This is a genomic window from Alkalispirillum mobile, assembly GCF_003664325.1.
Lineage (GTDB): Bacteria > Pseudomonadota > Gammaproteobacteria > Nitrococcales > Halorhodospiraceae > Alkalilimnicola > Alkalilimnicola mobilis.
In genome coordinates this window covers 680,899-735,891 of the sequence record NZ_RCDA01000001.1, presented here as the reverse complement: position 1 = coordinate 735,891, position 54,993 = coordinate 680,899, and the positions used below count along the sequence as shown (strand labels likewise).

Here is a 54,993-nt window from a genome sequence, read left to right as displayed (position 1 = left end):
TCGCGCACGGGCATGACCGGTAACGGCTGAACCCTTCGCCCAACCTGAGACAAGTTCGCTGCGACTGGGCTACCATGCTCGAAGGGCGTTAGTGTGTGGGCTGACGCCGACTGGCGGTAATGGCAACCCGAGGTGCAGCATGAGCAGTGACGCGGTGAATGTGCTGGGTACGCCCCTGCAATCCTGTTGTCGTGATCCCATGACGGGGTATTTTCGCGACGGTTACTGCCATACCGACGCCACGGATGCCGGACTGCACGTTGTTTGTGCCCTGGTCACGGACGATTTCCTGGCCTTTTCCGCTCGACGGGGTAACGACCTGCAGACACCGCGCCCGGAGTTCGGGTTTCCCGGGCTGCAGGCCGGTGATCGCTGGTGTCTGTGTGCGGCACGTTGGTCTGAGGCCTGCCATGCGGGCTGTGCCCCGCCGGTCATCCTCGAGGCCACGCACGAATCCGCCCTGCAAGTCGCCTCGCTGAAAGACCTGAAGGCTCATGCGGTGGGCCCGGTCTCGCTGTAACCATGGTAGGTGACCCGTCTTTATCCCCAAAGCGCGAGGGTGGGCACTTACCGGTGGCCGACGTCCGTGCACAACTTGAGGCCCAGCAGCGGATTCAGGACTTGATTGCGCGGCATGCGCCTCTCGAAACCACCTTGGCCGCAATCAGTCGGATGGGCGAACAGCTGCTCCCAGGGGCGCTGGTCTCCATCATGCTGTTCGATGCCGAACGCCAGTCGCTTACGCTGGCGGGAGGCGACAGTCTGTCACCGGCTTACCGCGCTGCCATGCAGGATATCCCGATCGGTCCCCATGTCGGCTCATGCGGCTCAGCCGCTTATCTGCGGCAGCTGGTGATCACCGAGGATATTGCCGAGTCGGATGCCTGGCGCGGTTTCCATGCGCTCGCCCGGGCGGAGGGGGTGCGGGCCTGCTGGTCCATGCCGGTGCTCGGCCGGGACGGTGCCCTGCTGGGCACCTTTGCCACCTATTACCGCGGGCCCGGCGTGCCGGACGAGGCCGATCAGGCGCATATCAACCGGGCCGCCGGCCTGGTGGCCCTGGCGGTGGAACGCCACCAGGAGCGGCGTACGCTCGAGGAGACGGAACAGCGGTACCGGTCACTGTTTACCGAGCATCCCGATGCCGTTTTCCAAATCGACATGGCCGGGCGCCTATGTGCCCTAAACCGGGCGGCCGGGGACATCTTGGGGTTGCCCGAATCTCGTTTGCTTGGCCGACACTACAACGACCTGGTCACCGAGGACTGCCGGCAACGCTGTGAGGAGGCCTTCGCCGCGGCGGTCCGTGGCGAGCCGCAACACTACGAGATCAAGGCGTATCGGGCGAATGCGGACCAGCCGGTCGCTCTGGATATCACCAACCTGCCCATCATCGTTGATGACCAGGTCATCGGTATCTATGGCATTGCCCGGGATATCACCCTGCGCAAGCAGTACGAGGCGCGCCTGGCCTATTACGCCAGCCACGATGCCCTCACCGGGCTGCCCAACCGGCGGGAGTTCGAGTCACGGCTGGCCCACGACTTTGAGCTCTGCCGCCGGCACCGCCAGCCTCTGGCCGTTTTGTACATCGACCTGGACGACTTCAAGCCGGTGAACGACAGTCTCGGGCATGCCTTCGGCGATAGGCTGCTGGTCGCCACGGCAAGGCGGTTGGAGAAGCTGCTGGGGCCCGGGGATACCCTCTCCCGGTTCGGGGGAGACGAGTTTGTCCTGCTGCTGCCCAGTCTGGCCGACGAGCAGGAGGCATTGGCCCTGGCGGAGCGCGTGCTCGGGCTGTTCTCTCGCTCCCACACCTTGGGCACGGAGCAGGTGCATATCAGCGCCAGCGTCGGTATCGCTTTCAGCCACGACGATGTGCGCAGTCCCGAGGAGTTGGTCCAATTTGCCAACCGTGCGATGCAGCAGGCCAAGCGCCAGGGCCGCAACACCTGGCGGCGCTATGCGGGTGGGGACGGGGCGGAGCCCGGGGAGAACGTCAGCCTGCGGCGCGACCTGCAGGAGGCCATCAGCAACGATCAGCTGAGCCTGCACTATCAGCCGGTGGTGGATGCCACCTCCGGTGAGCTGCGCAGTATCGAGGCCCTGGTTCGCTGGCACCATCCCGAGCGGGGGACCCTCTCGCCGGGGGTGTTTATTCCGCTGGCGGAGCAGACCGGGCAGATTATCGAGATCGGCCAGTGGATTCTCCGCCGGGCCTGCAGCGATATGATGGCGCTACAGGGGCAGGGGGTGCAGCCCATCCCGGTGGCCGTCAATATCTCGCCCCTGCAGTTTGCCAGGCCCAGCTTTGTGGCGAATCTCGCGCAGGTGCTGGCGGAGACGGGGTTGCCGGCGCACCTCCTGGAGCTGGAGCTTACCGAAGGGGTGCTCATGGCCGATGCCGATGGCGCCATAGCGAGTCTCAAGGCGCTACGGGAGCTGGGCGTGCACGCGGCCATTGACGATTTCGGTACCGGTTTCTCCAGCCTCAGCTACCTGCGTTACCTGCCCATCAACAAGGTCAAGCTCGACCGCAGCTTTATCAGCGACATGATGGACAGTCGGGGGTCCGCGGCCATCGTGCAGGGCGTGATCACCATGGCCCATCACCTTTCGCTCGAGGTAGTGGCGGAGGGCATCGAGACGGAAGCGCAGTGGCAGGCCTTGCGGGGCCGCGACTGCGACCTGCTGCAGGGGTACCTGTTCGCCCACCCCATGCCGCTGGCGCAACTGGTCGAGAAGGCGGGTCTCAGCTCCGCCGCCTCCTGACACCTGCCGATTCAGCGCCGAGCCGCCTGCCCCCCACGGGCTCAACCGTGGTGGGGCAGGGCCATGCCGGTGAGCTTCTTGTAGAGCGAGACGGCGTAGCCGTCGGTCATGCCGGCAATAAAGTCCGTGAGGTTGAGCAGCAGCGGGTAAGGGGCCGTGATCCGTTCCGGGGCTCTGGTGTCGGGCGTGTACTGGTAAAGGAACTGCGCCGGGACCAGATTGGTGATGGTGCGGGCGCGAGGTGAGGGGCGCTCGCCCTCACGTATCGCCACGGCGGTCTCGTGCACGGCCTCGTGGAAGAGATCCAGCAGCCCGCCGATAACGCTGTAGCCCGCGGCGCATACCCCCTGGACCTCCAGGTGGTCGTAGATCTTCTCCTGGGAGTGCTGCGAGATGGCGTTCAGCGCCTCGCTGAAGGGCAGCGTGTCGGTCAACTCCTCGGTGAACCGGCCGGCCAGGATGGCCTGCTCGTGGTCCACGAAGGCCTGGGCGCTGGCCTCGACCAGTTCGTTGATGGCCCTGGCGCGCAGGTACTCCACCCGCTCCTTGTCATCGCGCAACCGGGCCAGGCGCTGATCCAACGTCGCCTGGCCCCGGCCCTGGAGCAGGGCCCGGAAATGGTCGTGAACGGTGGCGTAGTCGAGGATGCCGAGGCGGAAGGCGTCTTCGAAATCGACGATCAGGTAAGCGATGTTGTCGGCCGCCTCCATCACGAAGGCCAGGGGGTGGCGGCTGTAAATGCCTTCACCCTGGGGGAGCAGCCCCACGGTTTGCGCCACCTGCTCGAACAACGGGGCCTCGGCCTCGAAGTAGCCGTACTTCTTGCGGCTGATACCCCGGCCCGCGTCGATGGCGTGCGCCGGGCAGGGATACTTCAGCGCGGCCCCCAGCGTGGCGTGGGTCAGTTGCAACCCACCCTCGTTGTCCGGGTTTTGCAAGCGGCTGACTACCCGAAAGCCCTGCGCATTACCCTCGAAGTGCTCAAACTCGGCCCGCTGTTCCGGCGTGAGTTCATCCAGGGCCCGGCGGGCCACCCGACTGGTCCGCACCCAGTGGCGGATGGCGTCCTCGCCGGCGTGGCCGAAGGGCGGGTTGCCGATATCGTGGGCCAGGCAGGCGGCGGCCACGATCGCGCCGATATCCCCGGGAGCGATTTCACGAAAGCCCTCGCGCTGGACGATCTCCTCGCCCACGCGGGTGCCGAGCGAGCGCCCGACGCAGGAGACCTCCAGGCTGTGCGTCAGCCGGGTGCGCACGTAATCACTCTCTGCCAACGGGAAGACCTGGGTCTTGTCCTGCAGGCGACGGAACGCCGATGAGAATACCAGGCGGTCGAAATCGCGCTGGAAATCGGTGCGAAAGCCGACATGGCCGTCGTCCTCCGGCCGGCCCAGCCGTTGCTTGCTCAGCAGGTCTTCCCAGTCCATCTTTTCGGGGCAGGACGCCATTGCACCTCCGTCGGCTTTATTGCCACCATTTCGGTGGACCGTTCCGGTCCAGTCTGCCTGCAAAGGGCTGGCGGGCGCCAGCCTTAATACGTTGATTCGGCGCGGAAACGAATTGCAAATTTTTGTTGCAGCCGATGGCACCCTCTTGGCATTCTGTGGTCAGATCATTTAACCATGCCTGTGAGTGGCCCGTAGGGCCGGTTTTGAGGAGGGAAGAGAAGATGGCAAAGCGACCAGGTGCCAGCCTGGAGATTTCAGATTCCAGCAAGTGGTCACTGGACCAGCTGCGCGAGTTATCGAGCCAGGTGGACCGGGAGCTGGAGCAGCGGGCACTGAATAAAAAGGCTGCCAAGACCCAGCGCGGTAAGCAAGTGCGCAAGGTGGCTAACGAGAAACCCGCGGAGGAGAATCTCGCTGCGCTCGAAGAAAGCCTGCTGCGCGAGATTCAGGACTACGAACGGGGCCGTAAAGCGGGCGTGATCCGGGTCTGACTCAGAAAAGATCCGGGTTCAATCGCTCCAATTCCCCTGATTCGGGGTTCTTAGCCCCAGCTTATCCAGCCGGTAGTACAGCTGCCTGGGGCTCATGCCCAGCAGCCTTGCCGCCTCCGTTTTATTGCCCCGGCACTGCCGCAATGCGGCCATCACCCGGTCCACGTCGGTTTCGCTGACGCGCTGGTAGGGGCGGCCGGCCATTGCCGCCGACGCGGTGGGTCCCGGAAGCGGCGCGGGCGAAAGGGCCTCGTCCGGCGGCGCTGGCTTGCCGCGTTCGGCAATGAGCGATTCCTCATGGAGGATATGCTCGATCTCCTCCGCGCTGATGGCATGCCCCCTGGCGGTAAGCACGGCGCGCTCCAGGACGTTTTCCAACTGGCGGATATTGCCCGGCCAGGGGTAGCTCTGCAGTCGATTCAACACCCCGGCGCCAATGTTCAGGTTGCGCGTGTGCTGGTGGTTGAAGCGGTCGAGGAAGTGCCGCGCCAGCAGCACCACGTCCCCGGTCCGCTCCCGCAACGCCGGCAACCGCAGCGGGATCACGTTCAGCCGGTAGAACAGATCCAGCCGGAAGCGACCCTCGTTGACGGCCACCTGCAGATCCTGGTGCGTGGCGGTGATCACCCGGATATCCACCGGGATGTCCCGGTCGCCCCCGACCCGCTGCACCGTGCGCTCCTGCAGCAGGCGCAGCAGTTTTGCCTGCAACTCCAGGCCCAGGTCGCCGATCTCGTCCAGGAAAAGCGTACCCCCTTGGGCCATCTCCACCTTGCCGGCGCGTCCGCGGACCGCTCCGGTAAACGCACCCCGCTCGTGGCCGAACAGCTCCGCCTCCAGCAGTTGAGCCGGTATGGCGGCGCAGTTGATGCAGATGAACGGCTTTTCATGGCGGCCGCTGTGGGTATGGATGAGGCGGGCAAACTTCTCCTTGCCGGTGCCGGATTCGCCGAGCAGCATCACGGTGGCGTCGCTGCCGGCAATCTGGATGGCCTCGTCCAGCGCCTCGCGCAGCATCGGGCTCTCGCCGAGCACCCCGTGCTGGCCGCCGTGGCGCTGCAGGGCCGAGCGCAGGGACTGGTTGCGGTCTTCCAGCCAGGCGGTGTGCTGGCGGATCAGGGCCTGGATGCGCAGGGTCTGGCCGATCATGGCGGCGAGAATGCGCAGCAGGTGGATATCCGCCTCGAAGGGGCGGGGGCGGTTGCGCAGGCGGTGGCAGCCGAGCACCCCCATGGCCGTGCCATCCAGCATGATCGGCACGGCGATAAAGCAGACCGTCTCGTCGGGCAGGGTGGGCCGGTCCACGGCGCGAAACAGGTAGTCGGCGTCGCTGTCCACGTCCTGCACGATGCAGGGCCCTGCCGACTGCATGACGCGGCCGGTGATGCCCTCGCCCAGCCGATAGGTCCCGCGGGCGCGCTCCTCCGGGCGGAGTCCGTAGGCGTAGCGGATGCGCAGGCAGCAGTCATCGCTGTCGTCGGGCAGTACCACCCGCCCGCGGTTGAGCCCTACCAACTGAGAGAGCAGGCGCAGCACGGCGGGGATGTTGGTGTCCGGGTCGAGCGAGCGACTGAGCAGGGAGGCGGCTTCGGAGAGCAGCAGCGCCTCCTGGTTCGGGGCGTCGTGGTCGGTCTGTTCCGTGGTCATCAGTTCAGCCATGCGCGATCGCTCTACTAGGGGCCATCCGTGCTGAAGCAAGACGGATACCATGCGGGCAGGCCCGCCAATCAGCGGGCGTGCCCGACGAAACCGCCCCAGGCCGGTGCAGGGCCCGCCGGCGAAGGGGGCGGCTGCACCGGCGCCGGGCGGGACGGCTCAGCTGCCCTGCCAGCCCAGGTAGCGGATCAGCGCCACTACCGCCGAGTCCAGCAGGTACCCGATGATGCCGATGAGCAACACCAGCGCCGCCAGCAGGTCGTAGGCGAGGATGTCGCGGGCATCGTTGATGGCATAGCCCAGCCCGCTGGTGACCCCGAGGTATTCGGCGGGTACCAGCACCACCCAGGCGATCCCCAGGGCCAGCCGGAACCCGGCGAGGATGTCCGGCGCCACCGCGGGCAGCACCAGTCGCCGCAGGCTGGCCCAAGGGGTTGCCCCGAAGTTGCGCGCCACCTTGAAGTACATGGGGTCGATCCGCTGCACGGCGAAGGCCGTGGAGAACAGCACCGGCCAGAGCGCGGCCATGAAGATCAGGAAGATGATGGCCCCATCCCAGGTGGCGAAGGCCAGCACGGCGATGGGCATCCAGGCCAGCGGGCTGACCATCCGGAGCAGTTGGAAGGGAAAGCTGGTGATCTGACGCACCACCGGCAGGGCGCCCACCAGGATGCCGATGGGAATGGCCACCAGCGTGGCGTAGAGCAGGCCCTGGCCAATGCGGTTCAGGCTGGGGGCGGCGTGGTGCCAGGCCTGGCCGGAAATCAGCAACTCCCAGGCCACCGGAATCGCGTACTGGGGGCCGAACCCGGAGAAGGCCTGGGTGCTGGGGTTGGCTGCAATGGCATACCCGCCCAGCCACCACAGCGCGAGCAGCAGCGCCAGACCGGCCAGCGGGTAGCCCAGCCGCCCGGCCAGCGCCTGCGCCCAGCGGCGGGCGGGTGCTGGCAGGGCGGCGGTCACGACATCGACACGGGCACTCATACCGAGATCTCCTCCTCACGCTCCCAGGGGTTTTCGCCCGAGAGGTCCAGCGGGTGGGCGTCGGGGTACTTCTCCAGGGCGCGGCGCACGAACCGGTCATCCACCAGGTCGTTAGCCACGTAGTCCGGGTCGAGGTCTTCGAGGAAGGTCTTGTCGCCGCCGACCAGCGTCTTGTTCATGGCCCGCACCAGCTCTCGCGTGGCGGAGGGGAAGGGGTAGGGCGAGAAATCGATCCGGCCGACACCCCACTCCGCGTGGCGGATAGCGTGTGGCTCGTCGTAGTAGTCGGTGTCGTAGTGGGTCATGGCCCGGCGCACCACGTTGGCGGGCATGGGCAGGTAGCCCTCGCCGTCCCGGGAGAGCATCTCCGCCGTCTCGGCCTTGTTCTGCTGGGCGTAGAGCTCGGCGCGCACCAGCGCATTGAGGACCTTCTGGGTGCGCTCCGGGTTGGCCTCCACCTGTTGTTCGTTCATGCAGAGCACGCAGCAGGGGTGGTTCTTCCAGATATCCCCGGTGAAGCGCAGCAAGGAGCCGTTGGCCAGTAGTTCACCGGCTGCGTTGAACGGCTCGGCCACGGTAAAGCCGTCGATGCGCCCGGCGGCCAGGGCCGGCGGCATGTCCGCTGGCGGCATGATGGCGAGGTTCACCTGGTTGGGCGCCAACTCGGCGGACTGATCCTGGATGACCGGCTCCAGCCCGGCCTGGCGCAGCGCCATCTGCAGCAGCACGTTGTGCACCGAGTACCAGAACGGTACGGCGATCTGGGTGCCGCCCAGGTCGGCGAACTCCTTGGCCCCGCTGGCCTGGCTCATCAGCACAGCGGAGCCGTTGGTGTGGGCCCAGGCCATGATCTTGACCGGGAAATTGTTGTTGTAGCGCATCCAGACCGGAATGGGCTTTAGCAGGTGCACCAGGTTGTAGCGGCCCCGGGTGAAGCCCTCCACCAGCGGTGACCAGCCACGGATCAGCTCCGGTTGGGCCACCTCCAGGCCCTCGTCCTCGAAGTAGCCGCGGTTGTGGGCGACCAACAACGGGGTGGCGTCGGTGATGGGCAGATAGCCGATCCGGACCACGTCGTCGGTCCGGGCCATGGCGGTGTTCAGCACCCCCGGCAGGCCCAGCGTGGCAGCGAGTCCGCCGGCGGCCAGGCTGTCCAGCAGGAAGCGGCGACGGCCTTCGTTGATGGTGTAGTCGACGTTGCTGTCGCCATCGTGATTGCAATTACACATGGGCGGCCTCCTTGGGCGGCAGGGTCTGGTCGGGTTCACGGGGTGCGTCCTCGGCTGGTGTGCCCGCCGGGTGCACCGACTCGCGGAAGCGGGCCATCAGCGACTCGCGCAGGGCCGCGAACTCCCGGCTCATCGGGTTGCGGGGGAAGGGCAGTTCCACGTTCATCTCGTGGCGGAAGGTGCCGGGGTTGCGCCCCATGACGACCACCCGTTCGCCCATGGTCAGGGCCTCGTCGATGTCGTGGGTGACCAGCACCAGGGTGATGCCCTTGTCCTGGGCGATCTGGCTCACCTCCAGCTGCAGGTTGCGCCGGGTGAAGGCATCCAGCGCGGAGAAGGGCTCGTCCAGCAGAATCAGCTCCGGCTCCACGGCCAGGGAACGGGCGAGTGCCACCCGCTGCTGCTGCCCGCCGGAGAGGTCCTGCACCGCTGCCGAGGCCTTGTCGCTCAGGCCGACCAGTTCGAGCATCTCCGCCACCCGGGCCTTGAGGTTGGCGGTCTGGCCGGTGAACTGCAGGCCCAGGGCCACGTTCTGGCGCACGTTGAGCCAGGGGTAGAGGCCCGGGCGCTGGAACATCATGTTCCACTCGGCGTGCGGCCGCGTCACCTGGCGGGTATTGATGCGCACACAGCCCTCACTGGGCAGCAGCAGCCCGGCGAGCATATGCAGCAGCGTGGACTTGCCACAGCCGCTCTCGCCGATCAGCGCTACGCTCTGGCCGGCGGGGATGTCGAGCATGAGTTCCTCCAGCACCCGTTCCGCCTTGGGCGAAAACTGGTGGGAGATGCCGTTGATCTGAATTGCTGCGCCCATCGCGCTTTGCCTCCTTATCCAGCCTTTCTTGGTGTGGGCGTGATGCCAGTGCGGCGCCCACCCTGATTGATGCGCTGCAAAACACGGACCACTTCTAAAAGGGACGGCGAAACGGGCGGTTACGTGGACAGGGGGCTCCCGGGTGCGGGCAACAATGAGGACAGTGTCGACAATGTCGACTTTGGGTAGCGGGCGGAACGGTCGGGAAAATCTTGGGGAAGGGGAAATTGTTCGTGGGAACAGTTGCCTAGCGCAATCGTTTCTGGCTGGCACGGGCCGTGCAAATACGTCGTCGAGCCCGCGGGTTCATTGCCTGCCAAGCCAACAATGACGACGAGGACCTTATGAGCAACGTAGCCGAGAAGACCGACCGCAAGCCCCTGCGCCCCATCGACCTGGAGGGGCTGAAGTCCCTGGGTGCCAAAGCGAAGATGGACCCGACCAAGGTCAACACCCTCAAGGCGCACACCGAGTGCGAGGGTATCTTCCGCATGATGACCTACTGCCGGGACCTGGACGGTCACCTGATCGACGAGCCGCCAACCCTGCTGGGCGAGAACAACGCCCCGAACCCCTCCGAGGCGGGGCTGGCGGCGCTCGCCTCCTGCCTGCTGGTGGGGATCCACGCCAACGCCACCTATCGCGGTATCACCCTCTATAAGCTTGAGGCCGATCTCGAAGGGGATATCAACATCAGCAGTGTCTGGGGCGTCGGTGACACCAGCGAGAAGCGGCTCGGGTTCACCGAGATCCGGGTGAAGTTCGATATCGACGCCGATTGCTCCCGCGAAGAGCTGCAGGAGTTGATCGAGTGGTCCGACAAGTGGTCCCCCGTGGCCAACACCATGCGCAACCCGGTGACCACGCACGTGAGCCTGGCGTGATCGCCACCGGTCCCGGCCCCGGGCGTCTGCCCCGGACCGGGACCGGCCTGCCGGGCGCGAGGCCACAGCGCGTCGCGCCCGCCGACCCACCGCCGCAGCAGGAGAACACTATGTCTGCCATCGCCCGAGTTGTTTCCCAACCCGAGACCCCGAGTGTCAACGAGCAGGTCGCCCGCCTGGTTCGGTCGGAGCTCGCCCCCCACACCGTCGCGGTGGACCGCGAGGGCCATTACCCGGCCACCTTCATGCACAAGGCGGGCATGGCCGGGGCTTATCGCCAGCACCTGGCATCGCAGCGGGCGGACGGCCAGCCGGACTTTGCCGAGGCCATCCGCGCCATGGAAGCGGTGTCCCGCGAGTGCATGTCCACCGGTTTTTGCGTCTGGTGTCAGGATGCCCTGTGCTGGTACCTGGAGAACGCCGACAATGCGCGGGCCCGCGACCTGCTACTGCCCGATCTGGCCGACGGCCGGGCGCTGGGCGGTACCGGGCTGTCCAACGCCATGAAGCACTTTGCTGCCATCGAGCCGCTGAAAATCCGCGTGCGGCGCGTCTCGGGCGGTTGGGTGGCCAACGGCACGCTGCCCTGGGTCTCGAATCTCGCCAGCGACCACGCCTTCGCGGCCATCTTTGAGCGCGAGGACGGTGCCGGCAAGCTGATGGCCGTGGTGCACTGCCAACAGCCCGGCTTCCGGCTGCAACAGTGCGCCGAGTTCACCGCCCTGGAGGGCAGTGGCACCTACGCCTGCCATTTCAGCGACAGCTTCATCCCCGACGAGCACGTGATCAGTGACCACGTCCCCGGGCTGGTCCCCCGTATCCGTGCCGGCTTCGTGCTGCTGCAGATGGGCATGGGGCTGGGCCTGGTCCAGGGCTGCATCGACATCATGCGTGAGATGCGACAGACCCACGGCCACGTGAACCGCTACCTGGACGACCAGCCCGAGGACCTGGAGGAGGCGCTGGCCGATGCCCGCGATGCCACCTACACCCTGGGGCTTGAGGTGGAGGACGACTCCGACGAGTTGTTTGCCGACGTGCTGCAACTGCGCCACGGGGGCTCCGAGTTGGCCCTCAAGGCCTCCCAGGCGGCCATGCTGCACGCCGGCGCCCGGGGGTACCTGGCCGACGCACCCGCGCAACGCAAGCTGCGCGAGTCCTACTTCGTGGCCATCGTCACCCCGGCGATCAAACACATTCGCAAGGAACTGGAGCGGCTCGACGCCGCCTGAGGGAGCAGAGCCATGAGTGAGCAACCCTACCGACGTTACCTGTGCCGGACCTGCGGCTTTATTTACGACGAGGCCAAGGGCGACCCGGACGGGGGCCTGCCACCCGGCACCCGCTACGAGGATATCCCGGATGACTGGGAGTGCCCGGACTGCGGCGTGAGCAAGGCCGACTTCGAACTGCTACCGGAGGGCGACGCCGAGTTCGAGCGGGCGCCGGCAGCGCAGTCCGGCACGACCGCCATGGACCCGGAGCAGGTGGTCATCGTCGGTGGGGGCATGGCGGCCTGGGCCGCGGCAGAGGCCATTCGGGCCCGCGATCCGGAGCGGGCAATCACGCTGATTGCCCGCTGCAACGGGGATGTCTATCCCAAGCCGCAGCTGTCAGCGGCGGCGGCTCGCCGTCGCAGTGCGGATGATCTGATCACCCAGTCCGGGCCGGACCGTGCGGCCACCCTCGGGGTCGGGCTGATGGCGCGTACCCGCGTGCTGCGCATTGATACCGATCGAAAGCGCGTGATCACCCCCAGGGGCGGCGTGCCTTACGGCGAGCTGGTGCTCGCCTCCGGTGCCCACCAACCCAAACCGGCGCTCCGCGGGGATGCCGCCGGCGAGGTGCTGCAGGTGAATGATCTCGTTAGCTACCGGGCGCTGCGCTCACGGGTGGATGCCCTGGACAAGGCCCGGGTGCTGATCATGGGCGCCGGGCTCATTGGCTGCGAATTCGCCGATGATCTGTCCGCTGCTGGGCATCAGATCACGCTGGTGGACCTGGCTGACCGGCCGTTGGCCCGGCTGTTGCCGGAACCCCTCAGCGCGGGGCTCACCGAGGCGCTGGCGGGGCGGGGTGTCGCCCTCCGGGTCGGACATACGGTGGAGGCGGTCGAACGGGCCGTGCAGGGCGATGCCCTGAGGGTGCGGCTGAATGACGGGCAGACGGTGACCGCGGACGTGGTGGTCAGCGCCCTGGGCCTCCAGCCGAACATCGAGCTGGCACGCCGGTCCGGTCTGGCGGTCGACAAGGGCATCCGGGTCGACGCCAGCCTGCGGACCACCAACCCGCATGTCTTCGCGCTGGGCGACTGCAGCGAGCACGACGGCCGGCTGCTGCCTTACGTCCGGCCCCTGCGGGCGCAGGCGGAGGTGATTGCCGATAACCTGACGGGTACGGAGGCGCGTTACCACCCCGATGCGGGGACCATCACGATAAAGACTCCGGCCTACCCGCTGGTCGTCTTCCCGCCCACCGCGCCGGGAGAGTGGCAGGAGGCGCAGCGCGAGGGCAGCGCCGTGGTGATGGAGCACCGGGGTCGCACGGGGCGTCTCAACGGGTTTGCATTGAGCGGTGCCTTCACCCGTGAGGCGAGCCATTTCGAGTCGCGACTGGGGCAGTCGGGCTGACTTAATAGAGGGGAGGTATATCCCTTACAGGCTCACCGGCGCGCTCTGGCCGCCGGTGAGCAACAGCAGGTCCGCCGGCGCCAACTCGATCTCCAGGCCCCTCCGCCCCCCGCTGACGTGTACCGTGGCATAGCCCATGGCGGACTCGTCCAGGAAGGCGGCTAGCGGGCGCTTCTGCCCCAGCGGGCTCACCCCGCCCAGCACATAGCCTGTGGCCCGTTCCACCTCCCGGGGCGGGGCCATGGTGGCCTTCTTGGCGCCGTCCACCCGGGCCAGCGCCTTCAGGTCCAGCTGCCGCGCCACCGGTACCATGGCCATTACCAGTCGCCTGTTGTCCATAACCGCTACCAGTGTCTTGAAGACCCGCGCCGGGTCCAGCCCCAGCTTGTCCGCGGCCTCCAGCCCGTAGCTGGCAGCATCGGGCTCGTGCACGTAGCGGTGGGTGCGAAAATAGATACCCGCCTTGCGGGCCTGGATGATTGCAGGTGTCATGTCGATGCCGGGTTCGGGTACGCTGCTAAGCGAAAGCTCGTTCACCGGTGATCATCGCATGATCCCGGCGGTTCCGCTTATTTTGGGTAGTCGGGCGTCGGTCAGTGGGCAGGGGAGGGCCGTCCGGGTATGGCAGGGGTTGTTGCGCAGAGCGCATGGGTTAACGCGGGCCGCACGTGGGCCCGGCTTCATCGCCGGCTACGGTATGCGGGGCTGGCGCTGTTGGCAGGGCTGCTGGTCGGTGTGACCACGCCGACCCTGGCCGAGCGCCCGCCCACTGTGGCGGCCGCCTCCGACCTGCAGTTCGCTATCGAGGACCTGGCCGGGCGCTTCACTGAGGAGACCGGCCAGCGCGTGCGGCTGAACTTCGGCTCATCAGGCAACTTCCGACGCCAGATTGCCCAAGGTGCGCCCTTCGAGGTCTACATGTCGGCGGACGAGGCCTACGTGGCCGCCCTACACCAGTCGGGTCACCTGGAGGATGGCGGCGATCTCTACGCCATCGGCCGGGTGGTGCTAATGACGCGCAAGCAGGGCGGCCTGGACCCGGAGGCGGGGTTGGACGGCCTGGCCGAGGCGCTGGAAGCGGGCGAGATCCGCCGTTTTGCTATCGCCAACCCGGAGCATGCGCCTTACGGCGTGGCGGCCAAGCAGGCCCTGCAGTCCGCAGGCCTGTGGGAGGCCATCCGGCCCCACCTGGTGTTCGGCGAGAACGTCTCGCAGGCGGCGCAGTTCGCGCTGTCCACGGAGGCGGATGGCGGCATTGTGGCCTGGTCGCTGGCGCTGGCACCGGCGCTGGACCGGCGGTCGGACTGGGCGCTGTTGCCCGAGGAGGCGCACGAGCCGCTGCGCCAACGGATGGCGCTGGTAAAGGGCGCGGGGGAGACGGCCCGGGCCTTTTACGACTTCGTGCTCAGTGAGGCCGGGCGAGCAGTGCTGGCCGAATATGGCTTCATCACCCCGGAGGAGGAGTGAGCAACGCGGGGGTGACAACTGCTCTAGCAGGGGGCGTGCAGTAGATGGATTGGGAGGCACTCGAGGTCTCGCTATGGCTGGCCTTCTGGACCTGCGTGGTGCTCACTCCGGTGGGCATTATCGTGGCCCGGCAGCTGGCTTGGCGGCGGTTCCGGGGGCGGGGGTTTGTGGAGGCGCTGGTCGCTCTGCCGCTGGTGCTGCCGCCGACCGTGCTCGGCTTCTACTTGTTGGTCTCCTTTGGCAGCGACTGGCCCATCGGCCAGTTCTGGCAATGGCTGACCGGCGGGAGCCTGGTCTTTACCTTCGAAGGCATCCTCATCGCCTCGATTATCTTCAACCTGCCCTTTGCGGTGCAGCCGCTGCAGCGTGCCTTCGAGGCCATCCCCCACGAGGTGCGCGAAGCGGCCTGGTGCAGCGGGCTGTCCACTTGGCAGACCTTCTGGCGGGTGGAACTGCCGCTGGCCTGGCCGGGGCTGATCTCCGCCGTGGCCCTCACCTTCGCCCACACCCTGGGTGAGTTCGGCGTGGTGCTCATGGTGGGCGGCAGCATCTCCGGCGAAACCAAGACCATCGCCATCGCCATCTACGACCGGGTGCAGGCCTTCGACGAGGCGGCGGCGGGCAACATGTCCGTGCTGTTGCTGCTGATTTCCTTCATTACCATCGGCATCGTCTACGGGTTGGCCGGGCGCCGGAGGGGGGTGCGTGTCTGAGCAGGGGCTGGCGGTCACCCTCGGCCAGCGTACGCCGATCCCGCTGGACGCGGCACTGGACTGTGCGCCGGGCGAGTTACTGGCGCTGGTGGGGCCTTCCGGCAGCGGCAAGACCACTCTGCTGCGCAGCATCGCCGGGCTCTACCGGCCCACCGCCGGGCACATCCGCTGCAATCAGCACACCTGGTTTGATGCGGCCAGGGGGTTCAGCCTGCCGCCGCAACGGCGCCGGGTCGGGGTGGTGTTCCAGGACTACGCGCTGTTCCCCCACCTGACCGCGCTGCAGAACCTGGTGGCGGCCATGGGGCACCGGCCCCGGGCCGAGCGCAAGCAGCGGGCGGCGGCGTTGTTGGCGCAGGTGCACCTGGAGGGGCTGGAGGCCCGGTTCCCGGCAGAGCTATCCGGCGGCCAGCGCCAGCGGGTGGCCCTGGCACGGGCGCTGGCCCGCGACCCCGAGGTGCTGCTGATGGACGAGCCCTTCTCGGCGGTGGACCAGGTCACCCGGCGGAAACTGCAGCGCGAGCTGGCGTTGCTGCGTAGTGATCTCTCCATCCCGCTGGTGCTGGTCACCCACGACCTGGACGAGGCGGTCCGGCTGGCGGACCGGATCACCGTGCTGCACCGGGGTGCGACCTTGCAGACCGCCCCACCGGACGAACTCATACTGCACCCGGCCTCCACCGACGTGGCGCGCCTGGTGGGCCATCAAAACCTGTTCCGCGGGCGTGTGTTGGCCAGCAACGCCGCCAGCGGTCGGCTCTGGCTGGAGTGGCAGGGACAGACCCTGGAGACCGGCTACAACCCGGCCTTTCCGCCGGGCAGCGACGTGAGCTGGTTGGCGCCGGCGTCCCACGTGCTGCTGCACCGGCGCGGGCGGCCGTCGCTCGGCGAACGGGAGAACCCGGTAGACGGGGTGGTTCGCGAGCTGGTGGTGCTGGGTGAGCAGACCAGCGTGACGCTGGCACTGAGCGGCGGTGAGCCGCTCAACTTTACCGTGGGCACCCACGCGGCGCGTCGCAATGGCTTGGCCCCCGGTGTTGATGCGCGGGTGTCGCTGCTGGCCGACGGTATCCACCTGATGGCACCGGAGCCGGACGCGCAACCCCCCATGCGCTGAATGCACCGGACAAAAAAAACCCCCCGAGTCGGGGGGCAAGCGGCAGGCCTTGCTGGCCGCCGGAGGAGAGGCAGGCGTGGTTGCCTCCGTGAGCCCGGTGGTGCGGTCAGCCGCTCAGGTCCGATATAGGGACCCGGCGGGCGCCGTAGTAATCCAGTGTGGCGAGCCGTTCGGTGGTGGCCCGCAGCGGCCAGTCTTCCAGTTCGGCCTGCGGCAGGGGGCGGCGGAACCGAACCAGCCCGTCCACCAGCCCCGGCCAGGGCCAGGCGCGGCTGTCGTCGGTCACCAGCGAGGCCAGCAGTGGGCGTCCGCTCTGGCCGTCGTCCTCTACCGAGGCCTCAAGGGCCCGGTCTACGGCGCTGTGACTGGCCTCCGGTACCCAGCGGCGGACCGCCCGCAGCAGCTCGCTTTCCGAGACCAGCCGCCGCTCACGGGCCGCCTGCAGCAGCACTGATCGGGTCAGCAGCCGGATGGCGGGCGGGACCCGGTGACCGACTGCGGAGGGCGTCATGATGTCGGCGTCATGGTTGGCGGCTTCAGCCGAAACGTCCTTGGGCCCGTATCCGAGCTGTTCCCAGAGTTGGCGCTCAACCGTCCAGGTGTTGTTCCAGCCGGAGCTGGGCGCGGAGCGGCTGTCGGTAACCGGCGCCGAGGCGAGTCGTTCACCCAGGGGTTGGTGGATTTGCTTGCTCATGGTGCCCCCCCAATTTGGTGCGGCGGTGGTTCTGGTGCGATCAGTGGCTGTTCCCGGCACGAGGCGCTGTAGGTCGCCCCACGGCTTCATCTTCGCTTGCCGACCACCGGTTCGTGCTGGACACAAATCTGATTCAGGTCTTTTTGCTGCAAGGTCTGTTCCTTTCGCCAACAGTAGAGGGCTGCGCCGTCACCGCCCGCCTCCAGACAGCTGCAGTCATGGCAGGTGCCGACCGTCAGCTGCGGGTTATCGGTCTCCAACTCGGTCAGCAGCCCGGAGACTATTCGCTCCAGTGCCGCCTGGTCGGCCGGCGGTAGATGCCCGATCGCCTCGTTCAGCCGGTTTTCCGGGTGGTCCCGAAGCGCCCGGGCACCCCTTTCGGTGACGGCGATCCGTGTACTTCGCCCATCCTCGCTGGAGCGCGTCTTGCTCACCAGCCCCCGCCGCTCCAGGACATTGACCACCTGCGATGCCGTCCCCTTGGACGTGGCGTTATACGCCGCGAAGCCGGATACCGTGCGCGATGCCGTGTTGGCGATCGCGAAGTAGTTCAGCGCGATCCACTGCAGCGGTGTCACCTGATCCTGCGAGACATTGCTCTCGCCGACGCGCACTAGGTAGCGCATCAGGGCACCGACGACAGCAGGTTGCAGACCAGAGGACATAGTGTTTATCCGTTTTGAATCGAAACCGTTGGAAGAATAGTATCGGTTCGAAACCAAGTTGGCAAGTCCTTTTCGGACTCAAGAGGGACAGGGGGTGGCTGCGTGCCGCCGCGTGGCTGGACGGGCCGGCCCATTGCGCCCAGTATGAGGGGACGATCTAATCTGGCAGGAGTTCTGTGCATGCGCGTTTTCGCCAACCCGGTCGGCGGGGGCTCGCTCTGGTTCGACAACCTGGCCACGGCCGACGGCACCCCGGTCGCCTACGACCCCCAGGCACGGGCTTTCCTGCCGATGCCGCCTTTCTGCGTCAACCGGGACATTATTGGCTGCAACTGGATCGCGCCGGAGCAGGGGGCTTTCTGCCGCTCCTGCGCCATGACGGCGCTGGCCCCGGATCCATCTATCCCGGATGCCATCCCCAACTGGGCGAAGACAGAGGCGGCCAAGCGCTGGGCGCTGGATAACCTGGGGCGCTGGCACTGGTTCCGGCCGGAGGACCCCGGGGCGCGCCCGGTGTTTCACATGCTCGCCGAGGGGCCGACACCCGTGCCCATGGGGCACGCCGAGGGAGTGGTCACGATCAGTGTGGCGGAAGTGGACCCGGTGCTGGTCGCTGCCCGGCGCGAGGCACTGGAAGAGCCCTATCGGACCATGATCGGGCACATGCGCCACGAGATCTCGCACATGCTGTGGTGGCGATTGAGCCTGCGCGAGGATTTTCTGGACGCGTTCCGGGCCATGTTCGGCGATGAACGCATCGACTACCGGGCATCGCTCCAGTACTACTTTGAGAACGGCCCGCCGCCGGAGTGGCGGCAGCATTACCTGACCACCTACGCCTCGGCCCACCCCCACGAGGACTGGGCGGAGACGGCCGCCCACCTGTTGCACCTGACAGACATTACCGACAGTTTCGTGGCCGCAGGGCTCTCTTTGCCACAGCTTCCGCACGCCGGCTGGGACCCTTACTCTGAGCCGGATCCGGATAGGCTGATTCACGTGGCGGCGTCGCTCTCGGTAGGTGTTAACCACGTCAACCGGTCCATGGGGTTGCCGGACCTTTACCCGTTCGTGCTTTCAAACCACGCCCGCCACAAGCTGGCGTTCGTGCATGACTGGCTAAGGCGGGGTGCGCAGGGCCGTTGAAGTTCACGCGCCATGCCCTCGGGAGAGGGCATGGCGAAAACCACGAGGAGCACAATCAATGACAGATCAGGAACAAACTGACCTTTCTTCCTGGGTGGATCCGACCCTAGATTCCGTCCGCGGCACCGAGAAACCCAAGGACCCGAACAAGGGCTACATCGCCCTGCTGGGCTGGAGCTACAACGCCGTCAAGGCAGCGCAGCAGTTTGACCGGCGTTATGTAGTTGTAGCGCCTGACTGGGCGGAGGATTTCTGTAAGGCGAACAAGATCCCGCACATTCCATGGGATTTCCTGCGCCTGAATGACCGCTCCCTGGAGATTGCCGAGAGGCTCAAGGAAGAGGGCGTTGATGTCGCCATCCCTCTGTTTGAAGAGACGGTCGAATGGGCCGGGGCGATTAATTCCGTGTTGCTGGACAATCCCCGTATGTACGGACAGTCCATCCTGTTCCGCGACAAGGCGCTAATGAAGCGCCGCGCCCAGCTAGGCGGCATTCGCGTGGGGATATTCGAGGAAGCCCACGAGAAGGAGGACGTCGTCCGATTCATGAAGCGCGTCAATCAGACCCTGCTCAAGCTGGACGGCGACCCCGATGACCCGATTCACGTTAAGGCCTTTGACAAGGCAGGGTGCCTAGGGCACCGCATGATCAAGAGCATGGAAGAGATCGAACTCATCCCGGACGAGGAGTATCCATTGCTGATGGAAAGCCACCTCGATGGCTGGGAGTTTGCCGTCGAGGCCTGGATTCACGACGGTCAGATCAAGTTCCTGAACATCTCCGAGTACGTGACTCTGGGCTACTCGGTATTCGTGCCTGCCACGCGGGAGTTGGAGAGCTGGCGCGATGCGATCACCAAGCAGATCGAGAAATTGATCAAGACGTTCGACATCCAGTTCGGTCTGATTCACCCGGAGTATTTTGTGACCGCGGATGGCGAGATGTACTTCGGCGAGGTCGCCTATCGCCCCCCCGGGTTCAAGGCGTTCGAACTCATCGAGCGCGCCTACGGTTTCAGCGCCTATCAGGCATCGATGCTGGTCTTCGACCCGAAGAGCACCAAGGAGGAGGTGGATGCCTTCTTCCCGCGGGAAGTGGTCGACGCCAAGGGCTACGCGGGCTGTTTCGGCGTGTATCCACGCCGCCGGGTGGTCAGCAAGCTGGAAATGCCCAAGGAGACCATTGAGCATCCCTATTTTGAGTCGCACGAACTGGTGGCGCCGGCCGAGGAGACGGTACCGGAGCGCTCGGCGTTCGGTACGCACTGGGGCCTGATATTCTTCTTTGGGGACGACCCGATCACCATGCGGGAGTTGCTCAGGGCGCAGGAGGATCTGGATTTCTACGTCTAGTTTGCCTTGTATTCCGGCACCAGCGGGGCCGGCATACAAAAAAGCCCTTGGGGCGAGAGACCCAAGGGCTTTTGCCTGTCCGATACGCCGGAAGGTGGTTGTATGGTGGAGGCGGCGGGAATCGAACCCGCGTCCGCGGATGATCTACCTTCGGGTCTACATGCTTAGCCCCACCCTTTGATTTAACTGCCGACACCCCGGTAGGCAAGGTTGCCGACAGCGAGTCCCTTGAGTTTCGCGACAGGGCTCGGGACAGCGCCCTGTGGCTAGCTTGTGAGCTACGACCGCAATTTGATCAGCACAAGCACTGGATCAAATGCGGCTGGCGGGGTTTACGCCGCCAGAGCGTAGTTTTCGTCGTTGGCAACTATTTTAAGTTGGCAGCAGGTTTTACGAGGTTGAGCTGCATCCTCGGCATGCACCTAGGGTTTCACGACCCGCGTCGAATCCAAGTCGCCCCCGTGTGTTATCTGTTCAGACAGTGTAGCCGGTAGGGAGTTCCCGTTAAAGCCTAAACCTTGTGTTTCATCAGGCGTTGCTTCTGGCGCTGCCAGTCCTGCTCCTTCTGGTCGGCGCGCTTGTCGTGCTTCTTCTTGCCTTTGGCCAGGCCGATGCTCAGCTTGGCCTTGCCCCGCTTCCAGTGCAGGTCGAGCGGCACCACGGTGTAGCCCTCGCGGTCCGCGGCACCGGTCAGGCGCGAGATCTCCTTTTTGTGCAGGAGCAGGCGCCGGGTGCGGGTCGGGTCGGGCTTGATGTGGGTGGAGGCCGTGGGCAGCGGCGTGATGGTGCAGCCAATCAGCCACGCCTCGCCGCGCCGGACGAGCACGTAGGCCTCCTGCAGGTTCACGCGGCCGGCCCGGAGGCTTTTGACCTCCCAGCCCTCCAGCGCCAGACCCGCCTCCATGGTGTCTTCGATATGGAACTCGAAGCGCGCCTTGCGGTTCTGGGCGATGACATTTTCCGGGGTTTTCTTTTTCTTGCTCACGGCGCGCATTGTAAGGCCTGGGCCGGGTCCGGGGCCAGTGGGGGAGGGCAAGTCTTGCGCTGACCGGGTCGGCTCGCTGACAATTTCCGGCCCGGCCCCAACTGAGGACGAGCTGACACATGGCCAGCATTTCCCGCACGGCCCTGGTGCCGTACTCCGCAGAGGCGATGTTCGAACTGGTGGATGATGTCGACCGGTACAAGGAGTTCCTGCCCTGGTGCTCGGACAGCCAGGTGCTGGCCCGGGACAGTGACGAGGTGAAAGGCCGCATCGTCATTGCCAAGGGGGGGTTGGAGAAAGGCTTCACCACCCTGAACCGCCGCCAGTACGGCAAGATGATCGAGATCCGGCTGGTGGAGGGCCCGTTCAAGCGCCTGGATGGCTACTGGCGATTCCAGCGGCTGGATGACGACGCCTCGAAGATCGTGCTCGACCTGGAGTTCGAGTTCTCCAACCGGCTGATGGGCATGGCGTTCGGACGGGTATTCACCCAGGTGGCCAACCGCCTGGTGGACGCCTTTGTCAGCCGCGCCGAGCAGGTTTATGGCTGAGGCGCCGATGACGGTGGAGGTGGCCTATGCGCTGCCGGACGAGCAGGTGCTGCTGAGCATCGAGGTGCCGGCGGCAACCAGCGTGCGCCAGGCCATCGAACGCTCGGGTATTCTGCAGCGCTTCCCTGATATCGACCTGGGGGGCGCTAACAAGGTGGGTGTGTTCGGTAAGCTGCGTGGGTTGGATGAGCCCCTGCGCCCGCACGACCGGGTGGAAATCTACCGCCCGCTGCAGGCGGACCCCAAGGAGTCCCGCCGCCGGCGGGCGGCGGGCAACTGACCGGTGCCGCCGGTCAGCTGTCCTCCCAGTGCCCCGGCCGCAAGTCCCCGCTGATGTCTACCAGGCGGCCGTCCTCGAACTTCAGCGTCATGCGCTTTTTCTCCATGCTGCCACCCCCCGGGCGCAGGGTATGGACGTAATCCCAGCGGTCGGTGCGGAAGGGGTCGACTACAGCGGGGGGGCCCATGATCCGGCGCACCTGCTGCTGCGACATGCCGGGGCGCAATTCATCCACCATCTCCTGTGTCATGATGTTGCCCTGTTGGGCATCACGCTGATGGGTGAAGGGGATGCGGTCCACCTGCGCGCACCCGGTCACTAGAAGGGTGGTGGTGATGTATAATGCGAATAATGTGCGTTTGCCCATGTGCGTCTTCCGCCGTGATGGATGGGGGGCGTTGCCGTGGGGGCCGATGTTAGCGTATTCATGCAGCTGTGGCACAGCCTGAACGGGGGAAGTCTTGGAGTCCAACAATCTTCGGAAAGCCGGCCTGAAGGTGACCCTGCCTCGGGTGAAGATCCTCGAGATCCTGGAGCAGAAGCGCGACGACCACATGTCGGCCGAGGACGTGTACAAGGCGCTGATGGACGCCGGCGAGGATATCGGTCTGGCCACGGTCTACCGGGTGCTGACGCAGTTCGAGACGGCGGGCATCGTTACCCGGCACAACTTTGAGGGCAATCAATCGGTCTTCGAGCTTGATGATGGCAGCCACCACGACCACCTGATCTGCGTGGAGTGCGGTCACATCGAGGAGTTTGTGGACTACCTGATCGAGATCCGTCAGCGCGAGGTGGCCATGCAGCACGGCTTTGAGCTGCGTGACCATGCGTTGATCCTCTACGGCATCTGCAACAATTGCCAATCCGCCAAGCGGCGCTGACCCGCAAGCGGGGCCGGCCCGCCGGAGCTAAGACGTGGCGGTGTCGGCCCCCGCGCCGCGCTCCAGCATCTCGCGGGCGGAGGCCAGGGTGTTGTCGCTGATCTCCACGCCGCCGAGCATGCGGGCAACCTCCTGGATGCGCTGCTCGCCGAGCAGCGGTGTGACCCGGGTGCGGGTCTGCTCTGCCTCGGTTTGCTTGCTCACGCGGTAATGGCAGCCCGCTTGCGCCGCCACCTGGGGCAAGTGGGTAATGCACAGGACCTGGTAGCGGCGGCCCAGCGAGGCGAGCAGCCGGCCCACCACCTCAGCCACCGCCCCCCCGATACCGCTGTCCGCCTCATCGAAGACCAGGGTGAGGGTGGGCGTGCCGGTGCCCTTGGCGCTGGCGACCTGCAACGCCAGCCCCAGGCGTGACAGCTCGCCCCCGGAGGCGACCTTCGCCAGCGGGCCGGCCGGTTGCCCGGGGTTGGTGCGAACCAGGAACTCCACCTGGTCCAAGCCGTGCGGGGTGGGGTCGCCGTCCGGGTCGTGACCGAGCTGGATCTGCAATTCCGCGCCGCCCATGCTCAGCTCCGCCAACAGCTCGGCAACACGCTTTTCCAGGGCGGTAGCGCTCTGCTGGCGGTTGTTGCTCAGCTGCAGGGCGGCGTCCCGGTAGGCCCGCTCCAGGCTCTGCCGCTGTTCCCGTAGTTGTTGCACGCGCTCGCCGGCGCCTTCCAGCTTGTCCAGCTCGGCCTGGAGCGTATCGAGTCGCTCGGGCAATGCCTCCGGCCGGCAGCGGTGTTTGCGGGCCAGGTCGCTGAGTTGGCCAAGTTGCTCCTCGGCCCAGGCCAGGCGCTCCGGGTCCACCTCCAGGTGGTCGGCGAAGCGGCGCAGCGCATCACACCCTTCCTCCACCTGGACCAGCGCATTGGCGAACAGCTCGCGGGCTTCGTCCAGGGTCGGGTCGAGGCCGGCCTGTTCCTCCAATTCCCGGCCCGCCCGTCCGAGGGCAGCCTGCGCGGATTGCTCATCGTCGTAGAGTTGATTGAGCAGTTGCTGGGCCATCTGGATCAGCGCACCGGCATTGGCCAGCCGCTTTTGCTCCTGCTCCAGCCCTTCGATGCCCTCTCGGGTGAGCTCCAGGGCGGTGAGTTCCTCGACCTGGTAGCGCAGCAGGGCGATACGGTCCTCGTGGCTGTCCTGGTCGCCCTCCAGCGCCTGCAATTCCTCGTCCACATCGCGGATCTGCTGATAGAGGTCGCGTACCCGGTCCAGGGGCGCGGTTTCCTCGCCGTGTTCGTCCAGGATCTGGCGTTGCACGTGGCGGCGCAGCAGCAGCTGGTGGGCGTGCTGGCCGTGAATGTCGACCAGCTGCTCGCCGAGGCCCTTCAGCAGGTTCAGCGGCGCCGGACGGCCATTGATATAGCCGCGGGTGCGGCCGCTTTCGTGGATCGTGCGGCGAAGGATGCAGTCGCCATCCTCGTCCAGGTCGTGCTCGGCAAGCCAGTCGTGGACGGGGCTGTCGTCGGCCAGTCGGAAGCCAACGCTCAGATCGGCGCGCTGGGTACCCGGGCGGACGGTACCGCTTTCGGCCTTGTCGCCGAGACACAGCCCGAGGGCGTCCAGCAGGATGGATTTGCCGGCACCGGTCTCGCCGGTCAACACATTCATGCCGGGCCCGAAGTCCAGTTCCAGCTGATCGACAATGGCGAAGTCGCGGATATGGATGTGGCTCAGCATCGGCTGGCAGCGCTCCCTTGCTCTGGTGTCAGCGCAGGTTGGTATCACCCCAGCGCAGCTTGGCGCGCAGAATCTCGAAGTAGCCGTGGCTGGCGGGGTGGATGAGGTGTGCCTGCTGCGGGAATTTGCGGATCCGGATCCGGCCGTTATCGGTCAGGGCCAGGTCGTCCTGGCTGTCACAGCTGACGCGGATGTGCCGGGTGTTGCCCTCGTTGAGCTCAATCTCCACGACACTGTTGCCCGGGATGACCAGCGGCCGATTGCTCAGGGTGTGCGGGCAGACGGGCACCAGCACCATGGCATCCACTCCCGGATGGGTGATCGGGCCCCCGCTGGCCATGGCGTAGGCGGTGGAGCCGGTGGGCGTGGAGATGATCAACCCGTCGGACCGGTGGTCGTTGAGCAGCTCCCCGTTGACGTAGGTGCGGAAGTCGATCATCCGCGAGGTGTTCCAGCGGTGCAGTACTACGTCGTTGAGCGCCATGGCCTGGCTGTGGACGCCATCGGTGTTGATCGATTCGGCCAGCAGCAGCGTGCGGTCGTCGCGCACGTAATGGCCGGCCAGCACGGCCTCGAGTTCCGGCGCCAGGCGGGCGGGGGAGACGTCTACCAGAAAGCCGAGCCGCCCGCGGTTCACCCCCAGGATCGCAATGTCATGTTTGATCAGCGAGCGGGCGGTGCTCAACAGCGTGCCATCGCCCCCCACCGAGATGACCAGGTCGGCCGCCCGGCCCAGGGCCTGGCGCTCCATGGTGGCGAGCCCCTGCAGTCCGAGCTGACCCGTGGACTGCTCATCCAGGATGACCTCGCGCTGGTGGCTCCGAAGCAGATCCACCAGGCCCTGCACCGTTTCGGCGATACTGGGGTCATCCGGCTTGCCGGTGATGGCAACGACGGGGAAATGCTGGGTTGGGGTGCTCATGTTGCGGGCAAAGTTATCACGCCCTTGCGGTATCGCCAATCTTGCAGCGCGGCACCGGCGACTGTGCCCCATGGCTGTCACAACGCGGGGGCGCGGGTACAATAGCCTTATGAGCCAGCCACGTGAGACAAAGGAGTTGACCCCGCGGGCCCGCCACCTGCTGCGGACCCTGGTGCAGTGCTATATCAGTGATGGCCGGCCGGTGGGATCACGCACCTTGCTCAAGGCCTCGGGGCTGTCGGTCAGCTCCGCCACGGTCCGTAATGTGATGGCCGAGCTGGAGGACATGGGTTACGTCTGCTCCCCTCACACCTCCGCCGGCCGACAGCCCACTGACAAGGGCTACCGGTTTTTCGTCGACACGTTGCTGACCGCCCGGCCGTGGGACAACCGCGAGCTGGACCGTCTGGCGCTGCGCCTGGACGGGGGTGAGCGCACCGATGATCTGCTCGGCTCGGCCTCCAGCCTGCTTTCCGGGCTCACCCACTACGCCGGGGTGGTCACGGTGCCGCGCCAGGACCTGCGCGCCCTGCGCCATATCGATTTCCTGCCCCTGTCCGGCAACCGGGTGCTCGCCATCGTGGTGCTCAACGAGAGCGAGGTGGAGAACCGGGTCATTGAGACCGACCGTGCCTACCAGGAGTCCGAGTTGCGCGCCATCAGCAACTACCTGAACGCGCAGTTCGGCGGCTGCGACGTCTACCGGGTGCGCCAGGCCCTGGTGGAGGCCATGCAGCACGACCGCCAGCGCATGGACCAGCTGATGCAACTGGCCTTCGAGATGGGCGAAAAGGTCTTCAGCGAGGCGGAGGGCGAAGAGGACTACGTAGTGGCCGGCGAGACCAACCTGATGGCCCTGTCCGAGCTCTCTGACGTGGACAAGCTGCGCGAGCTTTTCCGCGCCTTCAACGAAAAGCAGGACATCCTGCACCTGCTGGACCGCTGCCTGTCCGCCGAGGGGGTGCAGATCTTCATCGGCCAGGAGGCCGGCTACCGCGTGTTCGACGGGTGCAGCCTGGTCACCGCACGCTACGCGGTGGAGGGGCGCCCAGTGGGCGTGCTGGGCGTCATCGGCCCCACCCGCATGGCCTACCAGCGGGTCATCCCCATCGTCGATATGACCGCCCAGTTGCTGGGTGCGGCCTTGAATCAGTCCCGCTGAATCCCCATATGCCTGACTAGACCAGCGCCCTGCCTCGGCGGGGCGTGCGGGGCCGTGCGCGCCAAGGCGTCGGGCAGCGGCCCCTTTGCCGTTCACACGAACCTGAAATCCGCGGAGAACCAGCATGAGCGACAAGCAGCGAGAGGCCGAGCGCAAGCAAGCCGAGGAAGAGGCGCGCAGCGAGGCGCAGACCGCCGGCAACGACGAGCAGACGCCGGAGGAGGGCAACGAGGCGGCGGAGGAGGCTGCAGACGAGGTGGCCGAACTCCGCCAGGCCCTCGAGCAGGCGCAGGCCAAGGCCGAAGAGAACTGGAACGAGTGCCTGCGCGCCCGGGCGGAGATGCAGAACATCCAGCGGCGTGCCCAGGCGGATGTGGAGAAGGCGCGCAAGTACGCGGTGGAGAAGATCGCCGGTGACCTGCTCGGTGTGAAGGACAGCCTGGAGATGGGGGTCAAGGCCGCCACCGACGAGGGCGCCGACCCGCAGAAGCTGCTCGAGGGCTCCGAGCTGACCCTCAAGATGCTCAGCCAGGTGTTGGAGCGGTTCAACGTCGAGGAGGTCAACCCCGAGGGTGAGCGCTTCAACCCGGAATACCACGAGGCGGTGGCGGCCCAGCCCTCCCATCAGCACGAGCCCAACACTGTGCTCAACGTGATGCAGAAGGGCTACGCCCTGCATGACCGGGTGCTGCGGCCGGCCATGGTGGTGGTCTCGCAGAAGGCGCCCGAGCCGCCGCAGTCGGGGTCCATCGACGAGCAGGCCTGATTGATTTGCATGCGCGCCCTTGAAATGTCCGGGCGCGGCCCCATGTAAAGGGGCAGACAGAGAATAGCAGCCGGGCGGCGCGCCCGGGCAGCGTCAACAGACACCAGCATTCAGGAGCAATTTATGAGCAAGATCATCGGCATCGACCTGGGTACCACCAACTCCTGCGTGGCCGTCATGGAGGGTGGCAGCGCCCGGGTTCTGGAGAACAGCGAAGGCGATCGCACCACGCCCTCCGTGGTGGCCTTTGCCGAAGACGGCGAGGTGCTCACCGGGGCGCCGGCCAAGCGCCAGTCGGTCACCAACCCGGAAAACACCGTCTTTGCGGTCAAGCGCCTGATCGGCCGCCGCTTCGAGGAAGACGTGGTGCAGCGCGACGTGCGCGAGATGCCCTACAAGATCGTCAAGGCGGACAACGGTGACGCCTGGGTCGAGGTGCGCGACAAGAAGATGGCGCCGCCGGAGATCTCCGCCCGCACGCTGCAGAAGATGAAAAAGACCGCCGAGGACTACCTGGGCGAGACCGTCACCGAGGCGGTGATCACCGTGCCGGCCTACTTCAACGACTCCCAGCGCCAGGCCACCAAGGATGCGGGCAAGATCGCCGGCCTCGAGGTCAAGCGCATCATCAACGAGCCCACCGCGGCGGCGCTGGCCTATGGCCTGGACAAGAAGGGCGGCGATCGCAAGGTGGCCGTCTACGACCTGGGCGGTGGCACCTTCGACATCTCCATCATCGAGATCGCCGAGGTGGACGGCGAGCACCAGTTCGAGGTGCTGGCCACCAACGGTGACACCTTCCTGGGTGGCGAGGACTTCGACCGGGCGGTCATCGATTACCTGATCGCCGAGTTCAAGAAGGACCAGGGCATCGACCTGGGCGGCGACCGCCTGGCCATGCAGCGCCTGAAGGAGGCCGCCGAGAAGGCCAAGATCGAGCTCTCCTCCGCCCAGCAGACCGAGGTGAACCTGCCCTACATCACCGCCGACCAGGCCGGTCCCAAGCACCTGGCGGTGAAGCTGACCCGGGCCAAGCTCGAGTCGCTGGTGGAAGACCTGGTCAAGCGCACCATCGAGCCCTGCAAGGTGGCGCTGAAGGACGCCGGTCTGTCCGCCTCCGAGGTGGACGAGGTGATCCTGGTGGGCGGCCAGACCCGCATGCCCAAGGTGCAGGAGGCCGTCACCGAGTTCTTCGGCAAGGAGCCGCGCAAGGACGTCAACCCGGACGAGGCCGTGGCCGTGGGTGCCGCCATCCAGGGCGGTGTGCTCGGCGGCGACGTCAAGGACGTGCTGCTGCTCGACGTCACCCCGCTCTCCCTGGGTATCGAGACCCTGGGCGGTGTGATGACCAAGCTGATCGAGAAGAACACTACCATCCCGACCAAGGCCTCGCAGACCTTCTCTACTGCCGAGGACAACCAGGGGGCGGTGACCGTGCACGTGCTCCAGGGTGAGCGCGAGATGGCCAGCGCCAACAAGAGCCTGGGCCGGTTCGACCTGACCGACATCCCGCCGGCCCCGCGTGGTGTGCCGCAGATCGAGGTCACCTTCGACATCGACGCCAACGGCATCCTGCACGTCTCCGCCAAGGACAAGGCCACCGGCAAGGAGAACAAGATCGTCATCAAGGCCTCCTCCGGGCTGTCCGAGGACGAGATCGAGAAGATGGTCCAGGACGCCGAGGCCCACGCCGAGGAGGACCGCAAGGCCCGCGAGCTGGTGGAGGCCCGGAACCAGGCCGACAACATGATCCACGCCACCAACAAGTCCCTGAAGGAGTACGGTGACCAGATCGACACCGGCGAGAAGCAGGGCATCGAGGAGGCGATCAAGGAGCTGGAAGAGGTCATGAAGGGCGATGACAAGGAGGCCATCGAGGCCAAGACCCAGCAGCTGGCCGAGCGCTCTGGCAAGCTCGCCGAGAAGATGTACGCCGCCCAGGGCGGTGAAGAGGCGGCGGAACAGGCCGCCGGCGGCGAGCAGCAGCAGTCCGGCAGCGGCAAGTCCGAGGACGACGTGGTCGACGCGGAGTTCGAGGAGGTCAAGGATCAGGAACAGGATCAGGACCGCAAGTAAGCCGGCGCTCAGCGCTCAAAGCTGACGGACGAGGCGCAGGCCGGTATGCTCACCGGTCTGCGCCTTCGCCGTTGTGGCCCATCCTGAAAAGCCTGGAACCTGCATCATGTCGAAACGCGATTTTTATGAAGCCTTGGGCGTTGCCCGTAACGCCTCGGACTCCGAGATCAAGAAGGCCTACCGCCGCATGGCCATGAAGTACCACCCGGACCGTAATCCGGGGGACAAGGAGGCCGAGGCGCGTTTCAAGGAGGTCAAGGAGGCCTACGAGGTGCTGTCCGACCAGCAGAAGCGGGCAGCCTACGACCAGTTCGGCCATGCCGGGGTGGATCCGTCCGCCGGCATGGGCGGTGGCGGTGGCCCGGGCGGTCCGGGCGGGCCCGATTTCGCTGACATCTTCTCCGATGTCTTTGGCGACATCTTCGGCGGCGGTGGCCGCCGCGGCGGTGGCGGTGGGCGCCGCGTCTTCCGCGGTGCCGACCTGCGCTACAACCTCGAGCTTTCCCTGGAAGACGCCGTCCGCGGCACCGAGGTGCAGATCCGCGTGCCCACCCAGGAGGTGTGCGACAGCTGCGACGGCAAGGGCACCGCCGAGGGCAGCCAACCCGAGACCTGTCCCACCTGTAAGGGGCACGGGGATGTGCGCATCCAGCAGGGGTTCTTCTCGGTCCAGCAGGCCTGCCCGCGTTGCGGTGGCAGCGGGTCGGTGATCACCGACCCCTGCCGCAAGTGCGGTGGTCGCGGCCGGGTACAGTCCCAGAAGACCCTGTCCGTGCGGGTACCGGCCGGGGTGGACACTGGGGATCGCATTCGCCTGTCCGGCGAGGGCGAGCCGGGGGAGAACGGCGGCCCGCCCGGCGACCTGTACGTCCAGGTGATGGTCCGCGAGCATGAGTTCTTCCAGCGCGACGGGGCCAACCTGCGCTGCGAGGTGCCCATCAGTGTCACCAAGGCCGCCCTCGGCGGTGAGGTGGAAGTGCCCACGCTGGACGGTCGGGTCAACCTGCGGATCCCCGCTGGCACCCAGTCCGGCAAGGTCTTCCGGGTGCGTGGCAAAGGGGTAAAGCCGGTGCGCGGCGGCCCGCAGGGCGACCTGCTGTGCCGGGTGCACGTGGAGACGCCGGTCAACCTGACCAGGAAGCAGAAGGAATTGCTGGAGGAGTTCGGCCGGACCATGGACGACACCGGCGACAAGCACACCCCGCGTACCAGCTCCTGGCTGGACAAGGCCCGTAAGTTCTTCGAAGACTGGAAGCTCTGACCATGACCACTCGCATTGCAATCGTGGGCGCCGCCGGCCGTATGGGCCGCATGCTGATCGAGGCAGTGGGCGAGGCCGAAGGGGCCGAGCTGGCGGCCGCCGTGGACCGGCCGGGCAGCCCCTTTGTCGGGGCCGATGCCGGCGAGCTGGCCGGTATCGGCCGGCTCGGGCTGACCGTGGGCGATGACCTGGAAGCCGCCCTGGCCGAGGCGGACGTGCTCATCGATTTCACCCTGCCCGAGGCCACGGAGGGCGTGCTTGCCGCCTGTCGCAAGACTGGCACCGCGCTGGTGATGGGCACTACGGGACTGGGTGATGCGCAGCTCTCCGCCTTGGATACCACCGCGCAGGCCATCCCGCTGGTCTTCGCCCCCAACTACAGCACCGGGGTCAACCTGACGCTGAAGCTGGCCGAGCTGGCCGCCAAGGCACTGGGCGACAGCGTGGATATCGAGATCATCGAGGCGCACCACCGCCATAAGGTGGATGCCCCCTCCGGGACCGCGCTGGCGCTGGGTGAGCGGGTGGCCGACGCCCTGGGCCGGGACCTGAAAGCGTGTGCGGTGTACGGCCGGGAGGGTCGCACCGGTGAGCGCGACCGGCAGACCATCGGCTTCGAGACCATCCGCGCCGGGGATATCGTGGGAGAGCACACGGTGCTGTACGCCGGTAACGGTGAGCGCATCGAGATCACCCACCGCGCCTCCAACCGGATGACCTTCGCCGCCGGTGCCGTGCGCGCCGCCCTGTGGGTGGCGGGCCAGCAGCCGGGGCGCTACGACATGCAGGACGTGCTCGGCATCTGACGGCCGGGCACGTCCCGTGCCACTCCTTCAGTCCTCTACCGGGGTATCCGGCCGGTTGCCCCATTCCGACCAGGAGCCGTCATAGCCCCGCACCTTGTCAAAGCCCAGGTGGCGCAGCATGACGTAGGTGAGCGAAGAACGGTGGTGGGTCTGACAATGGGTGACCACCTCTTGCTCCGGGTTGAGGCCGCGCTCGTCGAGCATGGCCCGCAGGGTATCGTCGGGCAGCAGCTTCAGGTGGTTGGCCCGGTCCATGGTTTCCAGCCAGTCGAGGTTGACCGCGCCGGGGATATGCCCGCCGCGCTGGGATCGTACGTCCTCACCGCGGTATTCCGGTGCCGAGCGGGCATCCAGCACCGCCACGTCGGGGTTGTCCACCCGCTGCATCAGCCAGCCGCACTCGGCGCGGTACTCGGGGTGTCGCAGCACGGCCCGATAGTCACTGCGCGTGGGCTCGACCCGCCCGGCCTCCAGGGCGTGCCCTTCACCCGCCCAGGCCACGACACCGCCGTTGAGCCAGGAGCGATGGGGGTGGCCCAGCAGGTCCAGGGTCCAGACAAGGCGCCCGGCCCTGCCGCCGCCATTGCGATCGCACGCCACCACGTGGGTCTCCGGGGTAAGGCCGATCGCCGACAGGGCCGAGGACAGGCTGTCCATTTCCGGCAGCAGCCCCATGGCCGGCGGGGCCTGACGGAGCAGACAAGCGAACGGCAGGTGCACTGCCCCGGGGATGTGGCCCTGCTCATAGTCATTCTCATCGCTGAGATCGACCACCAGCAGGTCATCGCGCTGTGCCAGCGCGGCTTCCAGCTGCGCGGGTTCCAGAACCAGGGGGAGTGCTTCGGCCATGGGGGTCCCTCTTTCAGGTGCGTGACGATCGGTCAGCCCGTGGGCATTGCGTAACCCGATAGTCTACCGGCCGGGTCGGTTATCTGTCACCGCCCGGCCGGCGATCGCGGTCAGCGGACCGTCAGCAGTTCCACCCAATGACGCACGGGGACCTTGGCCTCGTCGCCCAAGTGGGTCTGGCAACCCACGTTGGCGGTGACGATCATCTCCGGCTTGGCCGGCTCGATATTGTCCAGCTTGCGCCGGCGCAGCCGTTTGGCCATCTCCGGTTGCAGGACCGAGTAGCTGCCGGCGGACCCGCAGCACAGGTGCGGCTCACCGATGGGCGTGAGTTCGAACCCGGCCTTGCGCAGCACCGCCTCCACCCGCCCGGGCATCTTCTGCCCGTGCTGAAGGGTACAGGGGCAGTGGAAGGCGATACGCCGGGGGGCATCGGCTCTGGGCGCTAGCCTGTCTGCCATGCCCTCGATCAGTTCCACCGGGTCCACGGCCAGCCGGGCGACCTCCGCCGCTTTCTCGGCGTAGTCCGGGTCGTTGCGCAGGAAATACCCGTAGTCCTTGACCTGGGCGCCGCAACCGCTGGCGTTGACGACGATGGCATCGGCGCCGTTCTGGATCTCGGGCCACCAGGCGTCGATATTGCGCTTCATGTAACCGTGGGCGCCTTCCGGCTCGCCCAGGTGCTGATGGAGCGCGCCGCAGCAACCGGCCTTCGGTGTGCGCACCACCTCAATGCCGGCTTCGCCCAACAGGCGGACGGTCTCGGGATTGGTGGCCGGGGTCATGGCCGGCTGCGCGCAGCCTTCCAGGAGCAGCACGCGGCGCGTGGCCTGCTTGGGTGCCTCGGGCCAGGTCGGGGCCGATTCCTTGGCCGGCAGCTTGTCGCGCAACGCGCCGGGTACCAGGGGGCGCGCCGCCTGGCCGAGGGTCATCAGCGTGGAGAATACCTTGGGGTTGGGCACAGCCGTACGGATGAACCAGCGCAAGGCGCGTTTCTCGTTGCGCGGCACCTTCTGTTCCACAACCTCGCGGCCGATGTCGGCCAGCTTGCTGTATTCCACGCCGGAGGGGCAGGTGCTCTCGCAGGCGCGGCAGGTGAGGCAGCGGTCCAGGTGCAGCTGGGTCTCCCCAGTGGGCTCGTGGCCCTCGAGCACCTGTTTGATGAGGTAGATGCGCCCGCGGGGGCTGTCCAGCTCGTTGCCCAACTCCTGGTAGGTGGGGCAGGTGGCCAGGCAGAAGCCGCAGTGGGTGCAGGTGCGCAGGATGCGCTCGGCCTCTTTGCCGGCGTCGGTGTCCTTGATGAAATCAGCGATATGGGTCTGCATGGCGGCCTCAGAAGTCTGCGTAGAGTCGGCCCGGGTTCAGGATACCCTCGGGGTCGAAGGCCTTCTTGATGTTGCGGTGCAGGTGCTGGAAGATGCCGCCGTTGCTGGGCAGCACGTCCGCCTCGCGGTCGCCGCCGCGGAAGCTGCGGGCGTGACCGCCCACGGCGCGGGCGGCCTGATGCAGGGCACTGAAGTCCTGCTCGCCACCGAGCCAGACCTGTTGGCCATTCCAGTCCAGCAGCGCGTTGTGCAGCAGCTGCTCGGGCAGTTGGCGACCGGGAGGCAGCGCCACGCGCCAGAGCTGCGCCTGGTCCTGGAACCAGGGCAGGCGATGGTCACGCAGGTCCTGCCAGAACTGAAGGTCCTCCGCCTCACCGCCGATCATCTCCCGGGCGGCGTCCACGCCCAGGGCCGACCCGGAGAGCCGCAGGTGCAGCCGCTGGCCGTCGTGGGCACTGCCGGTGACCGGCGCGCCCTTGGCCTGCCAGTCCGAGACCTGCCGGAAGGCGTCATCGCGGTCCAGTTCCAGCGCCAGCGCCAGTTCCTTTTCCGGGCGGGGCAGAACCTTCAGCGAGACCTCCAGCAGCACGCCCAGGGTGCCCAGGGCACCGGCCTGCAGTCGGGATACATCGTAGCCGGCCACGTTCTTCATGACCTCGCCACCGAAATGCACGTCTTCGCCCCGGCCGTTGACCAGCCGGCAGCCCAGCACCAGGTCGCGGGCCGCGCCCGCGAAGGGGCGGGCGGGGCCGGACAGCCCCGTGGCGATGGCGCCACCCAGGGTCCCCTCGCCGCCGAACTGCGGCGGCTCGAAGGGCAGCATTTGGCCGGCGTCGGCGAGTATCTGTTCCAGTTCAGCGAGCCGGGTACCGGTGCGGGCAGTCAGCACCAGTTCGGTCGGTTCGTAATTGACGATGCCGGTGTGTTCGGTCGTGGCGAGCGGTTCGCCGGTCGGCGTCCGGCCCAGAAACCGCTTGCTGCCACTGCCCTGGATCTCCAGGGCGGCACCGGACCGGACGGCCGCTGCCACCCGCTCCTGTATCGACTGGCTGTGATCGTTGCTCTGACTCATAAAGGGTGTCCTGACAAAAAGCAGGCCGCCGGCGCTCGCGGGCGCAACCGGCGGCCTGGTCTCAGAAGCGCTCGATATCCGGGAAGGGCAGTTCGCCCTTGTGCACATGCATGGCGCCGAACTCGGCACAACGGTTCAGCGTTGGGATGGCCTTGCCCGGGTTCAACAGCCCCTTCGGGTCGAAGGCCCGCTTGAGGGCGAAGAACTGCTCCAGCTCCGGCGGACTGAACTGGGCGCACATCTGATTGATCTTCTCCATGCCGACGCCGTGCTCGCCGGTGACGGTGCCGCCCACCTCCACGCACAGCTCCAGGATGCGACCGCCGAGCTCCTCGGTGCGCTCCAGCTCGCCCGGGACGTTCCCGTCGTAAAGCACCAGCGGGTGCAGGTTGCCGTCCCCGGCGTGGAAGACGTTCACCACGCGCAGTCCGTACTCCTCGGACAGCGCTTGCATGCGGTTGAGCACCGTGGACAGGTGCTTGCGCGGGATGGTGCCGTCCATGCAGTAGTAATCGGGCGAGATACGACCCACGGCGGGGAAGGCCGCTTTGCGGCCGGCCCAGAAAGCCTGGGCCTGTTCCGGGGTCTCGGCGATGCGAATCTCGGTGGCGCCGTAGCTCTCCATCAGCTTGCTCACCTGGGCGCACTGGGCGGCGACCTCGGCCTCGCTGCCGTCCAGCTCACAGATGAGGATGGTGGCGGCATCCACCGGGTAGCCGGCGTGGACAAAGTCCTCGGCGGCGCGGATGGCCGCGTTGTCCATCATTTCCAGGCCCCCGGGGATGATCCCGTCGCCGATGATGCCGGCCACGGCCTCACCGCCGGCCTCCACCGTGGGGAAGGCGGCCAGCATGACCTTTTTGGTCAGCGGCTCCGGCAGTAGCTTGACGGCGACCTCCACCACCACGCCGAGCATGCCCTCGGAGCCAATGATGGCGGCGAGCATGTCGTAGCCGGGGGCATCCGGCGCCTCGCTGCCGATCTTCAGCACCTCGCCGTCGATGGTGACCAGGGTGACCTCCAGCACGTTGTGGATGGTCAGGCCGTACTTCAGGCAGTGCACGCCGCCGGCGTTCTCCGCCACGTTGCCTCCGATGCTGCAGGCGATCTGGGAGGAGGGGTCGGGGGCGTAATAAAGGCCGTAGGGCGCGGCGGCCTCGGAGACGGCCAGGTTGCGCACGCCGGGCTGTACCCGTGCAACGCGGCGTTCCGCGTCCACGTCCAAAATGCGGTTGAAGCGGGAGAGGCTCAGCAGGATACCTTGCGGATGGGGCAGGGCGCCGGCAGAGAGGCTGGTGCCTGCACCCCGGGCAACGACCGGCACCTCCAGTTCGTTGCAGATGCGCAGGATCGCCTGCACCTCTTCCACGGTGTCGGGCAGCACGGCGGCGACCGGCAACTGACGGTACGCGGCGAGGCCGTCGGTCTCGTAGGCTCGCAGGGCCTCTTCGTTGGTGATCAGCGCTTCGGGGTTGGCCAGCACCTGGCCCAGCCGGGCGACCAAGTCTTCCCGGTTGTACTCGAAGCGGCAATCATCCTCCAAGTAAACGGAGTGTGCGCTCATGACGATGAGTCTCTCAACGGTGGGCTATTGTCTAGTTGTCTGACCAATTTATCAGGAATCGGACCGAGATGTGAAACCCGCTCGGGCCCGTTGGGGTCAAAATGACCCAAAGGGCAGCAGCCTTTCTCTATACTGATTAGACCATCTGGCGCTGGAGGATAGTCTTATGAGCCGCTGGAACGCCTATATTAAGCCCGGGGCGATGGAGGATGCCCATGCCTCGCTGGGGAAGCTGGCCGATGAAACCTTCACCGTGGAGGCGGAGGACCAGACCGAGGCTCTGGCCGAGGTGAAGGCGCAGCTTTCGGAGCGCTACAACATGAGCACGCTGCCCGCGGACCTGCTGGATGATTGGCTGGTGATTCAGCCGGCGGGGCGGCGCTGACCACAGGCCGCTCCAAGGGTTTATGGGAGGGGTCTACGTGAGCGGGCACAAAGGCCGGCGGCGCATAAAAAGCCGGCGGCGCACAAAAAGAAAGGGCGCCCTTTTGAGGCGCCCTCTCAGTGCGGCTCTGGGTCGGGGTCAGCCTATTGGGCTTCTTCCCCGGCCAGGTAGAGCCAGGTCTCCACCACCGAATCGGGGTTCAAAGAGACACTTTCGATACCCTCGTCCATCAGCCAGCGGGCGAGGTCGGGGTGGTCAGACGGGCCCTGGCCGCAGATGCCCACGTACTTGCCGGCACGGCGGGCGCTCTGGATGGCCATGGACAGCAGCTTCTTGACCGCCGCATCGCGCTCCTCGAACAGGTGCGCGATCAGGCTGGAGTCGCGGTCCAGGCCCAGGGTGAGCTGGGTGAGGTCGTTGGAGCCGATGGAGAAGCCATCGAAGTGCTCCAGGAACTCGTCGGCCAGCAGGGCGTTGGAGGGCAGCTCGCACATCATGATGACCTTGAGCCCGTTCTCGCCCTTCTTCAGGCCGTTGCGCTCCAGTTCGGCCAGTACGCCCTTGCCTTCCTCGACGGTACGCACGAAGGGCGCCATGATCCAGACGTTGTCCAGGCCCATCTCGTCGCGCACCTTCTTGAGCGCTTTGCACTCCAGGGCGAAGCAGTCGCGGAAGTTGTCCGCGGTGTAGCGCGAGGCGCCGCGGAAGCCCAGCATGGGGTTTTCCTCGTCGGGCTCGTACTGCTCGCCGCCGATCAGGTTGGCGTACTCGTTGGACTTGAAATCGGACAGCCGCACGATCACCGGCTTGGGGGTGAAGGCAGCAGCAAGGGTGGAGATACCCTCGGCCAGCTTGTCGATGTAGAACTGCACCGGGTCGCTGTAGCCGGCGGCCTGGGTGCGGATCACCTGCTTGAGGTTCTCGTCCTGCTGGTCGAACTCAAGCAGCGCCTTCGGGTGGATGCCGATCATCCGGTTGATGATGAACTCCAGGCGCGCCAGGCCGATGCCGGCGTTGGGCAGGCTGGCGAAGTCGAAGGCACGGTCCGGGTTGCCCACGTTCATCATGATCTTGAAGGGCAGCTCGGGGAGCTTGTCCAGGGCGATCTCGCGGACTTCGTAGTCCTGCTTGCCGGAATAGATGTAACCGGTATCGCCCTCGGCGCAGGAGACGGTGACCTCGTGGCCATCCTTGATCCGGTCGGTGCCCTCGCCTGTGCCCACAATGGCCGGGATGCCCAGTTCGCGGGCGATGATCGCCGCGTGGCAGGTACGGCCGCCGCGGTTGGTGACGATGGCGGAGGCCCGCTTCATGATGGGCTCCCAGTCCGGGTCGGTCATGTCGGTGACCAGGACGTCACCGGCCTTGACCTTGTTCATATCGGCGATGCCGTCCACCACCCGGGCGGGGCCGGCGCCGATGCGCTGACCGATGGCGCGGCCGGTGACCAGGACGTCGCCGCGGGCCTTGAGATGGAAGCGCTCCAGCGTCTGGCCGCCGTCGCGGCTTTTCACGGTCTCGGGGCGTGCCTGCAGGATGTAGAGCTTGCCGTCCTGGCCATCTCTGCCCCACTCGATGTCCATCGGGCGGTCGTAGTGCTTTTCGATGATCAGCGCCTGGCGGGCCAGGTCCTGCACCTCCTCGTCGGTCAGCGAGTACTGCAGGCGTTCAGTCTCGTCCACGTCCACGGTCTTGACCGTCTTGCCGTGGGCCTGGTCGCCGGAGTAGACCATCTTGATGGCCTTGCTGCCGAGGTTGCGGCGCAGTACGGCCGGGCGGCCGGCCTCCAGCGTGGGCTTGTGGACGTAGAACTCGTCCGGGTTGACCGCGCCCTGGACCACCGTCTCGCCCAGGCCGTAAGAGGAGGTGATGAACACCACGTCCCGGAAGCCGGACTCGGTGTCCATGGTGAACATGACGCCGGCGGCACCGATGTCGGAGCGGACCATCCGCTGGATGCCGGCGGAGAGCGCCACCTGGCTGTGCTCGAAGCCGTGGTGCACCCGGTAGGAGATGGCGCGGTCGTTGAACAGGGAGGCAAAGACGTGTTTGACCGCCTCCATGATGCCGTCCAGGCCACGGACGTTGAGGAAGGTCTCCTGCTGTCCGGCGAACGAGGCATCGGGCAGATCCTCGGCCGTGGCGGAGGAGCGCACGGCGAAGGAGGCCTCGCCGGTCGTTTGATCCTCCAGCTTCTGGTAGGCGTTGGTGATGGCCTGCTCCAGCTCGGCCGGGAAGGGCGTGTCGATGACCAGCTGGCGGATTTCGGCGCCGGTCTTGGCCAGCGCATCCACGTCCTCGACGTCGAGCTGGTCGAGCATCCCGTTGATGCGCTCGCGAAGGCCACTCTCGTCCAGGAAGTCCCAGTAGGCCTTCGCGGTGGTGGCAAAGCCTCCGGGCACGCTCACGCCCGCTGCGGACAGGTGGCTGATCATCTCGCCCAGGGAGGCGTTTTTGCCCCCTACGCGATCCACATCCCCCATCCCCAGGGTCTCGAAGTTGACCACATACTCTTGCAAGGTTGCGTCCCCCTTGATGTTTCGCGATTGCCTACGGGTTGCTGTGCAGGGTGGCGGCAATTCCGCTAGCATGCTTTGGCAACCTTTTTGCTGCCCATTCCAGCGGAGCCCGCATCGTCAATGACCGAAGCCAGACGTACCGTATACTTTGTCTCCGACCGCACCGGTATCACGGCCGAAACGCTGGGCCACAGCCTGCTGACCCAGTTCACGCTCGATTTCGAGCAGCGCACCATCCCCTTCGTGGATAGCGAAGAGAAGGCGAACCAGGTGGTGGAACAGATCGCCGCCGCCGGCCAGCGCAGTGGCCTGCGGCCCATCGTGTTCTCCACCGTCGTCGATGCCCACGTGCGCCGCGTCATGCAGACCACCGACGCCGTGCTCTTCGACTTTTTCGATACCTTCATCGCCCCGCTGGAGCAGGAACTGCATATGCCGTCCAGCCACGTCATCGGGCGCTCCCACGGGGTCGTGGATAATAACATGTATGACGTCCGGATCGACGCGATGAACTATGCGCTCAGTCACGACGACGGGGCAGTGACCAATCACTACTCCCGTGCCGACGTCATCCTGACCGCCGTATCGCGCAGCGGCAAGACCCCGACCTGTATCTACTTGGCGCTGCAGTACGGCATTTACGCGGCCAATTACCCGCTGACCCAGGATGACCTGACCCGCGGCAAATTGCCGCGCAAGCTCGTTGAGCACAAGCGCAAGCTCTACGGGCTGACCATCAACGTGGACCGGCTGCAGAAAATCCGCTCCGGACGGTTGCCGAACAGCGACTACGCCTCGCTGCGCCAGTGCAGCTACGAGGTGGCTCGCGCCGAGGCCCTGTTCAAGGGCGAGGGCATCTCCTTCGTCAATACCACCACCATGTCCATCGAGGAGATCGCGACCAAGATCATCCACGAGGCCAAGCTGGAGCGGCGACTCTATTAGAAGTGTCCCCGGTTTTCCAGCCCAGGGCCGATCTTCGGGGCGCGGCAGGGCCGACCCCCTCGAAATTGGGCGAGGGGGTCGGCGGATGGAGCGGGTGCCGACGGGCGCTCGGTTGGTGGGTGCCAGCCGGCCCCGCGGATCCGGGCCCGGCCGGCGTGGGGGGGAACTCCCGTGGCCGGGTCAGCTCACAGGGCGCCGTCGCAGGAAGGTCAGCCCCATCAGGCCCAACAGGCCCGTTGCGAAGAGCGTCAAGGTGGCGGGCTCGGGCACTTCCGTGGGGTCGCCGGGGACATCGGTACCAAGCGTGATGGCGTCATAACCGACTTGGTTGATGGTGCCACCGAAGTCCACTGATTGGGCAACCCCATCGAACTCCACCCCCACAGGGTTGAAGTTGCAGAAGTCCGTGCTCGCGGTGTCCGTGCAATTGGCGTCCTGCCAATTTTGCGATAAGTCGAGAGATTGGAGTATGTTCCCTTGTCCGTCAGGCTCGTCATAGACATTGACGAAAGCCTGTTCGGACGATGTGTAATAGAAGGAGAATCCGGTTTCAAAGCCACCGGCGACATTCATGGTCGCGGCCTCGCCGCCGAGGAAGAAAAGGATGTTGTCGCCCACCGGATTGTTTTCGAAGTTGCCGTCAGCCCCGGGTTCATTCGTTGTCTGGGATGTCAATGCCAAGGCGTTTTCTGAGAACGTGATGCCATAATCCGGGCCGGTGATGCCAGCCTCGTTGGTGCCGCCTGCGTAAAAGTCCCCGACAGCTTCATTTCCATCGATGGCCCCAAACTCCTCGAAGCCCAGCGTGACAATGTCTGCCTGTGCCGGCAAGCCATAGGTGACAATGGCGATGCCAACAATAGTCAACGGCGCGGTAAGCTTGTGTTTCATAGCGCTCCTCCAGACCTAATTGCATGAGGTGGTATTAAAGGAAAGCAAGCGCTATGCCAGGTCGTGGATAGGCGGATCACAGCGGGATTTAGAGGGGCTTGTGGGCAGTATTGGGGTGGTTAGTCATGGCTGAATGGGGGTAATTGTAAAGTGCCTCGACGCTAATCATGGGGTTGCTCAGCGCTTATTAACCTTGGGCCTTTCCTGAGGCAGGCACGCCATTGCCGCCGGTCTGGTAGCGCTGACAGGGAGGCGTGCTGCGCTCAGGGCGCCCGCCGTTGCGGCCGTACCGGGTTGCAGCATGTGGTAGCATCGTGAGCTATGATGCGTTCACCAGCCATCCTAGAGACCCAGTCCACCGGGCCGAGCTTCGGCGGTCTGATGGAGCTTTACGAGTCCAATTACCTCTTTCTGAGGCGGTTGCTGCCAGAGGATGGCGAAGGGGTCTGCCGTGTCAGCCCGCTGGCCAAGGGGGCGGCGTTGCACGTGGAGTTGCTCGAATCCACCCCTTATACGCGGACGTACTACCTGACACATCAGTTCCTGGCAGAAGAAGCCCCGGCCGGGGAGACGCTACCGGCCCTGCGGATTCGCATCTATTACGATGCCCGGGTGGCGGAAGTGGTCGGCCGCGGCCGCCGTGGCCAGGCCCGGGAGCAGGGGCCCTCGCTGGAATGGCGCTGGCGTGCGAATCGCTTCCTCAACCGTTGGCTCCGGTTCTGCCTGGGCGAGGGGCATCGCTTTGGTTCGCCCACCGCCTGAGCGGCATACGCGCAAACCGTAGGCGCCGCTAATTTCCCTTGACGCGGCTGGGTTTAGTGCCTATAAAAGACGAATGGTTTTTGGCGTTTCTTGCTAGATATACGGGAAGGTTGTAATGAAGCTATCGACCAAGGGCCGCTACGCGGTCACAGCCATGATGGACCTGGCGCTGCACGAGGGGCAGGGGCCGGTTACCCTGGCGGATATCTCCGAGTCTCAGGGGATCTCGCTGTCCTACCTGGAGCAGCTGTTCGCGCGCCTGCGCAAGCACTCCTTGGTCTCGGGCGTTCGTGGCCCGGGGGGCGGCTATCGCTTGGCACAGCCGGCGGACCAGATCACGGTGGCGGACATCATCACTGCGGTGGACGAGAATGTCGACGCCACGCGGTGCAAAGGCCGTGGTGACTGCCAGGAGGGTGAGCGCTGCCTGACCCATGATCTTTGGATGGACCTCAGCCGGCAGATCTACGACTTCCTGAACGGCATCACGCTGGCGCAGTTGGCGCAGGAGCCGGCTGTCCGCCGGGTTGCGGAGCGCCAGGGGTTGACCGAGCAGCCGCTGGCGGACCGTCGCCGCAGCGTGCGCTGAGGGGGCCTCAGTCCGCTACGACGTGGGCCGGAGTGGGCCCGGGGCGGGTGAGCGCCCCGGGCGCATCGGCCCTCGGCCTGGTGTCATCGGTACCAGGCCGACAGCCTTCCCGTTTCCACCGCCTTCACGCCTCGGCGTGCCAGCGCTGCGGCCGGTCCCGCTTCATTAATCTCGTAAATTGCCCATGCCCATGGGCCGGTCCATAACGGTGCCGGGCCAGGCGGTAGTAACTGCTCGTCACAGAAGAGCCAGTCCGGTTTCAGCGCCTCGGCCCGCTCCCGGCAGGTGATATCCCAGTCCTGCAAGACCCAGCCCACCGCTACGCGGGCATGCGACCGGGCTACCTGCAGCGCACTGTCGTTAAAACTGATGATCACCCGTTGGCTGGCGATGAGCACGCTGTCCTGCAGCACCCGGTCCACCGCGTGCGGGATGCGATGGTGGGCCAGTGCATTGGTCTTGATTTCGACGAACACCGGGGTGTTGGTACCGGCCAACAGCTTACAGGCCTCACTGAGCGTGGGGAGGTGGAACTGTTCCGCCTGTGCCGGGCCGGGGCGTAGCCCCCGGCGGGCCAACTCCGCGTCTTCGATCTCCGCCAGGCACCCGCGTTGTCCGGTGATACGGCGCAGGTCCCGGTCGTGAAAGACCACCGGTGTGCCATCCGCCGTGAACTGAACGTCCAGCTCGATACCGTCCGCCCCCCTGTCCAGGGCGGAGCGAAAGGCGGGCAGGGTATTCTCTGTGTGCCTTTCAATGTCGCCGCGATGGGCGATAAGCCAAGGGGTGTCGTGCATGGGCGCGGAGCTCCTGGCTGTCTTCGGCAGGCGGTCAGGGGCGCAGTTTTCGCACCCCCTCCCGGAGGGCGCGCAGGTCCGCCTCCCTAGGCGCCGGTTCGTACCGATATTGCTGGTAAAGCCGCGCCAGTTGCAAGATGCCAGGGGCCAGGTCGGGACGTGCCCGGGCCACTCGTTGGGCATAGCGGTTGGGCGGTTCTGCGGGTTGCGGGGGCAGGCCCTTCCGGCCCAGTTTCCGGGTCAGCTTCTGCCAGGCGCGTACCGCCGGGTCGGACGGACGGGGCGCCCCGCGGTAGAGGGTGATCCAGGCCAGCAGCAGTGACAGGGCGACCAGTGCGCCACCCAGTGCCATGACCGCCTGTTGCCAGCTGGTCAGCCCGAGCCGCTCCAACCACTGGCGTTGCATCTCCGGCCCGTAGCCGAGCATCCAGCGGTGCCAGGTCATGTTCACCGCATCCCAGCGCAGTTGCAGCCCGCGCAGCCAGGAGGCGTCGAAACGCGCCATCGCGGGCACGCTGTCGGGGTCGCTCACCGACGCCTCCAGGCCCTCGTCCAGGCGCGTCGGGGCGGCCAGCACGGTGGGGTCGACCCGCACCCAGCCTTCCCCTTCGAGCCAGACCTCGTTCCAGGCATGGGCATCGGACTGGCGGACGATCATGTAGTCGCCGGCCGGGTTCATCTCGCCGCCCAGGTAGCCGGTGACCACGCGGGTGGGGACACCCACAGCGCGCATCATCACCGCGAACGCCGCGGCAAAATGCTCGCAGAAGCCCTGTTGGTGTTCGAACAGGAATTCATCGACCATGTCGGCCTGCATCAGCGGCGGGCTCAGGGTGTACCCGAACGATTGCTCCCGGAAGAAACTGATCGCGTGGCCGAGCAGGGCCTGCGGGTCCTCGGTCTCCTCCAGCCAACCCTGCGCCAGGGCGACGGTTTCCGGGTGGCGGTCGCCCTCCAGGTGCTGGTTGACCTCGCGGCGCTGGTCATCCAGCGAGCCGCCGAGCGCGTAATCCAGTGCGCTTTCACCCTGGTAGCGGATCCGGCGGTTGACCTCCCTGTCCCGCTCCCACGTCTGGCCGCCACGGGTCCGGGCCCCGTTCAGGTCCAGGTCGACGGGCAGATCCAGGCCGAACAGCCAGGGCTGGCCGTGCGGCTCGAGGGTAATGGTGTAGCGCCACTTGTCGACGTCGTCCGCCGTGGTCGCCGCCTCGGTCATGTCATGGAGTTGATCGTGCTTTTGCCAGCGACGGCCGTCATAGGCCTCGAACACCGGGCCGCGCCAGTAGCGTTGCGGGGCCTGTGGATGGTCGCCGTCGAACTCCACGCGGAAGGCCACCGCATCCGACTGGGCGAGCTCGCCGATGCTGCCCGGCTCCATGCTGTCGCTCAGCCCCGTCATGGCAGCCTGGTCGTCCTCCGGCATGGCCCACAACGGTCCATCCAGGCGCGGGAACAGGAAAAACAGCAAGGCGGCCAGGGGCAGGGCCTGGAGCAGGATGGCCCCGGCCTGTGGCACGTGGGCGAGCGGGTGGCGGGGTGCGCTCTCGCGGGTGGTGCCCATCAGGCTGATGATCAGCCCGAGGGTGCAGAACCCGAGGTAGAACGCCATGGGGAGCTCCTGCGAGCGCAGGAACTGGGTGCCAACCAGGAAAAAGCCGAGCCCGATCAGCAGGATCGCATCGCGCCGGCTGCGCAGCTCCAGCAACTTCAGCGCGCTCATGCACAGGAGCAGGGCGGTGCCGGCCTCCTGGCCGAGCAGCTCACCGTAACTGAGGTAAACCCCGCCAATGGCCAACAGCGTGAGGGCAAAGCGCAGGGTGCGGGGTGGGAGGCGGCGCCAGCGGTTCAGGTTGACCCAGGACCACAGGCCGCAGGCGAGCGCGCCCAGACTGATCCACAGGGGCAGGTAGGGGGCGTGTGCCGCCCCCACCAGCGCCAGGGTGCCCAGCATCCATGCCTGTGACTGCCGGGGCAATGGCGTCGGCGGGCGGGGGGATGTCTTCACGGCGATGACTCCTGGCCGTGCAGGGCCAGCGCGCGCAGGCAGGCATGCCGGTGGGCCTCGCCCCGGCCCGGTGCGATCTGGACCCGTCCGAGGCGCAGGCCGTAGGGATGGCCGCCATTGTCCAGGTCGATGATCCAGCGGCAGAGCCGGGAGAGGCGCTCCTCCAGTCCCAAGGCGGGGTCCAGTTGCCGTTCGTCCAGCCAGCGGGGTGCGCCCGAGGCGCCGGCGAACTGCTTGGTGTAAACCCGCTCCTCGCCTCGCGCCAGGCGCTTCCAGGCGATGTGGCCCTTGGGGTCACCCACCTGGTAGCGGCGCAAGCCGTGGAAATCATCATCGCCTTCGCCGTGACGATCACCCTGGCGGCCCTCCTGCCCCCGCGGGGGTGGTGGCACGTTGCCTAGCTCCGGGGCCGGATAAACCAGGCTGCGTTGCTGGAGCGAGGGCAGGGCCCAGGCGATAAACAGGCCGGTGGGGAAACGGGTTTGGATACGGAAGCGGGGCAGGGGGCGCCAGCCCCGCTCGCGGGTCGGGACGGTCAGCCACCACTGGGCGCTCTCCCCCGGGGGGATATCGGCGGTTTGCAGCCCTTCGCCGCCGTCCACGGTGATCGCCGGTCGCTCGCGGCCTGCCGGGTCGTGCACCGTGACCGGGAATCGCAGGGGCTGGCCGGCGAAGACTGGCTGCGCCGGTCCTGCGTGTACCTGGAGCCGGTGCAGGTTGTTGAAGGTGTGGTGAATGCTGATGACCAGCAGCCCGACCAACAGGAAAGACAGTAACAGCACCATATTATTGGTGTAGTTCACGCCCCCGAGCCAGACCAGGCCCGCCACGAGGGCCATGAACAGCCCGTAGCGGGTGGGCAGGATGAATATCCGCCGGTAGTGAAGGGACAACTGTTCGGAATCACTCCTGCCCCGATTCAGGGGGAGTTGCCGAAGCAGAGCCCGGAGCCGGCGCAGCGCACGCATCAGGGGATGGCGACCTGTTCCAGCGCTTCGCGCACCCGGTCCTCGTGGGCCCCGGCCGTGCCGTCTTCCCGCGGCTCCAGCCGGTGGCCCGCTACCGGCACGAACACCGCCTGGATGTCTTCCGGCAGCACGGCCCCCCGGTCATGGGAGAGCGCCCAGGCCTGGGCGGTGCGCAGCAGCGCCAGGCCCGCGCGCGGGGAGAGGCCGTGGCGGAAGGCGCCGGACTCCCGGGTATGGCGCAGCAGGGCCTGAAGGTAGTCGAGCAGGGCGTCGGAGGCGTGGATACGCGGCACGGCCTGCTGCAGTGCCTCCAGCTGCGCCACCGGGAGGGCGGGGGTGTCGATCCGGTGCAGCAGATCGCTCCGATCCTCACCGCGCAGCAGGGCGCGCTCCGCGCTGCTGTCGGGGTAGCCCAGGCTCAACCGCATGAGAAAGCGATCGAGTTGTGACTCTGGCAGTGGGAAGGTGCCCAGCTGTGATTCCGGGTTCTGGGTGGCGATGACGAAGAACGGTTCGGGCAGCGCCCGCGTTGCTCCTTCCACGCTCACCTGGCGCTCGGCCATGGCCTCCAGCAGCGCACTCTGCGCCTTGGGGGTGGCGCGATTGACCTCATCGGCTAAAACCAGGGAGGAGAAGATCGGGCCGGGGTGAAAGCGGAAGCTCCCCTGGGCCTTCTCGTAGACAGTGGCACCGATGATGTCGGCAGGCAGCAGATCGCTGGTGAACTGGATCCGTTGAAAGTCTAGCCCCAGCAGCCGGGCCAGGGCCTGGGCCAGGGTCGTCTTGCCGACCCCGGGCAGGTCCTCTATCAGCAGGTGGCCGCGGGCCATGAGGCAGACCAGTGCCAGCCGGACCTCGTGCTCCTTGCCCAGAACGATCTCGTTGGCGGCTTCGAGGAAGCGCTCGATATCCTTTCGCAAGTCCATGTCTCCCGGGACGCTGTGAGCGTTGAATACTGGCGGCACTGCGAATCAGTTGCAAACAAAAGTACGTATGGACGGGCCGCACCAACGCTGAGTTCCCCAAATTTTTTAGCTGTGGGGTGCGGCATCTTGTCACGGTTGGCGATCGGTGTTGACCTGCATCAAGGCGAGGTTGTGCCCGGACGCGGATAATCCACCCCCGTAGAGGATCGCCTGAATCCATCTCAAACCACCTTGCGGATCTGGAGCTATGGACACCAGCACAACTTATAACGAGAAAGTCGTGCGCCAGTTCGCCATTATGACCGTCGTCTGGGGCGTGGTCGGAATGGCGGTTGGTGTACTGATCGCGGCGCAGCTGATCTGGCCGGCGCTGAACTTCGACCACCCGTGGCTGACGTACAGCCGCCTGCGGCCCCTGCATACCAACGCGGTTATCTTCGCGTTCGGGGGCTCGGCGCTGTTTGCCACCTCCTATTACTGTGTGCAGCGTACCTGCGGGGTGCGGTTGCTCTCCGACAAGCTGTCTTCCTTTACGTTCTGGGGCTGGCAGGTTGTCATCGTCGCTGCCGCGATATCGCTTCCCTTGGGTTACACCATGGGCAAGGAGTACGCAGAGCTGGAGTGGCCGATCGCGCTGCTGATCGCGGCCGTCTGGGTGGCTTACGCGATAAACTTCTTCGGTACCATAGCGGTCCGCAAGGTCAAGCACATCTACGTGGCCAACTGGTTCTTCGGGGCCTTCATTCTCACGGTGGCGGTGCTCCACATCGTCAATAACCTGGTGATTCCGGTCGGCCCGATGTGGTCCTACCCGATCTACTCGGGTGCCGTGGATGCCATGGTTCAGTGGTGGTACGGGCACAACGCGGTGGGCTTCTTCCTGACCGCGGGCTTCCTGGGCATGATGTACTACTTCGTGCCTAAGCAGGCCGGGCGCCCCATCTACTCCTACCGGCTGTCCATCGTGCACTTCTGGGCGCTGATCTCGCTGTATATGTGGGCCGGTCCCCACCACCTGCACTACACCGCCCTGCCGGACTGGGTGCAGTCGCTGGGCATGGTCTTCTCGCTGATCCTGCTGGCACCCTCCTGGGGCGGCATGATCAACGGCATCATGACCCTCTCCGGTGCCTGGCATAAGCTGCGCACCGATCCGATCCTCAAGTTCCTCATCGTCTCGCTGTCCTTCTACGGCATGTCCACCTTCGAAGGGCCGATGATGTCCATCAAGACGGTGAACGCGCTGTCCCACTACACCGAGTGGACCATCGGCCACGTGCACTCCGGTGCGCTGGGCTGGGTGGCATTCATCACCTTCGGTTCGATCTACGCGCTGATCCCGCGTGTCTTCAACCGCGAAAGCATGTACAGCATCAAGCTGATCGAGTGGCACTTCTGGATCGCCACCATCGGCACCGTGCTCTACATCGCATCCATGTGGATCGCTGGCGTCATGCAGGGCCTGATGTGGCGTGCGGTCAACGATGACGGGACGCTGACCTACACCTTCTCCGAGGTGCTGGTGGCAACCTATCCCTACTACATGGTGCGCCTGTTGGGTGGGGTCTTGTTCCTCATCGGCATGCTGATGATGGCGTACAACGTCTACAAGACGGTGACCGGTGCCCCGGCCCGCGAGCCGGCCCCCAAGGCCACCGGCCAGGCTGCCGCCGGCCAGACCGCGTAAGGAGGGAGCGGGATGAATCACGAGGTAGTTGAAAAGAACGTCGGCCTGCTTGCCGTGCTGATCATTCTGGTCATCAGCGTGGCCGGTCTGGTGCAGATCGTGCCGCTGTTCTTCCTGAATGAGACCACGCAGGCGCATGAGGGGGTGGAGCCGTATCCGCCCCTGGAATTCGCCGGCCGTGACATTTACGTGCGCGAGGGTTGCTACAACTGCCACTCGCAGATGGTCCGGCCATTCCGCGCCGAGACCGAGCGCTACGGCCACTACTCCCTGGCCAGCGAGTTCGTCTACGACCGCCCCTTCCAGTGGGGGTCCAAGCGGACCGGTCCTGACCTGCACCGGGTGGGTGGTCGTTACACGGACGAATGGCATCAAGTGCACCTGACCAACCCGCGTGACGTGCTGCCGAACTCCAACATGCCCGCCTACCCATGGCTCAATGAGCGGGAGCTGGACGGCGAGCAGGTGGCTCACCGCATGCGCATGCAGCAGCGCTTCCTGGGCGTGCCCTACGATGACGAGATGCTCGATGCGGCTGCAGAGGAGCTGGAGGGCAAAACGGAAATGGACGCCATCATCGCCTACCTGCAAGGGCTGGGTACCGCCATTTCGCGGACACGCTGAGGCTTTAGATGGGCACTGTACACGGCATCGCAACTGCTTTACTGGTCATTCTCTTTCTGGGCGTGGTCTGGTGGGCCTACCACCCGCGCAAGAAGGACGATTTCGACGAGGCGGCCCGCCTCGCCCTGGACGAGGACGACCTGAAGCAGGCTGACGAGCGCGAAAAGAACAAGCGTAACGAGGATAATCGCCATGAGTAGCTTCTGGCATTGGTGGGTCATCATCCTGGTACTGGCAAACATTCTCGGGATGGTGTGGCTGATCAAGTTCGCGGAGAAGAAAAAACCGGGGGAGGCCGCCGAGCACGAGACCACTGGTCACAGCTGGGATGAGGGCACCCTGTCCGAGTACAACCGCCCCATGCCCCGTTGGTGGCTGTGGCTGTTCTACCTGACCATCGGCTTCGGTCTGATCTACCTCATCCTCTACCCGGGGCTCGGTAACTACAGCGGGCTGCTCGGCTGGAGTTCGGCGGCGCAATATGACCGCGAGGTGGAGCGGATCGAGGAGCGGCTCGAGCCGATCTTCGCCGAGTACTCCGAACTGTCCATCCCCGAGCTGGCGCAGAACGACGAGGCGATGGCCACCGGCCGCCGCCTGTTCGGCTACGAGTGCGCCGTTTGCCACGGGGTGGATGGTGGCGGGGCCCGCGGCTTCCCCAATATCTCCAACGCCAAGTGGCAGTGGGGTGGTGAGCCGGAGGACATCGTCACCACGTTGCTTGAGGGCCGGAGTGCGAACATGCCTGGGCATGAAGGCCGGGAGGCCCTGGAGGGAGACGGACTGGATAACCTCGTGGCCTATGTCCAGCACCTGGGCGGTCGCGAGGGTATCGACGAGGACACCATCACCGCCGGTCGCTCCGCGTACGAGGATGCGGGATGCATCGCCTGTCACGGCGCTGAAGGCAAGGGCAACCAGTCGGCGGGCTGGCCGAACCTCACCCTGGGGCAGTACACCTACGGTGGCGATGAGGCGAGCATTCGGGAGACGATTCTGCAGGGGCGCAGCGGCGAGATGCCGGCATTCAAGGAGCGCCTCGGCGAGGACCGTATCCATGTGCTGGCCGCTTATGTCTACAGCCTCAACAACTGAATAGGGCACCGTTGCCCTTCGGGAGGTGGGTCCGATGAACGACCCGAAAGATTTCCCGGAGCTAGAGACGGAAGAGGCCCGGACGGACGAGCCGAACTGGCTCGTCCGGGTCCTGGGGCCGGTGATGTGGCCCTCCTTTCTTGTCTCCGCGCTTGCGACCTGGATTTTCTTCCTGGCCATTGATCCGGCCGATCTTCACGCAGCGACATTCCCGAATTGGGAGATTGGCCGGGAGGCCGGTTACTCCATTGGTTTCTTGATGTTTTGGGCGGTGAGTGCTGGCGCCAGTTTTCTCACGGCCGTTTTGGTGAAGCGTCCCGAAAAGGCTCGGGACAAAGGTGGCAGAAAGGGGTAACGGCATGGCGAATCAGCCGGACGCGGGCGAGTCGCTCTACCAGTCGAGCGAGAAGATCCATCCTCGCGAGATTGGCGGGCGGTTCCAACGGTTGCGGGTACTGGCAGTATTCCTGCTTCTGGGGCTCTACTACGTAATGCCCTGGGTGCAGTGGGACGGTCGGCAGGCCGTTCTGTTCGATCTGCCGTCGCGGCAGTTCTACATCTTCGGAATGGTCTTCTGGCCGCAGGACTTCTATTTCCTGTCCGCGCTGCTGATCATTGCCGCCATCTCCCTGTTTTTCTTTACCGCTCTGGCCGGGCGCCTTTGGTGTGGCTATGCCTGCCCGCAAACCGTCTGGACGGAAGTATTCGTCTGGATGGAGCGGTGGACCGAGGGGCCGGCCAATAAGCGCAAGAAGCTGGACAAGGCGCCCTGGACTGGAGAAAAAATAGCCCGCAAATCGGCCAAGCAGGCTATCTGGGTGCTCTTCGCGTTGTTTACCGGCTTCACGTTCGTGGCCTATTTCTCTCCTGCGCCCGAGCTTGCAGCACGGCTGTTCAGCTTCAGCCTCGGCCCCTGGGAGACGTTCTGGACGCTGTTCTACGGGTTCGCCACTTACGGCAACGCCGGCTACATGCGCGAGCAGGTCTGCAAGTACATGTGCCCCTACGCCCGTTTCCAGGGGGCCATGTTTGACCCCGATTCGCTGATCATCTCGTACGACGAGAGCCGGGGGGAGCCCCGGGGGCCGCGCAAGCGCGACATCGATCACCGCGCCAAGGGGCTGGGTGACTGCATCGACTGCAAGATCTGCGTTCAGGTCTGCCCCACGGGGATCGATATCCGAAACGGGTTGCAGTACGAGTGCATTGCGTGCGCTGCATGTATCGATGCCTGCGATGATGTAATGGACCGGATGGGTTACCCGCGGGGGCTGATCCGCTACTCCAGCGAAAATGCCATGGAGGGCAAGCCAAGCCGCGTCTTCCGGCCCCGCATTCTCATTTACGGGACGCTGCTGCTGCTGTTGCTGGCCGCTTTCGCCACGGCATTGGCGCTGCGCTCGCCGGTGGGCCTGGACGTGCTGCCCGAGCGCAACCCCATGTTCCGCGAGTCCGGTTTCGGCGACATAGAAAACGTGTACACGCTGAAAGTGCTCAACAAGGACAGCGAGCCCAGGCAGTTCGAGGTTGAGGTGGCCGGTCTGGAGAACATGGAACTCTCCCTCCGTCCGGAGACAGTCACGGTGCAACCTGGCGGTGTAGCGGATGTTATCGCCTCCGTGACGGTGAATATCGAGCATCTGGAGGGCCGTACCTCTGATGTATACTTCACCATCACGCGCACCGACGATGAAAGCGTCACCACAACCACCAGGAGCCGTTTCCACGGCCCGGCGCAGTAACCGGAGGCAACAGCCAGCATGACGACCAATCGCAAACCGGACGAGGCGCAGTCCAAGCCCTGGTACAAGGAGTTCTGGTGCTGGTTCGTGTTCGCGCCACCGATCCTGGTGGTACCTATGGGGCTCGGGCTGGTGTACACGGCCGTCACCAACCAGGACCCGCTGGTGATCGACGATCACTACGACACCGGCCGGGCCACTTACCGCAACTTCGAGCGCGAGCTGGTCGCTTACGAAATGGGGCTGAGTGCGCGGGTTCAGGTGCCCCGCGAAGGCGGTGAGCTGCAACTGGTGCTTCAGGGGAAAAACGGTGAGGCGCGCCCCGACCGCCTTAACCTGACCCTCGAGCCGCGCACGGGCGCCGACGACGTGACGGCCGAACTCGAGCTCGGCTCGGACGGGGTCTACCGCGGCCAGGTGCGCGCTGTACCCAACCGGCGCTACCTCCATCTGGAACCGGTAGATGCCGGCTGGCGGATCACGGGCGAACTCGATGCCACGCAAATGCACGCCGAGATGGAGCCGCGACGGGATATGATTCCCAACGTGCAGCGCGCTGCTGACCTGGAGTACTGAGTGTGACGGAAAAGTGCTTCCACTGCGGTGAAGTGGTCCCGCCGGGGGAGGATCGCACGGTCACCGTTCAGGGAGAGGAGCAGCCGGTTTGCTGCACCGGGTGCCACGCCGTGGCCAACATGATCCTGGGCAGCGGGCTCGAAAAGTTCTACCAGGTCCGCACCAGCGCGGGTGGGCGGCCCGATGACGAGGCGGTCGCCGCCAGCCCTGACCAGTGGTCGGCTTACGACCGGGACGAGATCCAGAGCGATTTCGTGCAGGTCGGGGACGGGCCACGCGAGGGCTCCTTTCTCGTCGAGAACCTTTATTGTGCGGCCTGTGGCTGGCTGATCGAACACCTCCTCGGCCAAGTGGACGGTGTGCTGGATGTGCGTGTCAATGCAGCCACCGGGCGGGCGGTCATCCGCTGGGACCAGGCCCGGGCACCGCTGTCCTACCTGCTGCGCGAAATGGCCCGATTGGGGTACCGGGCCCATCCCCTGCGCGCCGATAAGGTGCAATCCATGGCTCAGCAGGAGCGGCGCAAGGCGCTCCGCCGGCTTATCGTCTCCGGGCTGGGGATGATGCAGGTCATGATGATGGGCATCGGCCTGTACATGGGCGCCCATTACGGCATGGATTCAGTGCATGAACAATTTCTGCGACTGATAAGCATGCTGGTGGCCACCCCGGTGCTGCTGTACTCCGGTGCCCCGTTCTTCATCGGCGCCTGGCGCGATATCCGGGCGCGTACCGTGGGTATGGATGTCCCGGTCAGCCTGGCCATCGGTCTGACCTACAGTGCCAGTGTCTGGTGGACCCTGACCGACGGGCCAAAGGTCTACTTTGACTCGGTGGTCATGTTCATCTTCTTCCTCGGCATCGCCCGCTTCGCCGAGATGGCAGCGCGGCACAAGGCCAACGAGACCACTGATGCGCTGGCGCGCTTGATCCCCAGTAACGCCACCCGGGTCACCGAGCAGGGCGAGGAACTGGTCCCCGTCTCGCAGCTGGAGGCCGGAGATATCGTCCTGGTTCGTCCCGGTGAGACGGTGCCCGCGGACGGCGAGCTGATCTGGGGGGAGGGCAATCTCGATGAATCCCTGCTGACCGGTGAGTCGTTGCCGCAGCTGCGCTCCCAGGGTGAGCGGGTTATCGGGGGCAGCCTCAACACCTCGGGTGTGTTCCGCCTGCGCGTCCATGCCCTCGGTCAGGATACGGTCCTCTCCTCAATCTCGCGGCTGTTGGCCCGGGCCCAGGCGGATCGGCCACGGCTGGCCCGGGTGGCGAATTGGGTGGCCGCCCGGTTCATTTCCGTGGTGCTGGTCGCTGCCGCCGGCGTCTTCGCCTGGTGGTGGCAACACGACCCAGTGCAAGCCTTCCCGGTGCTCATGGCCTGCCTGGCCGCGACCTGCCCCTGCGCCCTGGCCATGGCGACCCCGATGGCCATCGCCGGTGGTACGAACCGCCTGGCGCGCGCCGGGCTGCTGATCACGCAGCGGGATGCCCTGGAGACCATGACCAAGGTCTCGCATGTGGTCTTCGACAAGACCGGCACGTTGACGCAGGGGGCGCTCCGCCTGGACCAGGTCGAGGTCCTTGTCGACGAGCCGGGTGTGCACAAGTCGACGGTGCTGGAACTGGCCGGTGCACTGGAGCGCCACTCCGAGCACCCCATCGCTCGGGCGTTTGATGGCCTTGGACAGGGCCTTGCGTTCGAGGACGTGGAAGCGGTGCGCGGCGATGGGGTGCGTGGTCGCCTGGACGGCGTGGAATACCGGATTGGCCTGCCCCGGTTTGCTTGCGCAGAGGCGGGGCGCGAAGGCGAGGGCAGCAGTCAGGGGAGCTGGGTCGTGCTGGCGCGGGAAGGTCAGCCGTTGGCACGCTTCCACCTGGTGGACAGCCCGAGGGAGGATGCGGCGGAGTTGGTGGCAGCGCTGAAGGCGCGAGGGTTGCAGGTAGAACTGGCCAGCGGCGACCACCCGGCCGTGGTGAAGGCAGTCGCCCGGAGCCTCGGGATCAGCGAGTGGCGGGCCCGGATGCGGCCGGAGGATAAACTGGCGCGCATCCGCGAGCTGCAAGCGGATGGCAGCAAGGTGGCCATGGTTGGCGATGGGTTGAATGATGCGCCGGTGCTAGCGGGCGCCGATGTGGCCATTGCCATGAACAGCGGCACGACGCTGGCGCAGACCACGGCCGATATGGTGCTGCTGG

At 66.0% G+C, this 54,993-nt stretch carries 54 protein-coding genes and 1 other RNA gene (2 of these 55 cut by a window edge); 32 read left to right on the top strand and 23 right to left on the bottom strand.

The window, feature by feature from the left end; genetic code table 11:
* The 3 genes from DFR31_RS03460 to DFR31_RS03450 all read left to right on the top strand — a co-directional run.
* Nucleotides 1-23, top strand: partial view of a putative zinc-binding protein gene (locus DFR31_RS03460; RefSeq protein WP_121441248.1) — the final stretch only. It extends 391 nt beyond the left edge of the window; only the last 23 of its 414 coding nucleotides appear in the window; its start codon lies beyond the left edge, outside the window; the stop codon is at nucleotides 21-23.
* 116 nt (nucleotides 24-139) lie between these two features.
* A complete protein-coding gene (locus tag DFR31_RS03455; RefSeq protein ID WP_121441247.1) occupies nucleotides 140-520 on the top strand; it encodes a DUF2237 family protein in 381 nt (126 codons plus the stop codon).
* A gap of 134 nt (nucleotides 521-654) precedes the next feature.
* Nucleotides 655-2,772: a putative bifunctional diguanylate cyclase/phosphodiesterase gene (locus DFR31_RS03450; protein ID WP_170153584.1), complete on the top strand. Its 2,118-nt coding sequence runs from the start codon at nucleotides 655-657 to the stop codon at nucleotides 2,770-2,772.
* A 41-nt stretch (nucleotides 2,773-2,813) separates the two neighbouring features.
* Here the strand turns inward: DFR31_RS03450 and DFR31_RS03445 are convergent, their stop codons facing one another.
* Nucleotides 2,814-4,220, bottom strand: coding sequence for a deoxyguanosinetriphosphate triphosphohydrolase (locus DFR31_RS03445; RefSeq protein WP_211328228.1), 1,407 nt, complete (start codon nucleotides 4,218-4,220; stop codon nucleotides 2,814-2,816).
* Between the two features lie 221 nt (nucleotides 4,221-4,441).
* Here DFR31_RS03445 and DFR31_RS03440 point away from each other — a divergent pair, with 221 nt between their 5' ends.
* Nucleotides 4,442-4,711, top strand: coding sequence for a hypothetical protein (locus DFR31_RS03440; protein WP_121441245.1), 270 nt, complete (start codon nucleotides 4,442-4,444; stop codon nucleotides 4,709-4,711).
* Between the two features lie 18 nt (nucleotides 4,712-4,729).
* Here DFR31_RS03440 and DFR31_RS03435 read toward each other — a convergent pair whose 3' ends face one another.
* The 4 genes from DFR31_RS03435 to DFR31_RS03420 form a co-directional block, all read right to left on the bottom strand.
* Entirely contained in the window at nucleotides 4,730-6,370 is a 1,641-nt protein-coding gene (locus DFR31_RS03435; RefSeq protein WP_245971075.1) for a sigma 54-interacting transcriptional regulator, read from the bottom strand.
* A gap of 156 nt (nucleotides 6,371-6,526) precedes the next feature.
* The gene (locus tag DFR31_RS03430; protein ID WP_121441244.1) at nucleotides 6,527-7,351 is read right to left on the bottom strand and encodes an ABC transporter permease; all 825 of its coding nucleotides are present in this window, start codon (nucleotides 7,349-7,351) and stop codon (nucleotides 6,527-6,529) included.
* Nucleotides 7,348-8,580 (bottom strand): ABC transporter substrate-binding protein, encoded by a 1,233-nt coding sequence (locus DFR31_RS03425; protein ID WP_121441243.1) that lies wholly within the window; start codon nucleotides 8,578-8,580, stop codon nucleotides 7,348-7,350. The genes DFR31_RS03430 and DFR31_RS03425 overlap by 4 nt, the downstream gene beginning before the upstream one ends.
* Nucleotides 8,573-9,394: an ABC transporter ATP-binding protein gene (locus DFR31_RS03420; protein WP_121441242.1), complete on the bottom strand. Its 822-nt coding sequence runs from the start codon at nucleotides 9,392-9,394 to the stop codon at nucleotides 8,573-8,575. The genes DFR31_RS03425 and DFR31_RS03420 overlap by 8 nt, the downstream gene beginning before the upstream one ends.
* Nucleotides 9,395-9,738: 344 nt before the next feature.
* Here DFR31_RS03420 and DFR31_RS03415 point away from each other — a divergent pair, with 344 nt between their 5' ends.
* From DFR31_RS03415 to DFR31_RS03405, 3 genes are all read left to right on the top strand, one after another.
* A complete protein-coding gene (locus DFR31_RS03415) occupies nucleotides 9,739-10,278 on the top strand; it encodes an OsmC family protein (RefSeq protein WP_121441241.1) in 540 nt (179 codons plus the stop codon).
* A gap of 110 nt (nucleotides 10,279-10,388) precedes the next feature.
* Entirely contained in the window at nucleotides 10,389-11,510 is a 1,122-nt protein-coding gene (locus DFR31_RS03410; RefSeq protein WP_121441240.1) for an acyl-CoA dehydrogenase family protein, read from the top strand.
* A 12-nt stretch (nucleotides 11,511-11,522) separates the two neighbouring features.
* Nucleotides 11,523-12,908: an FAD-dependent oxidoreductase gene (locus tag DFR31_RS03405; protein WP_121441239.1), complete on the top strand. Its 1,386-nt coding sequence runs from the start codon at nucleotides 11,523-11,525 to the stop codon at nucleotides 12,906-12,908.
* Between the two features lie 24 nt (nucleotides 12,909-12,932).
* Here the strand turns inward: DFR31_RS03405 and ybaK are convergent, their stop codons facing one another.
* Nucleotides 12,933-13,400 (bottom strand): Cys-tRNA(Pro) deacylase, encoded by a 468-nt coding sequence (ybaK, locus tag DFR31_RS03400; RefSeq protein ID WP_121442154.1) that lies wholly within the window; start codon nucleotides 13,398-13,400, stop codon nucleotides 12,933-12,935.
* Between the two features lie 129 nt (nucleotides 13,401-13,529).
* Between ybaK and modA the strand changes: the two genes are divergently transcribed.
* Genes modA through DFR31_RS03385 form a run of 3 tightly spaced genes read left to right on the top strand, consistent with a single transcriptional unit; the run spans nucleotide 13,530 to nucleotide 16,205 of the window.
* On the top strand, nucleotides 13,530-14,375 hold the full coding sequence (gene modA, locus DFR31_RS03395; RefSeq protein WP_121441238.1) for a molybdate ABC transporter substrate-binding protein: 846 nt from the start codon (nucleotides 13,530-13,532) through the stop codon (nucleotides 14,373-14,375).
* 44 nt (nucleotides 14,376-14,419) lie between these two features.
* Nucleotides 14,420-15,088, top strand: a complete 669-nt coding sequence (modB, locus tag DFR31_RS03390; protein ID WP_121441237.1) for a molybdate ABC transporter permease subunit — start codon at nucleotides 14,420-14,422, stop codon at nucleotides 15,086-15,088.
* Nucleotides 15,081-16,205 (top strand): ABC transporter ATP-binding protein, encoded by a 1,125-nt coding sequence (locus tag DFR31_RS03385; protein WP_121441236.1) that lies wholly within the window; start codon nucleotides 15,081-15,083, stop codon nucleotides 16,203-16,205. The genes modB and DFR31_RS03385 overlap by 8 nt, the downstream gene beginning before the upstream one ends.
* Before the next feature lie 106 nt (nucleotides 16,206-16,311).
* Here DFR31_RS03385 and DFR31_RS03380 read toward each other — a convergent pair whose 3' ends face one another.
* Nucleotides 16,312-16,899, bottom strand: coding sequence for a hypothetical protein (locus DFR31_RS03380; RefSeq protein ID WP_121441235.1), 588 nt, complete (start codon nucleotides 16,897-16,899; stop codon nucleotides 16,312-16,314).
* A gap of 86 nt (nucleotides 16,900-16,985) precedes the next feature.
* A complete protein-coding gene (locus tag DFR31_RS03375) occupies nucleotides 16,986-17,564 on the bottom strand; it encodes a MarR family winged helix-turn-helix transcriptional regulator (RefSeq protein WP_121441234.1) in 579 nt (192 codons plus the stop codon).
* A 180-nt stretch (nucleotides 17,565-17,744) separates the two neighbouring features.
* Between DFR31_RS03375 and DFR31_RS03370 the strand changes: the two genes are divergently transcribed.
* Both DFR31_RS03370 and DFR31_RS03365 read left to right on the top strand, forming a co-directional pair.
* Nucleotides 17,745-18,710, top strand: a complete 966-nt coding sequence (locus DFR31_RS03370; RefSeq protein ID WP_121441233.1) for a zinc-binding metallopeptidase family protein — start codon at nucleotides 17,745-17,747, stop codon at nucleotides 18,708-18,710.
* Nucleotides 18,711-18,768: 58 nt separating this feature from the next.
* A complete protein-coding gene (locus DFR31_RS03365; RefSeq protein WP_121441232.1) occupies nucleotides 18,769-20,064 on the top strand; it encodes an ATP-grasp domain-containing protein in 1,296 nt (431 codons plus the stop codon).
* Between the two features lie 103 nt (nucleotides 20,065-20,167).
* On the opposite strand, the gene ssrA is transcribed toward DFR31_RS03365, so the two are convergent.
* Nucleotides 20,168-20,525: a transfer-messenger RNA gene (gene ssrA, locus DFR31_RS03360) on the bottom strand.
* Between the two features lie 50 nt (nucleotides 20,526-20,575).
* A complete protein-coding gene (gene smpB, locus DFR31_RS03355) occupies nucleotides 20,576-21,049 on the bottom strand; it encodes an SsrA-binding protein SmpB (protein ID WP_121442153.1) in 474 nt (157 codons plus the stop codon).
* A gap of 119 nt (nucleotides 21,050-21,168) precedes the next feature.
* On the opposite strand from smpB, the gene DFR31_RS03350 reads away from it, so the two are divergent.
* Both DFR31_RS03350 and DFR31_RS03345 read left to right on the top strand, forming a co-directional pair.
* Nucleotides 21,169-21,600, top strand: a complete 432-nt coding sequence (locus DFR31_RS03350) for a type II toxin-antitoxin system RatA family toxin (RefSeq protein ID WP_121441231.1) — start codon at nucleotides 21,169-21,171, stop codon at nucleotides 21,598-21,600.
* On the top strand, nucleotides 21,593-21,880 hold the full coding sequence (locus DFR31_RS03345) for an RnfH family protein (RefSeq protein WP_121441230.1): 288 nt from the start codon (nucleotides 21,593-21,595) through the stop codon (nucleotides 21,878-21,880). The genes DFR31_RS03350 and DFR31_RS03345 overlap by 8 nt, the downstream gene beginning before the upstream one ends.
* A gap of 13 nt (nucleotides 21,881-21,893) precedes the next feature.
* Here DFR31_RS03345 and DFR31_RS03340 read toward each other — a convergent pair whose 3' ends face one another.
* A complete protein-coding gene (locus DFR31_RS03340) occupies nucleotides 21,894-22,247 on the bottom strand; it encodes an outer membrane protein assembly factor BamE (protein WP_170153583.1) in 354 nt (117 codons plus the stop codon).
* Nucleotides 22,248-22,341: 94 nt separating this feature from the next.
* Between DFR31_RS03340 and fur the strand changes: the two genes are divergently transcribed.
* On the top strand, nucleotides 22,342-22,764 hold the full coding sequence (gene fur, locus DFR31_RS03335) for a ferric iron uptake transcriptional regulator (RefSeq protein WP_121441228.1): 423 nt from the start codon (nucleotides 22,342-22,344) through the stop codon (nucleotides 22,762-22,764).
* Nucleotides 22,765-22,791: 27 nt separating this feature from the next.
* Here the strand turns inward: fur and recN are convergent, their stop codons facing one another.
* Nucleotides 22,792-24,486 carry a DNA repair protein RecN gene (recN, locus tag DFR31_RS03330; protein ID WP_121441227.1) on the bottom strand — a complete coding sequence of 565 codons (1,695 nt, stop codon included), beginning with the start codon at nucleotides 24,484-24,486 and terminating at the stop codon, nucleotides 22,792-22,794.
* 28 nt (nucleotides 24,487-24,514) lie between these two features.
* Nucleotides 24,515-25,408, bottom strand: coding sequence for an NAD(+) kinase (locus DFR31_RS03325; RefSeq protein WP_121441226.1), 894 nt, complete (start codon nucleotides 25,406-25,408; stop codon nucleotides 24,515-24,517).
* A gap of 109 nt (nucleotides 25,409-25,517) precedes the next feature.
* Here DFR31_RS03325 and hrcA point away from each other — a divergent pair, with 109 nt between their 5' ends.
* From hrcA to dapB, 5 genes are all read left to right on the top strand, one after another.
* The gene (gene hrcA / locus DFR31_RS03320) at nucleotides 25,518-26,570 is read left to right on the top strand and encodes a heat-inducible transcriptional repressor HrcA (protein WP_121441225.1); all 1,053 of its coding nucleotides are present in this window, start codon (nucleotides 25,518-25,520) and stop codon (nucleotides 26,568-26,570) included.
* A 124-nt stretch (nucleotides 26,571-26,694) separates the two neighbouring features.
* Nucleotides 26,695-27,336, top strand: a complete 642-nt coding sequence (grpE, locus tag DFR31_RS03315; protein WP_121441224.1) for a nucleotide exchange factor GrpE — start codon at nucleotides 26,695-26,697, stop codon at nucleotides 27,334-27,336.
* Nucleotides 27,337-27,459: 123 nt separating this feature from the next.
* Nucleotides 27,460-29,412, top strand: a complete 1,953-nt coding sequence (gene dnaK, locus DFR31_RS03310; protein ID WP_121441223.1) for a molecular chaperone DnaK — start codon at nucleotides 27,460-27,462, stop codon at nucleotides 29,410-29,412.
* Between the two features lie 106 nt (nucleotides 29,413-29,518).
* A complete protein-coding gene (gene dnaJ / locus DFR31_RS03305; protein WP_121441222.1) occupies nucleotides 29,519-30,673 on the top strand; it encodes a molecular chaperone DnaJ in 1,155 nt (384 codons plus the stop codon).
* A 2-nt stretch (nucleotides 30,674-30,675) separates the two neighbouring features.
* Entirely contained in the window at nucleotides 30,676-31,479 is an 804-nt protein-coding gene (gene dapB, locus DFR31_RS03300) for a 4-hydroxy-tetrahydrodipicolinate reductase (protein ID WP_121441221.1), read from the top strand.
* Nucleotides 31,480-31,506: 27 nt separating this feature from the next.
* On the opposite strand, the gene DFR31_RS03295 is transcribed toward dapB, so the two are convergent.
* The 4 genes from DFR31_RS03295 to DFR31_RS03280 form a co-directional block, all read right to left on the bottom strand.
* On the bottom strand, nucleotides 31,507-32,328 hold the full coding sequence (locus DFR31_RS03295; protein ID WP_121441220.1) for a sulfurtransferase: 822 nt from the start codon (nucleotides 32,326-32,328) through the stop codon (nucleotides 31,507-31,509).
* A 110-nt stretch (nucleotides 32,329-32,438) separates the two neighbouring features.
* Nucleotides 32,439-33,653, bottom strand: a complete 1,215-nt coding sequence (gene glcF, locus DFR31_RS03290; RefSeq protein WP_121441219.1) for a glycolate oxidase subunit GlcF — start codon at nucleotides 33,651-33,653, stop codon at nucleotides 32,439-32,441.
* 7 nt (nucleotides 33,654-33,660) lie between these two features.
* The gene (gene glcE, locus DFR31_RS03285) at nucleotides 33,661-34,725 is read right to left on the bottom strand and encodes a glycolate oxidase subunit GlcE (RefSeq protein WP_121441218.1); all 1,065 of its coding nucleotides are present in this window, start codon (nucleotides 34,723-34,725) and stop codon (nucleotides 33,661-33,663) included.
* 61 nt (nucleotides 34,726-34,786) lie between these two features.
* Nucleotides 34,787-36,289 (bottom strand): FAD-linked oxidase C-terminal domain-containing protein, encoded by a 1,503-nt coding sequence (locus tag DFR31_RS03280; RefSeq protein ID WP_121441217.1) that lies wholly within the window; start codon nucleotides 36,287-36,289, stop codon nucleotides 34,787-34,789.
* A 166-nt stretch (nucleotides 36,290-36,455) separates the two neighbouring features.
* Here DFR31_RS03280 and DFR31_RS03275 point away from each other — a divergent pair, with 166 nt between their 5' ends.
* Entirely contained in the window at nucleotides 36,456-36,674 is a 219-nt protein-coding gene (locus DFR31_RS03275) for a hypothetical protein (RefSeq protein WP_121441216.1), read from the top strand.
* A gap of 143 nt (nucleotides 36,675-36,817) precedes the next feature.
* Here the strand turns inward: DFR31_RS03275 and ppsA are convergent, their stop codons facing one another.
* Nucleotides 36,818-39,193: a phosphoenolpyruvate synthase gene (ppsA, locus tag DFR31_RS03270; RefSeq protein WP_121441215.1), complete on the bottom strand. Its 2,376-nt coding sequence runs from the start codon at nucleotides 39,191-39,193 to the stop codon at nucleotides 36,818-36,820.
* 120 nt (nucleotides 39,194-39,313) lie between these two features.
* On the opposite strand from ppsA, the gene ppsR reads away from it, so the two are divergent.
* Entirely contained in the window at nucleotides 39,314-40,138 is an 825-nt protein-coding gene (ppsR, locus tag DFR31_RS03265; RefSeq protein WP_121441214.1) for a posphoenolpyruvate synthetase regulatory kinase/phosphorylase PpsR, read from the top strand.
* A gap of 180 nt (nucleotides 40,139-40,318) precedes the next feature.
* On the opposite strand, the gene DFR31_RS03260 is transcribed toward ppsR, so the two are convergent.
* Entirely contained in the window at nucleotides 40,319-41,029 is a 711-nt protein-coding gene (locus DFR31_RS03260; RefSeq protein WP_121441213.1) for a PEP-CTERM sorting domain-containing protein, read from the bottom strand.
* Between the two features lie 321 nt (nucleotides 41,030-41,350).
* On the opposite strand from DFR31_RS03260, the gene DFR31_RS03255 reads away from it, so the two are divergent.
* Entirely contained in the window at nucleotides 41,351-41,791 is a 441-nt protein-coding gene (locus tag DFR31_RS03255; protein WP_121441212.1) for a DUF1249 domain-containing protein, read from the top strand.
* A 115-nt stretch (nucleotides 41,792-41,906) separates the two neighbouring features.
* Nucleotides 41,907-42,380 carry a Fe-S cluster assembly transcriptional regulator IscR gene (gene iscR, locus DFR31_RS03250; RefSeq protein WP_121441211.1) on the top strand — a complete coding sequence of 158 codons (474 nt, stop codon included), beginning with the start codon at nucleotides 41,907-41,909 and terminating at the stop codon, nucleotides 42,378-42,380.
* Between the two features lie 83 nt (nucleotides 42,381-42,463).
* Here iscR and DFR31_RS03245 read toward each other — a convergent pair whose 3' ends face one another.
* The 4 genes from DFR31_RS03245 to DFR31_RS03230 all read right to left on the bottom strand — a co-directional run bounded on the left by DFR31_RS03245 (nucleotide 42,464) and on the right by DFR31_RS03230 (nucleotide 47,076).
* Nucleotides 42,464-43,177, bottom strand: coding sequence for a glycerophosphodiester phosphodiesterase family protein (locus DFR31_RS03245; protein WP_121441210.1), 714 nt, complete (start codon nucleotides 43,175-43,177; stop codon nucleotides 42,464-42,466).
* Between the two features lie 34 nt (nucleotides 43,178-43,211).
* Complete coding sequence (locus tag DFR31_RS03240) at nucleotides 43,212-45,182, bottom strand: transglutaminase TgpA family protein (protein WP_147436933.1); 1,971 nt, start codon at nucleotides 45,180-45,182, stop codon at nucleotides 43,212-43,214.
* Entirely contained in the window at nucleotides 45,179-46,075 is an 897-nt protein-coding gene (locus DFR31_RS03235) for a DUF58 domain-containing protein (RefSeq protein ID WP_170153581.1), read from the bottom strand. The genes DFR31_RS03240 and DFR31_RS03235 overlap by 4 nt, the downstream gene beginning before the upstream one ends.
* Nucleotides 46,076-46,149: 74 nt before the next feature.
* The gene (locus DFR31_RS03230) at nucleotides 46,150-47,076 is read right to left on the bottom strand and encodes an AAA family ATPase (RefSeq protein WP_211328226.1); all 927 of its coding nucleotides are present in this window, start codon (nucleotides 47,074-47,076) and stop codon (nucleotides 46,150-46,152) included.
* Between the two features lie 247 nt (nucleotides 47,077-47,323).
* Here DFR31_RS03230 and ccoN point away from each other — a divergent pair, with 247 nt between their 5' ends.
* The 8 genes in view from ccoN to DFR31_RS03190 are tightly spaced (at most 34 nt apart) and all read left to right on the top strand, a layout consistent with a single transcriptional unit that may run on beyond the window.
* Nucleotides 47,324-48,763 (top strand): cytochrome-c oxidase, cbb3-type subunit I, encoded by a 1,440-nt coding sequence (gene ccoN / locus DFR31_RS03225; protein WP_121441207.1) that lies wholly within the window; start codon nucleotides 47,324-47,326, stop codon nucleotides 48,761-48,763.
* 12 nt (nucleotides 48,764-48,775) lie between these two features.
* Complete coding sequence (gene ccoO / locus DFR31_RS03220; RefSeq protein WP_121441206.1) at nucleotides 48,776-49,387, top strand: cytochrome-c oxidase, cbb3-type subunit II; 612 nt, start codon at nucleotides 48,776-48,778, stop codon at nucleotides 49,385-49,387.
* Nucleotides 49,388-49,395: 8 nt separating this feature from the next.
* A complete protein-coding gene (locus tag DFR31_RS03215) occupies nucleotides 49,396-49,587 on the top strand; it encodes a cbb3-type cytochrome oxidase subunit 3 (protein WP_121441205.1) in 192 nt (63 codons plus the stop codon).
* Complete coding sequence (gene ccoP, locus DFR31_RS03210; RefSeq protein WP_121441204.1) at nucleotides 49,580-50,482, top strand: cytochrome-c oxidase, cbb3-type subunit III; 903 nt, start codon at nucleotides 49,580-49,582, stop codon at nucleotides 50,480-50,482. The genes DFR31_RS03215 and ccoP overlap by 8 nt, the downstream gene beginning before the upstream one ends.
* Nucleotides 50,483-50,516: 34 nt before the next feature.
* Entirely contained in the window at nucleotides 50,517-50,837 is a 321-nt protein-coding gene (locus DFR31_RS03205; RefSeq protein WP_245971074.1) for a hypothetical protein, read from the top strand.
* A gap of 4 nt (nucleotides 50,838-50,841) precedes the next feature.
* Nucleotides 50,842-52,224 (top strand): cytochrome c oxidase accessory protein CcoG, encoded by a 1,383-nt coding sequence (gene ccoG, locus DFR31_RS03200; protein ID WP_121441203.1) that lies wholly within the window; start codon nucleotides 50,842-50,844, stop codon nucleotides 52,222-52,224.
* Between the two features lie 18 nt (nucleotides 52,225-52,242).
* Nucleotides 52,243-52,800 (top strand): FixH family protein, encoded by a 558-nt coding sequence (locus tag DFR31_RS03195; protein ID WP_121441202.1) that lies wholly within the window; start codon nucleotides 52,243-52,245, stop codon nucleotides 52,798-52,800.
* Between the two features lie 2 nt (nucleotides 52,801-52,802).
* Nucleotides 52,803-54,993: the 5' portion of a heavy metal translocating P-type ATPase gene (locus DFR31_RS03190; protein WP_121441201.1), read on the top strand. Its footprint extends 293 nt past the window's final position; the window shows 2,191 of its 2,484 coding nt (coding positions 1-2,191); the start codon lies at nucleotides 52,803-52,805; its stop codon lies off the right edge, out of view.

Bases quoted from the DNA above. Each gene is read 5' to 3' on its own strand.
- DFR31_RS03455 (WP_121441247.1), top strand. From the start codon at position 140: ATGAGCAGTGACGCGGTGAATGTGCTGGGTACGCCCCTGCAATCCTGT.
- DFR31_RS03445 (WP_211328228.1), bottom strand. From the start codon at position 4,220: ATGGCGTCCTGCCCCGAAAAGATGGACTGGGAAGACCTGCTGAGCAAG.
- DFR31_RS03440 (WP_121441245.1), top strand. From the start codon at position 4,442: ATGGCAAAGCGACCAGGTGCCAGCCTGGAGATTTCAGATTCCAGCAAG.
- DFR31_RS03435 (WP_245971075.1), bottom strand. From the start codon at position 6,370: ATGGCTGAACTGATGACCACGGAACAGACCGACCACGACGCCCCGAAC.
- DFR31_RS03430 (WP_121441244.1), bottom strand. From the start codon at position 7,351: ATGAGTGCCCGTGTCGATGTCGTGACCGCCGCCCTGCCAGCACCCGCC.
- DFR31_RS03425 (WP_121441243.1), bottom strand. From the start codon at position 8,580: ATGTGTAATTGCAATCACGATGGCGACAGCAACGTCGACTACACCATC.
- DFR31_RS03420 (WP_121441242.1), bottom strand. From the start codon at position 9,394: ATGGGCGCAGCAATTCAGATCAACGGCATCTCCCACCAGTTTTCGCCC.
- DFR31_RS03415 (WP_121441241.1), top strand. From the start codon at position 9,739: ATGAGCAACGTAGCCGAGAAGACCGACCGCAAGCCCCTGCGCCCCATC.
- DFR31_RS03410 (WP_121441240.1), top strand. From the start codon at position 10,389: ATGTCTGCCATCGCCCGAGTTGTTTCCCAACCCGAGACCCCGAGTGTC.
- DFR31_RS03405 (WP_121441239.1), top strand. From the start codon at position 11,523: ATGAGTGAGCAACCCTACCGACGTTACCTGTGCCGGACCTGCGGCTTT.
- ybaK (WP_121442154.1), bottom strand. From the start codon at position 13,400: ATGACACCTGCAATCATCCAGGCCCGCAAGGCGGGTATCTATTTTCGC.
- modA (WP_121441238.1), top strand. From the start codon at position 13,530: ATGGCAGGGGTTGTTGCGCAGAGCGCATGGGTTAACGCGGGCCGCACG.
- modB (WP_121441237.1), top strand. From the start codon at position 14,420: ATGGATTGGGAGGCACTCGAGGTCTCGCTATGGCTGGCCTTCTGGACC.
- DFR31_RS03380 (WP_121441235.1), bottom strand. From the start codon at position 16,899: ATGAGCAAGCAAATCCACCAACCCCTGGGTGAACGACTCGCCTCGGCG.
- DFR31_RS03375 (WP_121441234.1), bottom strand. From the start codon at position 17,564: ATGTCCTCTGGTCTGCAACCTGCTGTCGTCGGTGCCCTGATGCGCTAC.
- DFR31_RS03370 (WP_121441233.1), top strand. From the start codon at position 17,745: ATGCGCGTTTTCGCCAACCCGGTCGGCGGGGGCTCGCTCTGGTTCGAC.
- DFR31_RS03365 (WP_121441232.1), top strand. From the start codon at position 18,769: ATGACAGATCAGGAACAAACTGACCTTTCTTCCTGGGTGGATCCGACC.
- DFR31_RS03350 (WP_121441231.1), top strand. From the start codon at position 21,169: ATGGCCAGCATTTCCCGCACGGCCCTGGTGCCGTACTCCGCAGAGGCG.
- DFR31_RS03345 (WP_121441230.1), top strand. From the start codon at position 21,593: ATGGCTGAGGCGCCGATGACGGTGGAGGTGGCCTATGCGCTGCCGGAC.
- DFR31_RS03340 (WP_170153583.1), bottom strand. From the start codon at position 22,247: ATGGGCAAACGCACATTATTCGCATTATACATCACCACCACCCTTCTA.
- recN (WP_121441227.1), bottom strand. From the start codon at position 24,486: ATGCTGAGCCACATCCATATCCGCGACTTCGCCATTGTCGATCAGCTG.
- DFR31_RS03325 (WP_121441226.1), bottom strand. From the start codon at position 25,408: ATGAGCACCCCAACCCAGCATTTCCCCGTCGTTGCCATCACCGGCAAG.
- hrcA (WP_121441225.1), top strand. From the start codon at position 25,518: ATGAGCCAGCCACGTGAGACAAAGGAGTTGACCCCGCGGGCCCGCCAC.
- grpE (WP_121441224.1), top strand. From the start codon at position 26,695: ATGAGCGACAAGCAGCGAGAGGCCGAGCGCAAGCAAGCCGAGGAAGAG.
- dnaK (WP_121441223.1), top strand. From the start codon at position 27,460: ATGAGCAAGATCATCGGCATCGACCTGGGTACCACCAACTCCTGCGTG.
- dnaJ (WP_121441222.1), top strand. From the start codon at position 29,519: ATGTCGAAACGCGATTTTTATGAAGCCTTGGGCGTTGCCCGTAACGCC.
- dapB (WP_121441221.1), top strand. From the start codon at position 30,676: ATGACCACTCGCATTGCAATCGTGGGCGCCGCCGGCCGTATGGGCCGC.
- DFR31_RS03295 (WP_121441220.1), bottom strand. From the start codon at position 32,328: ATGGCCGAAGCACTCCCCCTGGTTCTGGAACCCGCGCAGCTGGAAGCC.
- glcF (WP_121441219.1), bottom strand. From the start codon at position 33,653: ATGCAGACCCATATCGCTGATTTCATCAAGGACACCGACGCCGGCAAA.
- glcE (WP_121441218.1), bottom strand. From the start codon at position 34,725: ATGAGTCAGAGCAACGATCACAGCCAGTCGATACAGGAGCGGGTGGCA.
- DFR31_RS03280 (WP_121441217.1), bottom strand. From the start codon at position 36,289: ATGAGCGCACACTCCGTTTACTTGGAGGATGATTGCCGCTTCGAGTAC.
- DFR31_RS03275 (WP_121441216.1), top strand. From the start codon at position 36,456: ATGAGCCGCTGGAACGCCTATATTAAGCCCGGGGCGATGGAGGATGCC.
- ppsR (WP_121441214.1), top strand. From the start codon at position 39,314: ATGACCGAAGCCAGACGTACCGTATACTTTGTCTCCGACCGCACCGGT.
- DFR31_RS03260 (WP_121441213.1), bottom strand. From the start codon at position 41,029: ATGAAACACAAGCTTACCGCGCCGTTGACTATTGTTGGCATCGCCATT.
- DFR31_RS03255 (WP_121441212.1), top strand. From the start codon at position 41,351: ATGATGCGTTCACCAGCCATCCTAGAGACCCAGTCCACCGGGCCGAGC.
- iscR (WP_121441211.1), top strand. From the start codon at position 41,907: ATGAAGCTATCGACCAAGGGCCGCTACGCGGTCACAGCCATGATGGAC.
- DFR31_RS03245 (WP_121441210.1), bottom strand. From the start codon at position 43,177: ATGCACGACACCCCTTGGCTTATCGCCCATCGCGGCGACATTGAAAGG.
- DFR31_RS03230 (WP_211328226.1), bottom strand. From the start codon at position 47,076: ATGGACTTGCGAAAGGATATCGAGCGCTTCCTCGAAGCCGCCAACGAG.
- ccoN (WP_121441207.1), top strand. From the start codon at position 47,324: ATGGACACCAGCACAACTTATAACGAGAAAGTCGTGCGCCAGTTCGCC.
- ccoO (WP_121441206.1), top strand. From the start codon at position 48,776: ATGAATCACGAGGTAGTTGAAAAGAACGTCGGCCTGCTTGCCGTGCTG.
- DFR31_RS03215 (WP_121441205.1), top strand. From the start codon at position 49,396: ATGGGCACTGTACACGGCATCGCAACTGCTTTACTGGTCATTCTCTTT.
- ccoP (WP_121441204.1), top strand. From the start codon at position 49,580: ATGAGTAGCTTCTGGCATTGGTGGGTCATCATCCTGGTACTGGCAAAC.
- DFR31_RS03205 (WP_245971074.1), top strand. From the start codon at position 50,517: ATGAACGACCCGAAAGATTTCCCGGAGCTAGAGACGGAAGAGGCCCGG.
- ccoG (WP_121441203.1), top strand. From the start codon at position 50,842: ATGGCGAATCAGCCGGACGCGGGCGAGTCGCTCTACCAGTCGAGCGAG.
- DFR31_RS03195 (WP_121441202.1), top strand. From the start codon at position 52,243: ATGACGACCAATCGCAAACCGGACGAGGCGCAGTCCAAGCCCTGGTAC.